The 55,811-nt window shown below is 56.0% G+C and carries 58 protein-coding genes (2 of these 58 only partly in view); 38 read left to right on the forward strand and 20 right to left on the reverse strand.

Translation table 11 applies throughout. The features are described 5' to 3' along the window. Window positions 1–899, reverse strand: partial view of a glycerol-3-phosphate transporter gene (gene glpT / locus OCH02_RS19655; RefSeq protein ID WP_017891280.1) — the 5' portion only. It extends 457 nt beyond the left edge of the window; 899 of the gene's 1,356 nt are visible here — the first part of the coding sequence; its start codon is at window positions 897–899; the stop codon falls past the left edge of the window. 365 nt (window positions 900–1,264) lie between these two features. On the opposite strand from glpT, the gene glpA reads away from it, so the two are divergent. Genes glpA through glpC form a run of 3 tightly spaced genes read left to right on the forward strand, consistent with a single transcriptional unit; the run spans window position 1,265 to window position 5,365 of the window. Further along, window positions 1,265–2,908 carry an anaerobic glycerol-3-phosphate dehydrogenase subunit A gene (glpA, locus tag OCH02_RS19660; RefSeq protein WP_261432620.1) on the forward strand — a complete coding sequence of 548 codons (1,644 nt, stop codon included), beginning with the start codon at window positions 1,265–1,267 and terminating at the stop codon, window positions 2,906–2,908. After that, window positions 2,898–4,169, forward strand: coding sequence for a glycerol-3-phosphate dehydrogenase subunit GlpB (glpB, locus tag OCH02_RS19665; protein WP_261432669.1), 1,272 nt, complete (start codon window positions 2,898–2,900; stop codon window positions 4,167–4,169). Before glpA ends, glpB begins: the two co-directional genes overlap by 11 nt. Continuing rightward, window positions 4,166–5,365, forward strand: coding sequence for an anaerobic glycerol-3-phosphate dehydrogenase subunit GlpC (glpC, locus tag OCH02_RS19670; protein WP_261432621.1), 1,200 nt, complete (start codon window positions 4,166–4,168; stop codon window positions 5,363–5,365). Before glpB ends, glpC begins: the two co-directional genes overlap by 4 nt. A 34-nt stretch (window positions 5,366–5,399) precedes the next feature. On the opposite strand, the gene OCH02_RS19675 is transcribed toward glpC, so the two are convergent. The 3 genes from OCH02_RS19675 to OCH02_RS19685 form a co-directional block, all read right to left on the reverse strand. Continuing rightward, a complete protein-coding gene (locus OCH02_RS19675; RefSeq protein WP_261432622.1) occupies window positions 5,400–5,963 on the reverse strand; it encodes a DcrB family lipoprotein in 564 nt (187 codons plus the stop codon). Between the two features lie 80 nt (window positions 5,964–6,043). Beyond that, window positions 6,044–6,478 carry a GNAT family N-acetyltransferase gene (locus OCH02_RS19680; protein WP_261432670.1) on the reverse strand — a complete coding sequence of 145 codons (435 nt, stop codon included), beginning with the start codon at window positions 6,476–6,478 and terminating at the stop codon, window positions 6,044–6,046. 42 nt (window positions 6,479–6,520) lie between these two features. Continuing rightward, window positions 6,521–7,186 (reverse strand): 7-cyano-7-deazaguanine/7-aminomethyl-7-deazaguanine transporter, encoded by a 666-nt coding sequence (locus tag OCH02_RS19685; RefSeq protein ID WP_261432623.1) that lies wholly within the window; start codon window positions 7,184–7,186, stop codon window positions 6,521–6,523. Window positions 7,187–7,672: 486 nt separating this feature from the next. On the opposite strand from OCH02_RS19685, the gene tusA reads away from it, so the two are divergent. Beyond that, the gene (gene tusA, locus OCH02_RS19690; RefSeq protein ID WP_012004676.1) at window positions 7,673–7,918 is read left to right on the forward strand and encodes a sulfurtransferase TusA; all 246 of its coding nucleotides are present in this window, start codon (window positions 7,673–7,675) and stop codon (window positions 7,916–7,918) included. Between the two features lie 65 nt (window positions 7,919–7,983). On the opposite strand, the gene OCH02_RS19695 is transcribed toward tusA, so the two are convergent. Beyond that, a complete protein-coding gene (locus tag OCH02_RS19695; RefSeq protein ID WP_261432624.1) occupies window positions 7,984–10,299 on the reverse strand; it encodes a zinc/cadmium/mercury/lead-transporting ATPase in 2,316 nt (771 codons plus the stop codon). Window positions 10,300–10,379: 80 nt separating this feature from the next. Between OCH02_RS19695 and OCH02_RS19700 the strand changes: the two genes are divergently transcribed. From OCH02_RS19700 to OCH02_RS19710, 3 genes are all read left to right on the forward strand, one after another. Beyond that, the gene (locus OCH02_RS19700; RefSeq protein WP_261432625.1) at window positions 10,380–10,688 is read left to right on the forward strand and encodes a hypothetical protein; all 309 of its coding nucleotides are present in this window, start codon (window positions 10,380–10,382) and stop codon (window positions 10,686–10,688) included. Between the two features lie 225 nt (window positions 10,689–10,913). Further along, on the forward strand, window positions 10,914–12,377 hold the full coding sequence (locus OCH02_RS19705; protein ID WP_261432626.1) for a serralysin family metalloprotease: 1,464 nt from the start codon (window positions 10,914–10,916) through the stop codon (window positions 12,375–12,377). A 52-nt stretch (window positions 12,378–12,429) separates the two neighbouring features. Continuing rightward, window positions 12,430–12,807 (forward strand): AprI/Inh family metalloprotease inhibitor, encoded by a 378-nt coding sequence (locus OCH02_RS19710; RefSeq protein ID WP_315899232.1) that lies wholly within the window; start codon window positions 12,430–12,432, stop codon window positions 12,805–12,807. Between the two features lie 37 nt (window positions 12,808–12,844). Here the strand turns inward: OCH02_RS19710 and OCH02_RS19715 are convergent, their stop codons facing one another. Next, on the reverse strand, window positions 12,845–13,471 hold the full coding sequence (locus OCH02_RS19715; RefSeq protein WP_261152884.1) for a lysoplasmalogenase: 627 nt from the start codon (window positions 13,469–13,471) through the stop codon (window positions 12,845–12,847). Between the two features lie 160 nt (window positions 13,472–13,631). Here OCH02_RS19715 and OCH02_RS19720 point away from each other — a divergent pair, with 160 nt between their 5' ends. Next, a complete protein-coding gene (locus tag OCH02_RS19720) occupies window positions 13,632–13,988 on the forward strand; it encodes a DUF2500 domain-containing protein (RefSeq protein WP_261432628.1) in 357 nt (118 codons plus the stop codon). Between the two features lie 27 nt (window positions 13,989–14,015). Here the strand turns inward: OCH02_RS19720 and OCH02_RS19725 are convergent, their stop codons facing one another. Together OCH02_RS19725 and rsmD are read right to left on the reverse strand one after the other, a co-directional pair. Next, a complete protein-coding gene (locus OCH02_RS19725; RefSeq protein WP_153858742.1) occupies window positions 14,016–14,288 on the reverse strand; it encodes a DUF1145 family protein in 273 nt (90 codons plus the stop codon). Continuing rightward, window positions 14,278–14,898: a 16S rRNA (guanine(966)-N(2))-methyltransferase gene (gene rsmD, locus OCH02_RS19730; protein ID WP_261409615.1), complete on the reverse strand. Its 621-nt coding sequence runs from the start codon at window positions 14,896–14,898 to the stop codon at window positions 14,278–14,280. Before rsmD ends, OCH02_RS19725 begins: the two co-directional genes overlap by 11 nt. A 223-nt stretch (window positions 14,899–15,121) precedes the next feature. On the opposite strand from rsmD, the gene ftsY reads away from it, so the two are divergent. From ftsY to rpoH, 4 genes are all read left to right on the forward strand, one after another. After that, window positions 15,122–16,771, forward strand: a complete 1,650-nt coding sequence (gene ftsY / locus OCH02_RS19735; protein ID WP_261432629.1) for a signal recognition particle-docking protein FtsY — start codon at window positions 15,122–15,124, stop codon at window positions 16,769–16,771. A 5-nt stretch (window positions 16,772–16,776) separates the two neighbouring features. Then, a complete protein-coding gene (gene ftsE / locus OCH02_RS19740; protein ID WP_012004692.1) occupies window positions 16,777–17,448 on the forward strand; it encodes a cell division ATP-binding protein FtsE in 672 nt (223 codons plus the stop codon). After that, the gene (ftsX, locus tag OCH02_RS19745; protein ID WP_261432630.1) at window positions 17,438–18,391 is read left to right on the forward strand and encodes a permease-like cell division protein FtsX; all 954 of its coding nucleotides are present in this window, start codon (window positions 17,438–17,440) and stop codon (window positions 18,389–18,391) included. Before ftsE ends, ftsX begins: the two co-directional genes overlap by 11 nt. Window positions 18,392–18,707: 316 nt before the next feature. Further along, window positions 18,708–19,565 (forward strand): RNA polymerase sigma factor RpoH, encoded by an 858-nt coding sequence (gene rpoH, locus OCH02_RS19750; protein ID WP_012004694.1) that lies wholly within the window; start codon window positions 18,708–18,710, stop codon window positions 19,563–19,565. 59 nt (window positions 19,566–19,624) lie between these two features. On the opposite strand, the gene OCH02_RS19755 is transcribed toward rpoH, so the two are convergent. The 3 genes from OCH02_RS19755 to panM are packed head-to-tail and all read right to left on the reverse strand — an operon-like array spanning window position 19,625 to window position 23,275. Further along, complete coding sequence (locus tag OCH02_RS19755; RefSeq protein ID WP_261432631.1) at window positions 19,625–21,682, reverse strand: hypothetical protein; 2,058 nt, start codon at window positions 21,680–21,682, stop codon at window positions 19,625–19,627. Continuing rightward, window positions 21,669–22,886, reverse strand: coding sequence for a DUF3142 domain-containing protein (locus OCH02_RS19760; protein ID WP_261432632.1), 1,218 nt, complete (start codon window positions 22,884–22,886; stop codon window positions 21,669–21,671). Before OCH02_RS19760 ends, OCH02_RS19755 begins: the two co-directional genes overlap by 14 nt. Continuing rightward, complete coding sequence (gene panM, locus OCH02_RS19765) at window positions 22,883–23,275, reverse strand: aspartate 1-decarboxylase autocleavage activator PanM (protein WP_261432633.1); 393 nt, start codon at window positions 23,273–23,275, stop codon at window positions 22,883–22,885. Before panM ends, OCH02_RS19760 begins: the two co-directional genes overlap by 4 nt. Window positions 23,276–23,681: 406 nt before the next feature. Between panM and OCH02_RS19770 the strand changes: the two genes are divergently transcribed. From OCH02_RS19770 to ugpQ, 11 genes are all read left to right on the forward strand, one after another. Then, the gene (locus tag OCH02_RS19770) at window positions 23,682–24,797 is read left to right on the forward strand and encodes a branched-chain amino acid ABC transporter substrate-binding protein (protein WP_261093052.1); all 1,116 of its coding nucleotides are present in this window, start codon (window positions 23,682–23,684) and stop codon (window positions 24,795–24,797) included. A gap of 241 nt (window positions 24,798–25,038) precedes the next feature. Further along, window positions 25,039–25,965, forward strand: a complete 927-nt coding sequence (gene livH, locus OCH02_RS19775; RefSeq protein ID WP_261093053.1) for a high-affinity branched-chain amino acid ABC transporter permease LivH — start codon at window positions 25,039–25,041, stop codon at window positions 25,963–25,965. Further along, window positions 25,962–27,245: a high-affinity branched-chain amino acid ABC transporter permease LivM gene (locus tag OCH02_RS19780; protein ID WP_261422581.1), complete on the forward strand. Its 1,284-nt coding sequence runs from the start codon at window positions 25,962–25,964 to the stop codon at window positions 27,243–27,245. Before livH ends, OCH02_RS19780 begins: the two co-directional genes overlap by 4 nt. After that, window positions 27,242–28,012 carry a high-affinity branched-chain amino acid ABC transporter ATP-binding protein LivG gene (gene livG, locus OCH02_RS19785; protein ID WP_261432634.1) on the forward strand — a complete coding sequence of 257 codons (771 nt, stop codon included), beginning with the start codon at window positions 27,242–27,244 and terminating at the stop codon, window positions 28,010–28,012. The genes OCH02_RS19780 and livG overlap by 4 nt, the downstream gene beginning before the upstream one ends. Then, window positions 28,012–28,713, forward strand: a complete 702-nt coding sequence (gene livF, locus OCH02_RS19790; protein WP_012004702.1) for a high-affinity branched-chain amino acid ABC transporter ATP-binding protein LivF — start codon at window positions 28,012–28,014, stop codon at window positions 28,711–28,713. The genes livG and livF overlap by 1 nt, the downstream gene beginning before the upstream one ends. Before the next feature lie 198 nt (window positions 28,714–28,911). After that, the gene (locus OCH02_RS19795; protein ID WP_261432635.1) at window positions 28,912–30,099 is read left to right on the forward strand and encodes a PLP-dependent aminotransferase family protein; all 1,188 of its coding nucleotides are present in this window, start codon (window positions 28,912–28,914) and stop codon (window positions 30,097–30,099) included. A 315-nt stretch (window positions 30,100–30,414) separates the two neighbouring features. Then, window positions 30,415–31,734 carry a sn-glycerol-3-phosphate ABC transporter substrate-binding protein UgpB gene (ugpB, locus tag OCH02_RS19800; protein ID WP_153858750.1) on the forward strand — a complete coding sequence of 440 codons (1,320 nt, stop codon included), beginning with the start codon at window positions 30,415–30,417 and terminating at the stop codon, window positions 31,732–31,734. 114 nt (window positions 31,735–31,848) lie between these two features. Further along, the gene (gene ugpA / locus OCH02_RS19805; protein ID WP_261432636.1) at window positions 31,849–32,736 is read left to right on the forward strand and encodes a sn-glycerol-3-phosphate ABC transporter permease UgpA; all 888 of its coding nucleotides are present in this window, start codon (window positions 31,849–31,851) and stop codon (window positions 32,734–32,736) included. Next, window positions 32,733–33,578, forward strand: coding sequence for a sn-glycerol-3-phosphate ABC transporter permease UgpE (gene ugpE, locus OCH02_RS19810; RefSeq protein ID WP_261432637.1), 846 nt, complete (start codon window positions 32,733–32,735; stop codon window positions 33,576–33,578). Before ugpA ends, ugpE begins: the two co-directional genes overlap by 4 nt. A gap of 16 nt (window positions 33,579–33,594) precedes the next feature. Beyond that, window positions 33,595–34,668: a sn-glycerol-3-phosphate import ATP-binding protein UgpC gene (locus OCH02_RS19815; RefSeq protein WP_261432638.1), complete on the forward strand. Its 1,074-nt coding sequence runs from the start codon at window positions 33,595–33,597 to the stop codon at window positions 34,666–34,668. Further along, window positions 34,668–35,414, forward strand: a complete 747-nt coding sequence (gene ugpQ / locus OCH02_RS19820) for a glycerophosphodiester phosphodiesterase (protein ID WP_017891305.1) — start codon at window positions 34,668–34,670, stop codon at window positions 35,412–35,414. The genes OCH02_RS19815 and ugpQ overlap by 1 nt, the downstream gene beginning before the upstream one ends. On the opposite strand, the gene OCH02_RS19825 is transcribed toward ugpQ, so the two are convergent. The 6 genes from OCH02_RS19825 to OCH02_RS19850 form a co-directional block, all read right to left on the reverse strand. Then, window positions 35,411–35,740: a hypothetical protein gene (locus OCH02_RS19825; protein ID WP_261432639.1), complete on the reverse strand. Its 330-nt coding sequence runs from the start codon at window positions 35,738–35,740 to the stop codon at window positions 35,411–35,413. The two genes, ugpQ and OCH02_RS19825, sit on opposite strands and share 4 nt — an antisense overlap. 96 nt (window positions 35,741–35,836) lie before the next feature. Continuing rightward, on the reverse strand, window positions 35,837–36,313 hold the full coding sequence (locus OCH02_RS19830; protein ID WP_261432640.1) for a DUF943 family protein: 477 nt from the start codon (window positions 36,311–36,313) through the stop codon (window positions 35,837–35,839). A gap of 70 nt (window positions 36,314–36,383) precedes the next feature. Beyond that, window positions 36,384–36,848, reverse strand: coding sequence for a DUF943 family protein (locus OCH02_RS19835; protein ID WP_261432641.1), 465 nt, complete (start codon window positions 36,846–36,848; stop codon window positions 36,384–36,386). Beyond that, window positions 36,845–37,078: a DUF3289 family protein gene (locus OCH02_RS19840; protein ID WP_261432643.1), complete on the reverse strand. Its 234-nt coding sequence runs from the start codon at window positions 37,076–37,078 to the stop codon at window positions 36,845–36,847. The genes OCH02_RS19835 and OCH02_RS19840 overlap by 4 nt, the downstream gene beginning before the upstream one ends. A 162-nt stretch (window positions 37,079–37,240) precedes the next feature. Further along, complete coding sequence (locus OCH02_RS19845; protein WP_261432645.1) at window positions 37,241–37,705, reverse strand: DUF943 family protein; 465 nt, start codon at window positions 37,703–37,705, stop codon at window positions 37,241–37,243. After that, window positions 37,689–37,841 (reverse strand): DUF3289 family protein, encoded by a 153-nt coding sequence (locus tag OCH02_RS19850; protein ID WP_261432647.1) that lies wholly within the window; start codon window positions 37,839–37,841, stop codon window positions 37,689–37,691. Before OCH02_RS19850 ends, OCH02_RS19845 begins: the two co-directional genes overlap by 17 nt. 312 nt (window positions 37,842–38,153) lie before the next feature. Here OCH02_RS19850 and OCH02_RS19855 point away from each other — a divergent pair, with 312 nt between their 5' ends. After that, window positions 38,154–39,017, forward strand: coding sequence for a carboxylate/amino acid/amine transporter (locus tag OCH02_RS19855; protein WP_153858753.1), 864 nt, complete (start codon window positions 38,154–38,156; stop codon window positions 39,015–39,017). Between the two features lie 33 nt (window positions 39,018–39,050). Here OCH02_RS19855 and metR read toward each other — a convergent pair whose 3' ends face one another. Then, the gene (metR, locus tag OCH02_RS19860; RefSeq protein ID WP_261432648.1) at window positions 39,051–40,001 is read right to left on the reverse strand and encodes an HTH-type transcriptional regulator MetR; all 951 of its coding nucleotides are present in this window, start codon (window positions 39,999–40,001) and stop codon (window positions 39,051–39,053) included. Between the two features lie 105 nt (window positions 40,002–40,106). Between metR and metE the strand changes: the two genes are divergently transcribed. After that, window positions 40,107–42,383 carry a 5-methyltetrahydropteroyltriglutamate--homocysteine S-methyltransferase gene (gene metE, locus OCH02_RS19865; RefSeq protein ID WP_261432649.1) on the forward strand — a complete coding sequence of 759 codons (2,277 nt, stop codon included), beginning with the start codon at window positions 40,107–40,109 and terminating at the stop codon, window positions 42,381–42,383. A gap of 105 nt (window positions 42,384–42,488) precedes the next feature. Here metE and OCH02_RS19870 read toward each other — a convergent pair whose 3' ends face one another. After that, complete coding sequence (locus OCH02_RS19870) at window positions 42,489–43,325, reverse strand: dienelactone hydrolase family protein (protein ID WP_261432650.1); 837 nt, start codon at window positions 43,323–43,325, stop codon at window positions 42,489–42,491. Between the two features lie 506 nt (window positions 43,326–43,831). Here OCH02_RS19870 and udp point away from each other — a divergent pair. The 12 genes from udp (at window position 43,832) to hemB (ending at window position 54,482) form a co-directional block, all read left to right on the forward strand. Beyond that, the gene (gene udp, locus OCH02_RS19875; RefSeq protein WP_153858756.1) at window positions 43,832–44,593 is read left to right on the forward strand and encodes a uridine phosphorylase; all 762 of its coding nucleotides are present in this window, start codon (window positions 43,832–43,834) and stop codon (window positions 44,591–44,593) included. A gap of 170 nt (window positions 44,594–44,763) precedes the next feature. After that, window positions 44,764–45,546, forward strand: coding sequence for a tyrosine-protein phosphatase (locus OCH02_RS19880; protein WP_261432651.1), 783 nt, complete (start codon window positions 44,764–44,766; stop codon window positions 45,544–45,546). Between the two features lie 87 nt (window positions 45,547–45,633). Beyond that, entirely contained in the window at window positions 45,634–46,164 is a 531-nt protein-coding gene (locus tag OCH02_RS19885; protein ID WP_012004716.1) for a DedA family protein, read from the forward strand. Window positions 46,165–46,304: 140 nt separating this feature from the next. Then, window positions 46,305–47,852: a DNA recombination protein RmuC gene (gene rmuC, locus OCH02_RS19890; protein ID WP_261432652.1), complete on the forward strand. Its 1,548-nt coding sequence runs from the start codon at window positions 46,305–46,307 to the stop codon at window positions 47,850–47,852. Window positions 47,853–47,931: 79 nt separating this feature from the next. Continuing rightward, window positions 47,932–48,687: a bifunctional demethylmenaquinone methyltransferase/2-methoxy-6-polyprenyl-1,4-benzoquinol methylase UbiE gene (gene ubiE, locus OCH02_RS19895; protein WP_012004718.1), complete on the forward strand. Its 756-nt coding sequence runs from the start codon at window positions 47,932–47,934 to the stop codon at window positions 48,685–48,687. A gap of 13 nt (window positions 48,688–48,700) precedes the next feature. Then, complete coding sequence (locus tag OCH02_RS19900; protein ID WP_261432653.1) at window positions 48,701–49,309, forward strand: SCP2 domain-containing protein; 609 nt, start codon at window positions 48,701–48,703, stop codon at window positions 49,307–49,309. Then, window positions 49,306–50,937: a ubiquinone biosynthesis regulatory protein kinase UbiB gene (gene ubiB, locus OCH02_RS19905; protein WP_261432655.1), complete on the forward strand. Its 1,632-nt coding sequence runs from the start codon at window positions 49,306–49,308 to the stop codon at window positions 50,935–50,937. Before OCH02_RS19900 ends, ubiB begins: the two co-directional genes overlap by 4 nt. Window positions 50,938–51,017: 80 nt before the next feature. Then, a complete protein-coding gene (gene tatA / locus OCH02_RS19910; protein WP_085116539.1) occupies window positions 51,018–51,281 on the forward strand; it encodes a Sec-independent protein translocase subunit TatA in 264 nt (87 codons plus the stop codon). 3 nt (window positions 51,282–51,284) lie between these two features. Continuing rightward, on the forward strand, window positions 51,285–51,836 hold the full coding sequence (gene tatB, locus OCH02_RS19915; RefSeq protein ID WP_261432656.1) for a Sec-independent protein translocase protein TatB: 552 nt from the start codon (window positions 51,285–51,287) through the stop codon (window positions 51,834–51,836). A 3-nt stretch (window positions 51,837–51,839) separates the two neighbouring features. Beyond that, window positions 51,840–52,610, forward strand: a complete 771-nt coding sequence (gene tatC / locus OCH02_RS19920; RefSeq protein ID WP_261432657.1) for a Sec-independent protein translocase subunit TatC — start codon at window positions 51,840–51,842, stop codon at window positions 52,608–52,610. Between the two features lie 52 nt (window positions 52,611–52,662). Then, the gene (gene tatD, locus OCH02_RS19925; protein WP_261432658.1) at window positions 52,663–53,445 is read left to right on the forward strand and encodes a 3'-5' ssDNA/RNA exonuclease TatD; all 783 of its coding nucleotides are present in this window, start codon (window positions 52,663–52,665) and stop codon (window positions 53,443–53,445) included. Window positions 53,446–53,459: 14 nt separating this feature from the next. Next, window positions 53,460–54,482, forward strand: coding sequence for a porphobilinogen synthase (gene hemB, locus OCH02_RS19930; protein WP_261432659.1), 1,023 nt, complete (start codon window positions 53,460–53,462; stop codon window positions 54,480–54,482). A gap of 45 nt (window positions 54,483–54,527) precedes the next feature. Here the strand turns inward: hemB and rfaH are convergent, their stop codons facing one another. After that, complete coding sequence (gene rfaH, locus OCH02_RS19935) at window positions 54,528–55,016, reverse strand: transcription/translation regulatory transformer protein RfaH (RefSeq protein ID WP_012004725.1); 489 nt, start codon at window positions 55,014–55,016, stop codon at window positions 54,528–54,530. Between the two features lie 244 nt (window positions 55,017–55,260). On the opposite strand from rfaH, the gene pepE reads away from it, so the two are divergent. Next, a protein-coding gene (pepE, locus tag OCH02_RS19940) for a dipeptidase PepE (RefSeq protein WP_261432661.1) crosses the window boundary here: on the forward strand, window positions 55,261–55,811 show its 5' portion. The gene runs 175 nt beyond the window's last position; 551 of the gene's 726 nt are visible here — the first part of the coding sequence; its start codon is at window positions 55,261–55,263; the stop codon falls past the right edge of the window.

Raw genomic sequence — 55,811 nt, forward strand, 5'->3', positions numbered from 1 at the left:
TATTCGTACAGGAAGTAGGCCCAGGAAGATTTATCCAGCGTGAAGTGCTTCACTTCTTTCAGGTAGGTCGGTGACCAGTCCAGGATGCCGTAACGCAGCAGGTAAACGAACACGTTGGCCACGGCGATGTACCACAGCAATTTGTTCGGCAGGATGTACTGCATGAAGATTTGCTTGGCGGTCAGTTCTTCTTCTGCTTTCTCGCTGTAGTCGTCCGGATAATCGTTTTTGTATTCTTCGATCGGCGGCAGGCCGCAGGATTGCGGGGTGTCACGCATCAGGGCGAAGGCGATCAGGGCCACCAGGATGGCACCGAAGGCCGGCATATACAGCGCTGCATGCCAGTCGTTGAACCAGGCCATGCCCAGCAGGAACAGCAGTGGCGGCAGACCGCCACCCACGTTATGGGCACAGTTCCAGACCGAAACGATGCTGCCGCGCTCTTTCTGCGACCACCAGTGCACCATGGTACGGCCACATGGCGGCCAGCCCATCCCCTGGAACCAACCGCACAGGAACAGCAGCACGAACATGACCGCGATGCTCGAAGTCGCCCATGGCACGAAGCCCATGAACAGCATTACCGCGGCAGCCAGGATCAGGCCGGCGGGCAGGAACACGCGGGGGTTGGAGCGGTCAGAAACCGACCCCATGATGAATTTGGAAAAACCGTAGGCGATGGAAATACCGGACAGCGCGAAACCGAGGTCACCGCGGCTGAAGCCCTGGTCGATCAGGTAAGGCATGGCCAGGGTGAAGTTCTTGCGCACCAGGTAGTAGGCGGCATAACCGAAGAAAATCCCCATAAAAATTTGCCAGCGCAATTTACGGTACAGCGGGTCGACTTTGTCGACCGGCACACGGGAAATGTGTGCTGCCGGCTTAAAAATACTCAACATGAGCGCCTCCGATGGCTTTATCTAGTTATCACATCAATATGACCTTTTACGTTCATTTGATGATTGAGCGGATATCGAATGTGGTGTTTTTTTGTTCCATAACGAGCGTCATCCTAGTCAAATCAGCCTGGCGTCGCTGTGATGAATGGCGCAATTGTTACACTTTTATGAAACACCGGCGGATTTTGAGCGATTCGTTAACGTTATGAAATAGAAAAACGCCTAAAAATCGTGATTATGATCACATTCATGGTTTTTTGTGGACATTTGGTTTTCGTTTTAAGTTCGTTATTGTTCCTTATCAAACAAAGCCCCCAATAACTGTGGCTCAATAGGCTAATAATCACGGATCCTGAGAGAGCCTCATGAGCAGCCATTCATCGGATAACGAAACGGATGTGATCATTATTGGCGGCGGTGCGACCGGTGCGGGCATTGCTCGTGACTGCGCGCGCCGTGGCCTGCGTTGCATACTGCTGGAGCGTCACGATATTGCCACCGGTGCCACTGGCCGTAACCACGGCCTGCTGCACAGTGGAGCACGCTATGCGGTGACCGACGGCGAGTCGGCGCGTGAATGCATAGAAGAAAACCACATCCTCAAGCGTATTGCGCACCACTGCATCGAGCGTACCGATGGGCTGTTTATTACGCTGCCGCAGGATTCACTGGCCTATCAACAACAGTTTATTGCCTCCTGCCACAGCGCCGGTATCAACGCCGAAGCGATTGACCCACAGCTGGCGCTGCGTCTGGAGCCGGCGGCCAATCCGGCGCTGATCGGCGCGGTTCGCGTGCCGGACGGCACTGTCGATCCTTTCCGTCTGACCGCCGCCAATATGCTCGATGCCCGGGAGCACGGTGCGCAGATCCTCACCTATCATCAGGTGGTCGGTTTACTTCGTGCTGGCGATCGCGTAACCGGAGTGCGCGTTTTCGACCATCAATCTGCGCAGCGCTACGATATTCATGCCGAAGTGGTCGTCAATGCCGCCGGCATCTGGGGCCAGCAGATTGCGGAATATGCCGATCTGCGCATTCGCATGTTCCCGGCCAAGGGCGCGCTGCTGATCCTCGGCCACCGCATCAACAACATGGTGATCAACCGCTGCCGCAAACCGGCGGATGCCGACATTTTGGTGCCGGGCGACACCATCTCGGTGATTGGCACCACCTCCACCCATATTGACTATGACCAGATCGACAACATGCTGGTGACGCCGCAGGAGGTGGACATTCTGATCCGCGAGGGGGCGCTGTTGGCACCGGAGCTGGCGCAGACGCGTATTCTGCGCGCCTATGCCGGTGTGCGCCCACTGGTAGCCAGTGACGACGACCCCAGCGGCCGCAACGTCAGCCGCGGTATCGTGCTGCTCGATCATGCCAGCCGCGACGGCCTGGAAGGCTTTATCACCATTACCGGCGGCAAGTTGATGACCTACCGGCTGATGGCGCAGTGGGCGACCGATAAAGTGTGTGAAAAACTCCGGTTGGACAGCCCTTGTACCACCGCGCAGGAAGCCTTGCCCGGCTCACGGCAGTCGGCGGAAGAAACGGTGCGCAGCGTGGTTTCTCTGCCCGCCAGCATTCGCGGCTCGGCGGTTTATCGCCACGGCGACAGGGCCAGTCAGGTACCGGCCGGCGATCGGCTGGATAACAGTCTGGTGTGCGAATGCGAAGCGGTAACCGCCGGAGAGGTGCGTTATGCGGTGAACTCCCTCACCGTCAATAACCTGGTCGATTTGCGCCGCCGTACCCGCGTTGGTATGGGTACCTGTCAGGGGGAACTCTGCGCCTGCCGTGCCGCCGGTCTGTTGACGCGGTTTAACGTCACTAGCCCGCAGCAGTCTATCGATCAGCTATCGCATTTCCTTAACGAGCGTTGGAAAGGGGTGAGACCGATCGCCTGGGGCGATGCGTTACGTGAAAGTGAGTTTACCAGCTGGGTTTATCAGGGATTGTGCGGGCTTGATGCCCGAGGGGAACAGGGGGCCGATGATGCGATTTGACGTAGTGGTGATTGGCGGTGGCCTGGCAGGCATGAGCTGCGCCATTCGACTGGCGGAACAGGGCAAGCGTTGTGCCGTGGTCAGTTCTGGCCAAAGCGCACTCTATTTTTCATCCGGATCGCTTGATCTGCTGGCGCAGTTGCCCGATGGCACCCGGGTGGAATCACCGTTGATGGCGCTACCGGCTCTTGCGCTGCAGGCGCCACGGCATCCTTATTCGCTGATGGGCGCTGAACGGGTAGCCGCACTGTCGGATGACGCGGCCCAGCTACTGCAACGCTGTGGTTTGAGCCTGCAGGGCAGCAGTACACGTAATCATTTGCGGGTGACTCCGTTGGGTACGCGCCGGGCCACCTGGCTTAGCCCTCAGGCTATTCCGGTCACGCCGTTGGACGGCGAGTTGCCGTGGAAAAATATTGCAGTGATCGGCATTGAAGGATTTTTGGATTTTCAGCCACAGCTGGCCGCCAGTTCCCTGGTACAGGCGCTGGGCATCAAGGCTGAAGTCGCTTATATGCACTTGCCGGCGCTGGATCGGCTGCGTAACAACCCCAGTGAGTTCCGGGCGGTGAATATCGCCAGAGTGCTGGATCTGCCGGAAAACCTGGCGCCGATGGCGGAAGAAATGCGCCGGTTGGCCGGTGATGCGGAGGCGATTTTCCTGCCTGCCTGTCTGGGGCTGGAAGATGATACCTCACTGGCCGCATTGCAGGCGGCGGTGGGTAAACCGATTCTGCTGTTACCGACGTTGCCGCCTTCGGTACTGGGTATGCGCCTGCATCAGGCGCTGCGTTCGCGTCTGCAGCAACTGGGCGGCGTTTTTATGCCGGGTGACAGCGTACTGCGGGCAGATATCGAAGCCGGGCGGGTCACTGGCCTTTATACCCGCAACCATACCGATATTCCGTTGCTGGCGCAGCAGGTGGTGCTGGCCAGCGGCAGCTTCTTCAGCAACGGGCTGGTGGCGGACTTCGACGGAATACGTGAACCGGTGTTTGGGCTGGATGTCGACAGCCGCGCAGATCGCGCAGACTGGAGCTGCCGCAATCTGTTTGCTCCACAGCCCTATTTGCAATTTGGCGTACGTACCGATAACCGGCTGCGTGCCTTAAGGCAGGGGGAGCCATTGAGCAACCTGTATGCCATCGGCGCAGTGACCGGTGGCTATGATCCCCTGCAGCAGGGCTGCGGTGCGGGTGTTTCGCTGATCGGGGCGCTGTACGTCGCGCAACAGATTGCGGCACAGGAGGAGCGTCCATGAGCCTGCACAAAGATAATAGCTTTGAAAACTGCATCAAATGCACCGTCTGCACCACCTATTGTCCGGTGGCCAAGGTGAATCCGCTCTATCCGGGGCCAAAACAGGCGGGGCCGGACGGCGAGCGCCTGCGACTGAAGGATCCTGCGCTGTATGATGAGGCGCTGAAGTATTGCACCAACTGCAAACGCTGTGAGGTGGCCTGCCCGTCCGACGTCAAAATCGGCGACATCATTCAGCGTGCCCGTGCCGACTTTGCCCAGAGCAAGCCCACGCTGCGTGACGCTATCCTCAGCCATACCGATATCATGGGCTCGCTGTCGACGCCGTTTGCGCCGATTGTTAATGCCGCTACCGGGCTGAGACCGGTACGCGCTTTACTGGATAAAGCGCTCAAAATTGATCATCGTCGCGAGCTGCCAAAATATTCGTTTGGCACCTTCCGCCGCTGGTATCGCCAACAAGCGCAGGCTCAACGGCGTTACACCGAGCAGGTGGCGTTCTTCCATGGTTGCTTCGTCAATTACAACCATCCGCAGTTGGGGAAGGATCTGATCAAGGTCTTTAATGCGATGGATATCGGCGTGCAGTTGCTCAAGCGGGAGAAATGCTGCGGCGTACCGCTGATCGCCAACGGCTTTATCGCCCAGGCCAGAAAACAGGCCCAAGTTAACGCCGAATCGCTGCATGAGGCGGTGTTGGAGCGGGGTATCCCCGTCGTGGCGACTTCATCGAGCTGTACTTTTACCCTGCGGGATGAATACCCGCACCTGCTGGACGTAGACACCTCGGCGGTACGTGAACGGGTGGAGTTGGCGACGCGCTATCTGTATCGCCTGATCAATCAAGGGCGCCAGTTACCGCTGAAGCACACGCCGCTGCGGGTGGCCTATCATACGCCATGCCATATGGAAAAAATGGGCTGGACCGCCTATACGCTGGAGCTGTTGCGGCAGATACCGGGGCTGGAACTGGTGGTGCTGGATTCGCAGTGCTGCGGTATTGCCGGCACCTATGGTTTTAAATCGGAGAACTATGAAACTTCGCAGGGCATTGGGGCGTCGCTGTTCCGCCAGATAGAGCAGAGCGGGGTCGATTTGGTGGTGACCGACTGCGAAACCTGCAAATGGCAAATCGAAATGTCGACCAGCAAGCGCTGTGAACATCCGATCACCCTGCTGGCGCAGGCATTGGCTTAAGGGCGCAGCAGTTGTGAACTGCGCCCGGAAAAGTTTATTGCTTCAGTTTCAGCGTGTTGATGATGCCTTCGGCCTCGCTCTGCGCCTGCTGCTGGTTATCCGCCGGCAGCGTCACCTGAATGGTCAGCATGTTGTTGTCCAGCGTGCCGATCAGAATAGAGGAGTAGGCTTTCTCGCCGCCGCTGGTGATGATGCTGTCCAACTGACGCAGCGGAACACCGTTAACGTCGATGGCTTTGTTGGTGATCACCTGCAGGTTGGCGTCGCGCGAGCGCTGGGTATCTTCCAGACGCTTGCTCAGGGTTTCCAGGCTGTCGGCAGTTTTGTCGCCGAGGATCACGATCAGCGCGCGCTGGCCGGTACTGTCGGCGTAAACATGCATGTTGTTCGCCTGATTACCCAGCTTGCCGCTTTGGTCCGCCATGCCCGCCGGCAGGGTGAACGCCAGCTTGCCATCCAGCAGGCTTACCTGTTGCCCGGCTGGGGCGCTGGCTGCTGCATCGCCTGCCGATGCCTTGGTGTCTTTGGTGTCGCCGTCACAGGCCGCGAGGCCAAGCACTAACAGGCTGATACCCATCAATTTTGCTACTTTACGCATTGGGCTTCCTTTTTCCTTTCAGGTAGGGTTTCACTGCCTTATCGCACCCTATTCAAAGGTGAAATGCAAGGCAGATGTTGTCACAAGGTTTTCTCAAGTAATAGCCGATAATCAGCCACTTCGCCTTTCTTTTCCAGCTGAACAATCTGATAGTGATGACTGACGAGCATCATCAGCATTGCACGGAAATGATTGCGCGTTTTTACCGCCAACAATCGATAACCCTGAGTCCGCGCCCAATGCTCTTGCTCAACGAGTAAAGCCTGTGCGACGCCATAGCGGCGAAACGCCGGCAATACACCGCCCAGCCAACTGTAGAACACCTTTTCTTGTTGTTGATAACCGAGTTTGAAACCAGCGGGCTGACCGTCGACCTCGGCGATCAGTGCGTTAGCTGGGGCGGATCCAATACGTTGTTGTAAATCAGCCAGACTGTGCAAGTTACCGAACTCAGGGATTTGTTGGTACAGACGATGAATTTCTTCGAGGGTGGCGTGGCGGATGGTGACGGTCATGGCGGCCTCAGGGTGGGTGCAGGCCGCCAATAATAGCACGGGTCAGCTCGCTTGCAGGCTGCCGTCGTTCTGCCGAGCAGAGATACGCTTAAGCAGCATGTTCAGCAGTACACCGTACATTGGAAGGAAGAACAACATGCAGATCAGCACTTTGAAGCTGTAATCCACCAGCGCGATTTCAACCCAGTTGTTAGCCATAAAGGCGTCGCTGCTCTTGTAGAACGCAATAAAGAAGAACGACAGGGTATCGCTGATGTTACCGAGGAACATGGCTGCTGCGGGGGCGACCCACCAGGCGCTGCGCTGACGCAGGCGATTGAATACGTGGACATCAAGGATCTGACCCAGCACATAAGCCATAAAGCTGGCGACGGCGATACGCGCGACAAACAGATTAAAGCTGCCCAGTGCGGCAAAGCCCTGCCACTCGCCCTGATAGGTCACGGTGGAGATCACGTACGAGATGAACAACGCCGGCACCATCACCGAAAGAATGATGCGTCGCGCCAGCGGAGCGCCGAAAATACGCACCGTCAGATCGGTCGCCAGGAAGATAAACGGAAAGGTAAAAGCGCCCCAGGTGGTATGAAAGCCGAAAATGGACATCGGCAACTGCACCAGGTAGTTACTGGAGGTAATGATGACAATATGGAACAGCGATAGCCAGACCAACGCGGTAAGGCGCTGCCGAGCAGTAAACGAATACATGTTGTAGCCTTTTTAATAGTGGGGTGAGGGAACCCAGAATGTCTTGTCTGCGCCGAGAAATAAGCGTCGCGGCCGCATGATACGCGTTTGCGCAACCAATGCAATGGTTAGGCTGTGCCTCCCTATGAAACGTGAGGGCCGCTGGAGGTCAAATCACAGTGCAGCAAGGCGTGAGTCGTGAGGTTTGGTGGGCCAAATAAGCGGCGAATAACGCAGCTGCACTGTGATTTGGCCCCAGCCTGAAAGGTCACGCACCCAACGACCGTTCTCTGTGTTGTCAGGTTTGCCCATAGGCCCACTATGGGCTGCACCCTCCGCCGTGATAACGGCAGTTGTGGTCAGTGACGGCACCACATTTCATAGGGAGACGCAGCCTCTTTTAACGCAAACGTTAACGCATCTTGCACAGAAAAACTACCGGCGTAAACTATGCGCTAATGAGATGTGGCGAGCGTTCGCCGATCGTTTTCGACCGAGAAAAATTGCATGACTGACTTATTTGCCCAGGCCGACCAGACGCTTGATGCGCTGGGGCTGCGTTGTCCGGAACCGGTAATGATGGTGCGCAAAACCGTGCGGCATATGGATAACGGTGAAACGCTGCTGATTATCGCTGACGATCCGGCTACCACCCGCGACATTCCCGGTTTCTGCCGTTTTATGGAACACACGCTGGTGGCGCAGGAAACCGACACCGCGCCTTACCGCTATTTGTTGCGTAAGGGCGTCTAAGTACCGTAGCCATATTATGACACCCCAGAGGCAAGTCATTCGGTGCCTCTGGGGTGTGTTATGACTTAGTCGCGCTTCTTCAGCAGTCGCAGGGCATTGGCGGTGACCAGCGCGGTGGCGCCGGAGTCTGCCAGCACCGCCAGCCACAGTCCGGTCAGCCCCAGCAGGGTGGTGATCAGGAATACCCCTTTCAGCCCCAATGCAATGGTGATGTTCTGCCGGATATTGGCGTGTGTCGCGCGCGATATGCGGATCATTTCCGCCACGCCCACCAGCCGATTATGGGTCAGCGCCGCGTCGGCGGTTTCCAGCGCCACGTCGGTGCCGCTGCCCATCGCGATACCGATACTGGAGGCCTTCATCGCCGGTGCATCATTGATGCCGTCGCCGATCATCGCCGTTGGGCGCAGTTCACTCAGTTCGGTTACCGCCTTCACTTTGTCCTCCGGTAACAGCCCGGCACGGTAATCCAGACCCAGCTCAGAGGCGATCGCTGCCGCCGCGCGTGGGTTGTCACCGGTTAGCATGACCCCGTTGATCCCCAATGCATGAAGTTCGGCAATCGCCTGTTTGGCGTCGCTGCGCAATGTGTCGCGCAATGCCAGCAGGCCGATAGGGGCACCGTCTTCCAGGACTACCACCGCTGTCTTACCGGCATCTTCCAGCCGTTCCACTTGCTGGGCGGCCTGTTGTTTCAGTAAACCTGCAGTCAGCTTGGCTGGCGCGCTGATCAGCACGGTTTTACCGTCGACAATACCTTCCACTCCTACGCCAGCTAACGCACGACGGCCCTGTGCCAATGGCAGAGGCACGCCATACTGTTCGGCGCGGTTGATAATCGCTTGCGCCAGCGGATGATGGGAACCGGCCTCTACGGCGGCGGCCAGGGTCAGCAGTTGCTGTTCGCTGATGCCGTTGAGTGGCAGGACATCAGTTACCGTTGGTTTGCCTTCCGTCAGCGTACCGGTTTTGTCAAAGGCGATGGTTTGCACCTGGCCCAACTGCTCCAGCGCGGCACCGCCTTTAATCAGCGCACCGCGGCGGGTGGCTGCTGCCAGCCCGGAGGTGATCGCCGCCGGGGTGGAGATCACCAGCGCACAGGGACAACCGATCAGCAGCAGGGTCAGACCGCGATAAATCCAGGTGTCCCAGGGTTGTGAATACAGTAATGGCGGTACCAGAATCACCGCGATGGCCAGCAACATGATGGCCGGGGTGTAGTAGCGGCTGAAACGGTCGAGGAAGCGCTCAATTGGCGCACGACGCTCTTCGGCTTCTTCAATCAATTGCAGAATGCGGTCGATAGCATTTTTACCTGGCTCAGAAACCACTTTCATCTGGGCGGCCTGATCGACTGACAAACTGCCCGCCGCGACTTTCTGGCCTTGCTGACGTTCGACCGGCACCGATTCGCCGGTCAGGGCACTTTCGTCGAAGCTGGCGAACGCATTGATCAGCTCGGCATCTGCTGGCAGGCGACCACCGGGGGCAATTTCAATCACATCGCCGGGACGTAGGCTGGAGACCGGTACACGCTTGCGCTGCGTGCCTTGAAGCAGCAAGGCATCTTCCGGCACCAATTCCATCAGTGCTTTTACGCCGCGGCGCGCGCGGTTAGCGGCATAGGATTCCAGCATTTCGCCGACCATAAACAGCAGCAGCACCATCGCCGCTTCGGCAGTTGCACCGATAAACAGTGCGCCGATGGCAGCCACACTCATCAGCGTTTCAATGGCAAACGGTGTACCAGAGCGGATCAGTCGAACCGCTTTGGTCGCGACGGGTGCCAGACCTACCAATGTGGTGGCGATAAAGGCAATGCGGCTGAGCTCAGGGTTGACCATGCTGAGCGCCCAGCTGACGATCATCAGCGTGGTGAGCAGCAGCAGTGGGCCGTACTCCCCGAGGCGTGACGGTTTTGGCTGTTCAGCTTTGGTTGTTTGGGTACCGAGCAGGGTAAAACCGGCTTGTTTCACCGCGTCCTGAATACGCAGGCTGATATCGGATTGAGCATCGACCACCAGTTTTTCGGTGGCGAACAGCACGCGAGCGTTGTCGACACCCGGGAGCGCCGTCACCGCATTTTCAATTTTCTTGGCGCAGCTTGGGCAGTCCATGCCGGTGACTTTCCAGCTGTAGCGTTGGCTACCGGAGAGAGGGGCGGCAGCTAATCTGTCGCTTTCCTCATCCGGATCCTCATGATCGTCAGTGCTGCACCCGCCGGCACCGTGATCGTGCGTATGGGCATGTCCGCCATGGCTGGCGTCACTTTGCTTTTCACTGCTGCAACCGTGCTGGGTTTTGCTGTGGCTGTGGTTGCAACCGCAGCCGCCTTCCGCATGGTGATGTTCCTGATGATTATGCTTTTCATGGTGAGTCATAGCGTCCCCCTCCGGGCCGTTAATGAAGTTCATTGGGCAGACTCTACACCCTGGAGTCAACTCCAGAGTCAAGTGGCGGGATGAGAATTATTGCTAACTGTGAGGCGGGCGTTATCGTGGGTGACGTAAGGCCGTTAGACGAAAAAAGAAAAGGATATTCCCTTAGAAACTTAAAAGTCCCGGCGGCTAATAATAAAGAGTTATTAATCTATAACTCTTTAGCTAAATTTAACTTTTCGTCACTTAAAAGCCAGCACGATCCGCTTGTTCCTGCAGGCCGCATTTTTGTTGAAGTTTGTTGCCAACTTGTGACCGTAAGGTTTCATTTAGATTCTAAGTATCGCCAAAAACCAGCACAACTCTCCTTCGTTATGAAAATATATAGCTGATTATTTTATGTTCAGTTTTGCACGCCTGCCTATAATTGGAATCGATTACCATTTATGGCGGTAATCTTATTTGCTGATATATATGCATTAATTCTATCTAACACACTGCCGGTCACGGCGCATAAGTCCCTTCCGGTTAATCGGCGGATCCTTCCCGCGGCTGACCGGCAGGTTATGTCTATCTGTCTGATTGATAACGATCAGCTAATGAGTGGAATCGAACCAATGCAATCTACTAAAAAGGCAATTGAAGTTACTGAATCCAGCCTCGCAGCTACGGGCTCCGGCTACAATGCTGTAGACGATCTGTTGCATTACCACGAGCGTGGCAACGGGATTCAGGTTAATGGCAAGGACTCATTTTCTAACGAACAAGCTGGGCTGTTTATTACCCGTGAGAACCAAACCTGGAACGGTTATAAAGTTTTTGGCCAGCCGGCTAAATTAACGTTCTCATTCCCGGATTATAAATTTTCCTCCACCAACGTCGCCGGCGACACCGGGCTGAGCAAGTTCAGCGCAGAACAGCAGCAGCAGGCCAAGCTGTCGCTGCAATCCTGGTCTGACGTGGCCAATCTCACCTTCACCGAAGTTGCCGCCGGCCAAAAGGCCAATATCACTTTCGGCAACTACAGCCAGGACCGTCCCGGTCATTATGACTACGACACCCAGGCCTACGCTTTCCTGCCGAACACCATCTATCAGGGCCAGAATCTGGGCGGCCAGACCTGGTACAACGTCAACCAATCCAACGTCAAACATCCGGCCAGCGAAGACTATGGCCGTCAGACGTTTACCCACGAGATTGGCCATGCGCTGGGCCTGAGCCACCCTGGTGAATACAACGCCGGGGAAGGCAACCCAACCTACAATGATGTGACCTATGCCGAGGACACCCGCGAGTTCAGCCTGATGAGCTACTGGAGTGAAACCAACACCGGCGGTGACAACGGTGGGCACTACGCGGCAGCACCGTTGCTGGATGACATTGCCGCCATCCAGCATCTGTATGGCGCCAACCTGTCCACCCGCACCGGTGACACCGTGTATGGCTTCAATTCCAATACTGGTCGCGATTTCCTCAGCACCACCAGCAACTCGCAAAAAGTGATCTTTGCTGCCTGGGATGCGGGCGGTAACGACACCTTCGATTTCTCCGGGTACACAGCCAACCAGCGCATCAACCTGAACGAGAAGTCCTTCTCCGATGTGGGCGGGTTGAGGGGCAACGTGTCTATCGCGGCAGGGGTGACCATTGAGAACGCCATCGGGGGTTCGGGCAATGACGTGCTTGTTGGCAACGCAGCCAACAACGTGCTGAAGGGCGGGGCAGGCAACGACGTGCTGTTCGGCGGCGGCGGGGCGGATGAGCTGTGGGGCGGTGCAGGCAAGGATATCTTTGTCTTCTCTGCGGTCAGCGATTCCGCGCCGGGCGCTTTCGATGTGATCAAGGATTTCCAGAAAGGCACCGATAAAATCGATCTGTCGTTCTTTAATCAGGGCAAACAGAGCGGTGACCAAATCCACTTCGTCGATCATTTCAGCGGCTCTGTGGGCGAAGCGTTACTGACTTATGACGCTTCGAATAATGTCAGCGATTTGGCGCTGAATATCGGTGGTCATCAGGCTCCGGACTTCCTGGTGAAGATCGTGGGTCAGGTAGACGTTACCACTGATTTTATCGTGTAACAGTGAAGATAACGCCCGGCGCAATTTGGTCGGGCGTTATGCGGGAGCCAATATGAAAGGCAGCTTGGCGTGTGCCGCCGTAATGGCGGGAAATATGATGGTAACGGGGGCAGCTATGGCCAGCAGTTTGGTTCTTCCTTCCGCGCAGTCTCTGGCGGGGCAATGGCAAATCGCCGATGCGCAGCAGCAATGCCAGATTGAATTTTTGGCCAACGAACAGAGTGCAACCAACGGCTATCAATTGGTTGATCGGCAAAATTGCCTGAAAAAAGTTTTAACGGCTGAGGTGGTCGGCTGGCGCCCGGCACCGGATGGCATTGCTTTATTGCGGGCGGACGGCAGCACGCTGGCGTTCTTTTCGCGGGATGGGGAGGTTTACCGTAACCCACTCGGCGCGGATGACGGGCTGACGCTCAAGGCACTGGCTTAGCAGCAGCGGGTTCGGCAGCCGAACCCGCCCTGAGTCACTACAGGTACAGCGAACGCACAATCAGGAAATGGCCGGAGAAATAGCAGAAGGCCACCAGCGCATCGGCCGCGCGGAAGCTAAAGCGATAGCGATTAAGCAGCCAAATGACATTGGCCAGCAACAGCAGCGAGGTTCCCGCCAGCAGTGAGAAACCGAAATCGGTGCTGCGCATGAAGTACTGTTCCCCCGCCAGCCACACCATCAGCAGCGTCATCGCGACCAGAGTGGCAATCGGCCAGCGCATTTCTTCCAGCCGGGTCCAGATGGTCGCCAGCAACAGCACGCCAATTACCAGCAGCGCCAACGGCAGCGGCCAAAACAGGCTGAAGGTCATCTGGCTGGCAAAGCTCAGGGTATACAGCAGGCTCGACAGGAAAAATGCGCCGATGGCGTACAGTACGCGTTCACGTGGCAGCAGCAACAGAGCATCGCCGATCAGCGTTGCCAACAGGCCGAGAACGATCAGATAGCCTGCCGCACCCAATACCGGCGCTTGCCAGGCCAGCAATAACAGCAGCAGCAGAGTAACAGGTTTAAATACCCAACGTTGCCAGCGTGGCCCACGGTAGGAGGCGTCGACGAACAGCCAACCGGAAAAGAATACGGCAAGGAACGGCCAACTCATATGTCTTCCTTATTCATTATGGGAGCCACAGCCTCCGGCTCCAAATTGTCACCAGTGTCACTTCCTGCTTGCAGTGTAGGCAGCAGGCCTGTAATCGACAATGCTTTCTTGAGAATGCTATGTTTACGCCGATTTAGCCACTAAGGGAATGGGAATAGAGATGAGCAAACCGCCGCTGTTTTTTATCGCCGTAATAGCACTGATCGCCGTACTGGCCACGCAGCGCTATTTCAACCAGCGCCGATCTGAGGCGGAAAACGACCGCGCACCGGTACGCAGCCTGCAGGTTACGGTGAGCGAGAAGCGTGAATTCCCTGCCTCAAATAGCCGTTCACGCCAGCGTGAGCACATCGTCAATGAAGCAATGCGGTATGAAGTGGTATTCCACCCGCAGCGTGGGGGAGAGGATATCACCCTGCGGCTGAAACAGCAGCAGTACAACCCTATAGAGAAAGGTGCGCAGGGTATGTTGCTCGTGCAGGGCACGCGCTTTGTATCTTTTACCGCTCAGCCATAGCACACGCGATCCCGCGCCCGTGCGGCATTATTTTCTTTTGATTGGCGGCTGCTTTTTCTGCCAGGCCAGCAGTTCGAAGACGCCAAAGATGAAGATCTTGGCTTCCTGCCAGTAGCTTATCGGCTGATCTTTCGGTTGCGTGGATTTCAACAGCACCAGTTGTAACCCGTGCATCACCACCATAAAGAACAGCGCCACGTCGATGAAATACTTCAGCGGCTTGGGAAAAGGGTGAAACAGATTGGAGAGCAGAAAGGCCCATACGCACAGCATCAGCAGGCGACCCAGATTAATCAGCATTGTCGGTTTTCTCTTGAGAGCGAATATAAAGACGGTAGGCCACCTGACCGGCGACTTTTTCACGGTGTAGCTGCCAGTTGGCCGGGACGTCGGTGGCGGCGCTTTCGGCTTCGGCCTCTATGTAGATCCAGGCCTCATCGGCCAGCCAGCCCTGTTGTTCCAGCAGCGTGACGGTTTCCGCCAACAGTCCTTTGCGAAAAGGCGGGTCGAGGAATACCACGTCAAACGGTTGGGCATTATTCGCCAGCCAGCTCAGCGCGTTGGTGTTGACCACATGGCCTTTGCCTTGCAGCAGCGCCAGGTTCTTTTCCAACTGCTGCGCCACCGGGCGTTCGAACTCCAACAGCGTAACGCTACCGGCATAGCGGGACAGCGCTTCCAGACCGAGTGCGCCGCTACCGGCGAAACAGTCCAGGCAACGTGCGCCCTGGATCACCGGCGCCAGCCAGTTGAAGAGGGTTTCACGGACGCGGTCGGTAGTTGGACGTAGCCCAGGGCTATTTGGCACCGGCAGTTTCCGTCCGCGCCATTGACCGCCGATAATACGGATCTGCCCGGCCGCAGCCTGAGGCGGTTTTTTTGCCGACGCCCGTGGCGATATTCTTGTCATAGGATTGGTTTATTTCTGTTTGGGGCGGTGAAGGCCGCACAAGTTAACGAAAAGTTGCCTCTATTCTACCGGTGAGACGCGCCGGGGGAAACGGTAAAACTTTGTTGCCTGATTTCACAGTGGAAAGCATACCGGATGCGTGTTGCTGGGCGAGGGAAAGTGATAGACTCGGCGGAATAATTGTCAGCATAAGCAAGCCTTCGGTACGGAGTAGAGTCATAACATGGCAAAAGATAAGAAACGCGGGTTTTTCTCCTGGCTGGGCTTCGGCCAGAAGGAAGAAGAGCAACAGCAACCTGAGACGGCGGTAGAACCGGCGGAAAATCAGGCCGTGGAGACCCCGGCTGAACCGGTTGCTCCCAAGCTGGATGACCAACTCCCCGCCCAGGAATCTGAACCTGCCGCCTCCGTAGAAACCCCAGGAGAATGGGACGGCAGCCTGACCGGCGAGCATATTGCAGAAAGCGTGCCGGTGGTTGCCGAGCACCCAGCAGCGGCTGAAGCGCTGGCGGAAGAGATTGTTACCATCACCGAACAGGTGGCGGCAGAGCAGCAGCCGGTGACAGAGGAAGAGAGTGCCGAGCCGGTTGTCGTTAGTGAACCTGAAACGGTGACCCTGATTGAGCCGGAAGTGGTTGTCGTAGCCGAACCGGAAGTGCTTGAGCCAGCTGCGGTTATCGAACCGGAACCGCAAGTGGTTGCGCCGGTGCCCGTCATCGAGCCTGCGCCAGAACCGGTTACTGTGCCTGAAGCAGAAACGATCGAGCCTGAACCTGAGGTCATCGCACCAGAGCCAGAGCCAGAGCCAGAACCAGAACCAGAACCAGAGCCTCTGCCGGCCAGCGTGGCGCTGGAGCCGATTATCGTCGCCCCGGCCATTATTGAAGAGATTGAAGAACAACAACCTGAGCTGCCGGCCCCTGCGGTGACTCAGGAGCAGGAACGCCCGACCAAAGAAGGTTTCTTCGCCCGCCTGAAACGCAGCCTGGTGAAAACCAAACAGAATCTGGGTTCCGGTTTTATCGGCCTGTTCCGCGGCAAGAAAATCGACGACGATCTGTTTGAAGAGCTGGAAGAACAGCTGCTGATTGCCGATGTCGGCGTGGAAACCACGCGTAAAATCATTACCTCCCTGACCCAGCACGCCAGCCGCAAGCAGTTGAAAGACGCCGAGGCGCTGTACGGCAAGCTGAAGGAGGAAATGTCCGAAATTCTGGCTAAAGTTGATCAGCCGCTGGATGTTGGCGGTAAAAACCCGTATGTCATTCTGATGGTTGGCGTGAACGGCGTGGGTAAAACCACCACCATCGGCAAGCTGGCCCGCCAATTCCAGGCGGAAGGCAAGTCGGTGATGCTGGCGGCGGGGGATACCTTCCGTGCCGCCGCGGTGGAACAACTGCAGGTATGGGGCGAACGTAACCGGATCCCGGTGATCGCGCAGCATACCGGTGCAGACTCCGCCTCGGTGATTTTTGACGCGGTACAGGCCGCCAAGGCTCGTGGCATCGACGTACTGCTGGCCGATACCGCGGGGCGTCTGCAGAATAAAGCGCACCTGATGGAAGAGCTGAAGAAAATCGTCCGCGTCATGAAAAAACTGGACGACCAGGCCCCCCATGAGGTTATGCTGATCCTTGATGCCAGCACCGGACAGAATGCTGTCAGCCAGGCGAAATTATTTAATGAAGCCGTAGGCTTAACCGGTATCACACTGACTAAACTGGACGGTACCGCCAAGGGCGGGGTGATCTTCGCCATTGCCGACCAGTTCGCTATCCCGATTCGCTATATCGGCGTTGGGGAAGGCATCGAAGATTTGCGGCCGTTTAAGGCCGACGATTTTATTGAGGCACTTTTTGCCCGAGAGGATTAATACGGATGATTCGCTTTGAACAGGTCAGTAAAGCTTATCTGGGCGGACGGCAGGCACTGCAGGGGGTAGATTTTCATCTGCGCCCGGCAGAGATGGCGTTTCTGACCGGCCATTCCGGCGCGGGTAAAAGTACCCTGCTGAAACTGATTTGTGGCATCGAACGGCCGAGCGCCGGCCATATCTGGTTTGGTGGTCACGACATCAGTCGCCTGAGAAACAGTGAGGTGCCGTTCCTGCGTCGTCAGATCGGCATGATTTTCCAGGATCACCACCTGCTGCTGGATCGTACGGTGTATGACAACGTGGCGATGCCGCTGATTATCGCCGGTGCCAGTACCGAGGACATCCGCCGCCGCGTTTCCGCCGCGCTGGACAAGGTCGGGCTGCTGGATAAGGCCAAAAACTTCCCAATCCAGCTTTCCGGTGGTGAGCAGCAGCGCGTGGGTATTGCCCGTGCGGTGGTGAACAAACCGGCGGTGCTGCTGGCGGATGAGCCAACCGGTAACCTGGATGATGCGCTGTCGGAAGGCATTCTGCGTCTGTTTGAAGAATTTAACCGTGTTGGCGTGACCGTGCTGATGGCCACCCATGACACCGGGCTGATTGCCCGTCGTAATTACCGCACTCTGCGCCTGAGCCAGGGTCGTATGGCTGGAGGAGCGCATCATGGCGAATAACGCAAAAACCGCCAAGAGCAAAGCGCTGCGCGGTGGCTGGCGTGAACAATGGCGTTATGCCTGGATGAATGCCATCAAGGATATGCTGCGCCAGCCGTTGGCAACGCTGCTGACGGTAATGGTGATCGCCATTTCTCTGACGCTGCCGAGCGTGTGTTACATCGTCTGGAAAAACGTCAGTACCGCCGCGACCCAATGGTACCCAACGCCACAGTTGACGGTGTATCTGGATAAATCGCTCGATGACGACGCGGCGGTGAAAGTGCTAGACGCCATCAAGGCGGAAGCCGGCGTTGAGAAAGTGAATTACCTGTCGCGAGAAGAGGCCCGGGGCGAATTCCGCAACTGGTCCGGCTTTGGCGGCGCACTGGATATGCTGGAAGAAAACCCGTTGCCGGCGGTAGCTATCATCACGCCGAAAATGAGCTTCCAAAGTTCCGATACCCTCAATACCCTGCGCGATCGCGTAGCCGCGGTACAGGGTGTGGATGAGGTAAGAATGGACGACAGCTGGTTTGCCCGCCTGGCGGCGCTGACCGGGCTGGTGGGCCAGGTGGCTGTGATGATCGGCGTGTTGATGATTGTGGCGGTCTTCCTGGTGATCGGCAACAGCGTGCGGCTGAGCATCTTCAGCCGCCGTGATACCATCAACGTGATGAAGCTGATCGGTGCGACCGACGGTTTTATTCTGCGACCTTTCCTGAATGGCGGGGCAATGCTGGGCTTCTTTGGCGCATTGCTGTCGTTGCTGTTATCCGGCGGGATGGTGTGGCGTCTGGAGTCGGTGGTCACCGGCGTGGCCAAGGTGTTTGGCACCACCTTTACCCTGCACGGCCTGGGTTGGGATGAGGCTCTGCTGCTGCTGATTGTCTCCGCGATGATCGGCTGGATCGCCGCCTGGCTGGCGACGGTGCAACATTTACGTCGATTTACACCACAATAAAGTTTTTTTGGTATACTCTTCTCCTGCTGCTCCGAGCGTGTTGCGGGAGAAGAGTTACCGGCACCAACCCAAGCCTCAATCAGTCTCTTCTTTGCGCACAAATTCCCTATCGGCCCAAGTCTTCGTCACGTATTGTCATGCACAATGTGATCGAAAAACTGTGAACCAATAGGGCGGAACACGGTCAAAATCTGCAGCAAAATGTTATGGTGCCCGGCGTGTGGACCGCTTTTGCAATAGCAACTGCCGTAGAATCAATTATTTCCCCGCCGTGATAAATCACCTGCATGACCTGTTTTTTCAAGAGAGGGTTTGAATGACCAAAGAAATGCAAACTTTAGCTTTAGTGCCCCAGGGCAGTTTGGAAGCCTATATCCGGGCCGCCAACACCTATCCGATGCTGACGGCAGAGGAAGAGCGGGAGCTGGCTGAACGGCTGCATTATCAGGGCGATCTGGAAGCCGCTAAGCAGCTGATCCTGTCTCACCTGCGCTTTGTCGCTCATATTGCCCGGAATTACTCTGGTTACGGCCTGCCGCAGGCGGATCTGATCCAGGAAGGTAATATCGGCTTGATGAAAGCTGTTCGCCGCTTCAACCCAGAGGTTGGGGTGCGCCTGGTTTCCTTTGCGGTGCACTGGATCAAGGCAGAAATTCACGAGTACGTACTGCGCAACTGGCGTATTGTCAAAGTTGCTACCACCAAGGCACAGCGCAAGCTGTTCTTTAACCTGCGTAAAACCAAGCAGCGTCTGGGCTGGTTCAATCAGGACGAGGTGGAGTTGGTGGCCCGAGAACTGGGCGTGACCAGCAAGGACGTACGCGAGATGGAATCCCGCATGGCGGCACAGGATATGACTTTCGATCCAACGCCGGACGACGACGCTCGTGAAGGCCAGTCGATGGCGCCGGTGCTGTACCTGCAGGATAAAAGTTCTGACTTTGCCGAAGGTATCGAAGAAGATAACTGGGAAAGCAACGCTGCAGACAAACTGGCCTACGCGATGGAAGGCCTGGACGAGCGTAGCCAGCATATTATTCGTGCCCGTTGGCTGGACGACGATAACAAGTCCACGCTGCAAGAGCTGGCCGATCAGTATGGCGTTTCCGCTGAGCGTGTCCGCCAGTTGGAAAAGAATGCCATGAAGAAACTGAAAATGGCGATCGAAGCCTAATCCCGCGTAAGCGTTAAAAAGCCCGGCTAGCCGGGCTTTTTTGTGCCTGAAATTCGGCGCTATGGCGTAACGGCAGCGAAGTCTGGCGCCGGGCAGCTATAGCCAAACTTGGTGGCCCAGGGATAACGAGACCCGGTGTTGATATAGCGCTGATACAGTGCCTGACCGGTTTTTGCATCACGTTTTATCACCCAACCGGCGGCATTGCACAGCACGGCGGCATAGGCCTGGCTTTTTGGTGGCAGCAAATCGGCAGCCTGCTGGGCCAGGGTGACGGCCTGCCAACGATAGTGCAGGAAGCGATTGTCCTGTGGCGGTAGCGCTGCTTTGGCCCGTGCCGCTTCCGCATTGCTGATCCAACTCTTATGTTTAAGTTCGCGGGTATCGAACGCATCTCCCAGAGAGGAATAACCTGCGTCATAAATCGCGTAATCCGGCGTCATCTCGTAACCGGTGAAGGTTAGCCCCTGTGTGCGTAGCAGCATGGCCGCCTGATAATAGGCTTTGGCGCGCGCCAGTTTGTCGGCGGTTTTGTCCTGCGCCGTTTTCAGCGTATCGGCGTACTGCTGCGCCACCTGACGATAGTTAGGGATGTCGAAATAGCCCATGGCCTCTTGAGGACGTCCGGCGCGCATCAGTCGCCGCGCCAGCAGCTCGCGCAGCTGTACCTCTGGCGTCAGTGGCTGGCCGCTGTACTCGTCCGGATTGACCGGTTTTAGCGGCGTAGTGGGCGCTGGCGCATGCTCATCGACAAAGCCTTTCAGCTCGTCGACGGTCAGCACCCGTTCGGCCACGTCGGCGACGTCAGCCCAATAAATCTCTTTACCGCGATACAGGAAATCCATCGCCTGTAGATAATCACCGCGATCCAGCGCCAGGATCGCCTGCTCACCTGCCACCCGACACTCGGGCACAATGGTTTCTTGCACAAAGTCGGCATTGCGCTGCTCGCCCCAGCTTTCACTGGATGGGAAAGCGGCCGCCGCTTTGGCGTAGTTTGCGGTAGCGGCTTTAACATCACCGTCACGCAGCGCCATCTTGGCGCGTAGCCACCAGGCCAGGCCACTGTCACCGGCGTGTTTCAGCAGGCTGGCCGCCATCGGATATTGCCCGGTGCGGTAGGCCAATGCTGCCAACCGGTCGCTGTCGCTGAAGCCGTTTTTCACCGAAGCATCCAACAGCGTCAGAATTTGGCTGACGATCTGCGTTGAGCGGTTGCTGGTGCCGTCGGTGTCGGCCATTTGCAGATTACTGCTGCGGGCGAACAGTTCGATGGTCACCAACTGTTGGATCAGCGGATCGGTAATCGCCTGTTTTAGCGTATCAAAGTGGTCAGGATTGACCAGGTAACTGGAAACGTACTGCAGCGACAGCCCGCCGTCTTGATCGCCCTGCGCCGCCTGTTGGGCGTACAGCCGCGCCGCTTGGGTCACGTCATTGAGCCACAGGTGGATACGTGCCTGCTGGCCGAGACTGCTCAGCGCCAGTTGATCCGGATCGGCCGTACCGCTTTTCACTCGCTCAATCACCTGCTGGAAAGCCGCCAGCGCTTGCTCCAGCTGTGGTTTTGCCGGGTGTTTGACCGTCGCAGCCGGTTCGCCACTTTCGTTCTCTGGCGTACCGCGATCGCCCATCAGCAATCGGCCGAGTGAGTATTGCGCTCGTAGCCCCCAATCGCCCTGTTCTGCAGCGGGTAGCGCCAATACCTGCTGGAAGTATTCGCCGGCCCGCGGATCCTGGCCGGCAAAGGCCACTGCGCCCAGTTGGTACAGGCGAGCGGCATCAGACAACCCCTGAGTATTGACCGCATCGGCCTCTTCAACGGTTTTTGCCGCGCGCATTTTGCCGATGATGATGGTTTCTGGCGACAGGGGCATCGGTTTCGGCGGCATGGGCGGCGGTGGCGCTTTCCATTGCGGTAGTTGCTTATCTATCGCGACCAGGCGGCCGGCTTCAAAGGCAAAATTGCCTTCCGGCATATACAGCAGCGTGCCGTTACGATCGACCAGCAACCGGTTAGGGAAATCCGGTCCGCAGGCGTAGCCGTTAATCGGCAGCGCCAACGCTGAGCCGATCAGGGCTGCCAGTGGAAGAGTGTGGGCATTAAGGTGTAACAAGGGTGCCTCCTGGCGTCAGTTGTTGGCAGCGCAGCCAGCCCAGTGGCCGGGATTGCCCGGCGCGCAGTTGGTCGCCGCTAATCAGGACAAAGCGTTGCCGTTGAGGCTCACTTTCCAGCCGGTAGTTGCCCGCGGCATCTGCCGCCAGACAGTCGCTGGCGGTGATGACAATTTCATGGGGCAGCGGGGCATCAATTGGCCCATTATTGTGAAGTATCAGATCATTGAGCCCATTTTGCTGTGGTTGAGGGCTAATTTTTACCAGCCAGTTGACGCTGAGCGGTTGGTTTTCAATCACTGCCCGCAGCGTTGTCAGCGACCAGGCGCGACGATCGTCCGCCAGCGGCAGCCGGAACCAGATAATGCCACGCAGGTGCGGCGTGGTTTGTGCGTTCAATTGATGTAGAAAATCAGCTATCTGCTGCGGCGCGACCGTCAGCTCGCGCGCGGTCCCGGCTACGCGCAGCGAGGCTTCGCTTTCAACCTGCGCGCCCTGTGCATCAAACCCCACCAACCCCATGCCGTAGGCGGGCAGGGCCACCCGGAAAGGCTTCTGCGTCATTTTCGCGTACTGCTTTACCCAGCGCAGTGCCAGCGGGCCGGAAAATAACCCTTGCTGTGGAGACAGCACCGCATGTACCTGCAGTACTGAACTGTCCACCTGTTGCAATATGTCGGGCAGTGTCGCTGAGCCGATCCAGGTTGGTAAGGCGGTGATGCCCAGTTGCAATGAGCGCGGCAGCTGCTGACGCAGTTGCTGAAGGAATTGCTGATAGTCGGGCAGGCGAGCGGTAGCGGCGTCATGGTCTATTTCAACGCCGATGACCTGCAACCCGGCGGCCTGCCACTGTTGCACCTGTTTTAGCAGGCGCTGGCGAATGGCGAATTCGTCCAACTGCGCCAACTGCCCGTCCAGACGCACGACTAACCACAGCGGGCGGCCATCTTGTTTCAATAATGGGAGATTAACCGGGATTTCACGCCAGCCTTCGCGCGGATGTACCTGCAAACCCAGCACCCGCAACGCGGAGAACAGATCGCGGCTTTGTGCCAATGCCACAGCATGTTGCGGCGTCCAGACCCGTTGCCAAACGTAGGCCTGGTTATCCCAGGCTTGCTGCAGTTGCAGTGCCTGCTGGCGTCCGCCAAACCAGGCGATGAATGCAACTACCAGCAGCAATAGCGCCACTAAGTTGCGCTTCATTGCTGCCAGATTTCGCCTTGCTGAATAAAACCGCAGGCGCGCATAAAGTTATCCACTTCACCGCGTTCGCGCGGTGTCAGACCGGCGGTTGAAAGCTGCCAGTGCGTTATCTGCGGCAATTGGCGCTGGGCGTCCTGTACCAGATACAGACCAACACCGCGACGGCGTGTCACCTCACGCACCAGTAAATCTTGCAGTTGGGCATGCTTACCGTCCAGCTCGATTTTCACCGCACCGAGCAGCCGTTCGTTGAAGCGGGCGGCGAACAGGGCCTTATTGCCGCCCAGCCAGCTTTCCCACTGCTCCGGCTGCTGATGCGGCCAGATCTTGCCAAGGTCGATAAGGTCTTGCGGGGACAGCGTGGTCAATCGCTCAATAGTCAGTTTCATGCAGGATTTCCGAACGGCTAATCGATGCCGACAGTGTAATAGATCTTGCACAGAGCGTTGTGTAAGTTTTTCTGTACGATTACTGCGCGAAATGTTTTTTGCAAGACGCATTTTCCGAGTAAATATGTAGTAAAGCGATCGGTAACCAGCATAACGCGCTGTGCCTGACGCTAAATGGCGCAGATTTAATCCGGATTTTATGCTGTTTACACCGCTTGTTCCTGATTGTGCAAGTTGATTTGCAGCAGAAAATTCCTGTTTAATGGCATGAAAAATAAAGTCTTATTAGAAAATATTGCCATGAAAACACCTAAATCATTATTACTTATGAATAAAAGCAGTAAATAAGGGTCAGGTGCAGGCAAACACAACAGGTACGTTCACAACGACAGATGGGGATTTGCGGATGAAATTAACAAAAGGTAAGGCATTGTTGGCTGGCTGTATCGCGATGGCTATCGGGCATGCGGCAATGGCAAAAGACATTAAGGTTGCGATCGTCGGGGCGATGTCCGGCCCGGTCGCCCAGTATGGCGATATGGAGTTTACCGGTGCCCGACAGGCGATTGCCGATATCAATGCCAAGGGTGGCATCAAGGGCGATAAGTTGGTTGGTGTGGAATACGACGATGCCTGCGACCCGAAACAGGCGGTAGCGGTGGCCAACAAGGTGATCAACGACGGTATCCGCTATGTGATCGGCCACCTGTGTTCCTCCTCGACGCAGCCGGCTTCCGATATTTATGAAGATGAAGGCGTGATCATGATTACCCCGGCGGCCACCAACGCCGATCTGACCACCCGTGGTTACAAGATGATCATGCGTACCACCGGTCTGGACTCCGATCAGGGCCCGACCGCGGCCAAGTACATCCTCAGTGAAATCAAACCCAAGCGTATTGCCGTGATCCACGACAAGCAGCAGTATGGCGAAGGCCTGGCACGCTCGGTACGCGACAGTCTGAAAAAACAGGGTACCGACGTGGTGATGTTTGAAGGTATCACCGCCGGCGATAAAGATTTCTCCACCCTGGTGGCGCGCCTGAAGAAAGAGAACGTCGATTTTGTTTATTTCGGCGGCTACTACCCGGAAATGGGCCAGATCCTGCGCCAGGCCAAACAGGCCGGCCTGACCACCCGCTTTATGGGGCCAGAGGGCGTGGGCAACTCCTCACTGTCCAACATCGCCGGTGCCGCTTCCGAAGGCATGCTGGTGACCTTGCCGAAACGCTACGATCAGGTTCCTGCCAACAAACCGATTGTGGATGCGCTGAAAGCCAAGAAACTGGATCCGACCGGGCCGTTTGTCTGGACCACCTACGCGGCACTGCAATCTCTGACCACCGGGATGGAGCGCAGCGGCAGCCAGGAGCCGGCCGACATCGTCAAGGATTTGAAAACCGGCAAGCCGGTGGACACCGTGATGGGGCCACTGAGCTGGGATGACAAGGGCGATCTTAAAGGCTTCGAGTTCGGCGTATTCGAATGGCATGCCGACGGCACATCAACACCGATTAAATAATATACCCGTCATACTTGAAGCTGCCTCTGTGTTGGCTGCGCCCGCGCACCCCAGTCACTTAGTTTACTAAGCTCCTGGGGATTTACGGCCTTGCCGCCTTGATGCAACTCCAATTATTTAGGGTATACCCTTGTCTTTCACGTTGTCTCGTTGTTGGTTGCAGCGTGAAATTCATTGGGTATAAGCATCTTTAATGGTTTTCATTCCAGGTTGCGATAAACATGCAGCCAAGGGTTAGAGTATGTCAGAGCAGGTTCTCTATTTTCTGCAGCAGATGTTCAACGGCGTCACGTTGGGCAGCACCTATGCATTGATCGCCATCGGTTACACCATGGTCTACGGCATCATCGGCATGATCAACTTCGCCCACGGCGAGGTGTATATGATCGGCAGCTATGTCTCCTTTATTGTTATCGCCGCCCTGATGATGGTGGGCATCGACGTTAGCTGGTTGCTGATTGGTGCCGGGTTCCTGGTGTCGATCGTCATTGCCAGCGCCTACGGCTGGAGCATTGAGCGGGTGGCCTACAAGCCGGTGCGCAACTCCAAGCGTCTGATCGCGCTGATCTCCGCCATCGGGATGTCGATATTCCTGCAAAACTACGTCAGCCTGACGCAGGGCTCGCGCGATTTGGCGCTGCCTAGCCTGGTCACCGGCCAATGGGTGCTGGGTGAAAGTAACGGTTTTGCCGCCACCATCACGACCATGCAGGTGATTATCTGGGTCGTCACCTTCCTGGCGATGTTGGCGTTGACGATATTTATTCGTTATTCACGCATGGGCCGCGCCTGCCGTGCCTGCGCGGAAGATTTGAAAATGGCCAGCCTGCTGGGCATCAATACCGACCGGGTTATCTCGCTGACCTTCGTGATTGGCGCGGTGATGGCGGCAGTGGCCGGCGTGCTGCTGGGCCAGTTCTACGGGGTGATTAACCCCTACATCGGCTTTATGGCCGGTATGAAAGCCTTTACCGCGGCGGTGCTGGGCGGCATCGGCAGCATTCCCGGCGCAATGATTGGTGGCTTGGTACTGGGCGTGGCGGAAGCGCTGACTTCAGCCTACCTGAGCACCGAATATAAAGACGTGGTGTCGTTCGCGCTGTTGATCGTGGTGTTGTTGATCATGCCAACCGGCATCCTTGGGCGTCCGGAGGTTGAGAAGGTATGAAACTCAATCTGCTCAATGCGTTGATCGCCACGCTGGTGCTGTTTGTAATGGCTTCGTTCCTGATGGGGATGCAACTGAGTCTCGATGGCACCAAACTGGTGGTGCATGGCGCGGCGGAAGTGCGCTGGATGTGGATCGGCATTGGCTGCGTCATCGTATTTTTCTTCCAGTTGCTGCGCCCGCTGATGCAGCAAGGGCTGAAAAAAATCTCCGGCCCGTCATTCGTCTTGCCGAGCTTTGATGGCACCACCGCACGCCAGAAACTGCTGGCCGCGGCGATCATTATTGCCGCCGTCGCCTGGCCGTTCCTGGTATCGCGCGGCACGGTGGATATCGCCACCCTGACGTTGATCTACGTGATGCTGGGTCTGGGCCTGAACGTGGTCGTGGGGCTGTCCGGGCTGCTGGTGCTGGGTTACGGCGGCTTTTACGCCATCGGCGCTTACACCTATGCGCTGCTGAACCACTACTATGGCCTGGGTTTTTGGGAAAGCCTGCCGCTGGCGGGTATCGTCACCGCCATCTTCGGTTTCCTGCTCGGTTTCCCGGTGCTGCGCCTGCGCGGCGATTACCTGGCGATTGTGACGTTGGGCTTCGGTGAGATCGTGCGCATCCTGCTGCTGAACAATACCGAGATCACCGGCGGGCCGAACGGCATCAGCCAGATCCCGAAACCGACCTTCTTTGGGCTGGAGTTCAACCGCAGCCTGCGCGACGGCGGTTGGGACACCTTCCATAACTTCTTTGGCCTGAAATACGATCCGAGCGATCGCATCGTGTTTCTGTATTTGGTGGCACTGCTGCTGGTGGTACTGACGCTGTTTGTGATCAATCGCCTGCTGCGCATGCCGCTGGGCCGTGCCTGGGAAGCGCTGCGCGAAGATGAAATCGCCTGTCGTTCACTGGGCCTTAACCCGACCAAAATCAAGCTGACCGCCTTCACCATCAGCGCCGCCTTCGCCGGGTTTGCCGGTACGCTGTTTGCCGCGCGTCAGGGCTTTGTCAGCCCGGAATCCTTTACCTTCGTCGAGTCGGCCTTCGTGTTGGCGATTGTGGTATTGGGTGGCATGGGGTCGCAGTTTGCGGTGATCCTGGCGGCGATTCTGCTGGTGGTGTCGCGTGAAATGATGCGCGATCTGAACGAATACAGCATGTTGCTGCTGGGTGCCCTGATGGTCTTGATGATGATTTGGCGACCACAGGGATTGCTGCCGATGAAGCGGCCACAGCTCAAACTGAAAGCGGCGGATATCCACGCGGGCAAGGGGGAACAGGCATGAGTATGCAACCTTTGCTGAAGGTCGAAGGGCTGTCGATGCGTTTCGGCGGCCTGCTGGCGGTCAATAACGTGGCGCTGGAACTTAATGAAGGCGAAATCGTTTCGCTGATCGGCCCGAACGGTGCCGGAAAAACCACGGTATTTAACTGCCTGACCGGTTTCTACCGCCCAACCGGCGGCACCATTAAACTGCGCGAACGTCATTTGGAAGGGTTATCCGGCCAAAACATCGCTCGCATGGGCGTAGTGCGGACTTTCCAGCATGTGCGGCTGTTCCGTGAAATGACGGTGATCGAAAACCTGCTGGTCGCGCAGCACCAGCATCTGAAAAGCGGCGTCTTCGCCGGGCTGTTGAAAACGCCGGCCTTCCGCCGCGCCGAAGCTGACGCGCTGGAACGTGCTGCGGTGTGGCTGCAGCGGGTTGGCCTGCTGGAGATGGCTAACCGCTCGGCGGGCAACCTGGCTTACGGCCAGCAGCGGCGGCTGGAGATTGCGCGTTGCATGGTTACCCGGCCGGAGCTGCTGATGCTCGACGAGCCGGCGGCGGGTTTGAACCCGAAGGAAACCGACGAGCTGGATCACCTGATTGTCGAACTGCGTAATCAGCATAAAGTGTCGGTGCTGTTGATCGAACACGACATGAAGCTGGTGATGGGCATTTCCGACCGTATCTACGTGGTGAACCAGGGCACGCCGCTGGCGCAGGGCACCCCGGCAGAAATCCGCAACAACCCGGACGTGATCCGGGCGTATTTGGGGGAAGCTTAATGTTGTCATTTAATCAGGTATCCGCCCATTACGGCAAAATTCAGGCGCTGCATCAGGTCAGCCTGAACATTAAACAGGGTGAGATAGTCACGCTGATCGGTGCTAACGGCGCCGGTAAAACTACGCTGCTCGGCACGCTGTGCGGTGAACCCCGTGCCAGCGAGGGCAGCATCACTTTCCTCGATCAGGATATTACCCAGTGGCAGACCTCGCGCATCATGCGTGAGGCGGTGGCGATTGTGCCGGAAGGGCGTAGGGTATTCTCGCGCATGACGGTGGAAGAGAATCTGGCGATGGGCGGTTTCTTTGCCGACCGCCAGCAGTATCAGCAGCGTATCGAACGGGTTTTCGGCCTGTTCCCGCGCCTGCTGGAGCGCCGTGCCCAACGTTCCGGCACCATGTCCGGCGGTGAGCAACAGATGTTGGCGATCGGCCGTGCGCTGATGAGCCAGCCAAAGTTGCTGTTGCTCGACGAACCTTCGCTGGGGCTGGCGCCGATCATTATCCAGCAGATTTTTGACATCATTGAGCAACTGCGCGAAGAGGGAATGACCATCTTCCTGGTGGAGCAAAACGCCAATCAGGCGCTGAAACTGGCCGATCGTGGTTATGTACTGGAAAACGGCCGCGTGGTGTTGGAAGATACGGGAGCCGCATTGTTAGCAAACGAAGCAGTTAGGTCGGCATATCTGGGCGGCTGAAATACCCGTCGTCTTTCAAGCTACAGCGTTGTTAACTGCACTCGCTTACCCCAGTCACTTACTAAAGTAAGCTCCTGGAGGATAAGCGAGCTGGTCGCCTGGCTGTAACTGGAAATCCATAGGGTATTAGAGGGAATTTACCGATAAAGGTAACTCAGGCTGCACCTGCATTTTTAACGATTACGAGAAGAAGAAGAAATGAACACAGAAGGGTTACTCGCGCAGCGCATCGTAAAAGTAAAAAGCTCGGCAATTCGTGAATTGCTCAAGCACAGTAAGATGGAAAACGTCATTTCGCTGGCGGGCGGCATCCCCTCTGATGCCCTGTTTGATTTCGAGGGCCTGAGCATCGCCACTCATCAGGCGATCACCGAGCAGCCGAAAAGCGCTTTCCAGTATGGTTTGACCGAAGGCAGCCCGGTGCTGCGTGAACGCATCTGCGAGCTGTGTGCCGAGCGTGGCGTCACCGCCACCGCCGAAGAAGTGATGGTCACGGCCGGTTCCCAGCAAGCGCTGGATCTGGTGATGCGCGCCATCGTCAACCCGGGCGATGTGTTTGTGGTGGAGCGTCCGACCTATCTGGCGGCATTACAGACGCTGGAACTGGCGGAAGCCAACATCATGTCGGTGTCGTCCGACAGCGATGGCATGGTGGTCGAAGAGCTGGCCGAGTTGCTGAAAACCCAGCGCATCAAGGGTGTGTATGTGGTGCCGAACTTTGGCAACCCAAGCGGTATCACCCTGAGTGCGGCGCGCCGCGAACTGTTGGTAAAATTGGCGGCCGAGCACAATTTCCTGATCATCGAGGATGACCCGTACGGCGAACTGCGTTTTACCGAAGAGCGCAACGCCACGCTGCACCAGATTTCGCAGCAGGTACTGGGTCATACCGATAACATTATCTATACCTCGACCTTCTCCAAGATCCTGGCACCGGGCCTGCGTCTGGGCTGGGCAATTTTGCCGCCGTTCTTGCTGCATAAAGTGGCGATCATCAAGCAGGCGGCGGATCTGCACGCCAGCGCGCTGTCGCAAAGCATCGTCGAATGCTACCTGGGGCTGGATCGTCTGCCGGCGCAGATCGAAAAGATCCGCGCGGCCTACAAGCAAAAGGGCGAGATCCTGGCCGGACTGGTGGAACAAGAGCTGGGCGATCACATCAGCTTTGATATGCCGAAGGGCGGTATGTTTCTGTGGGCACGCTTCCGTCAGCCGTTTAACGCGACCGAATGGCTGAAAACCACCCTGCAGCAGGGCGTGGTGTTTGTGCCGGGAGAGTACTTCTTCTCAGACAACCCGGATCGTTCGACCTTCCGCCTGTCGTTCGCCACCGCGACCGAACAGCAAATGCAGGAAGCGGTCGCTCGACTGCGTCGTTCGCTGTAATCCCTGCGGCGGCGGGGCAGTTTTCCCTGCCGCCGACATCAAACCGCAATCTGCACTTCACTCTCCCGTCATATGGCTGTCATCTAACGTTTATGTTTCTGTCATCCGAGCATGGCATGTTATCCCCGTCATCTTTCAGGCCGCTGCGTTGTTGCCTGCCCTGATGTTTCCCTGTCACTTAGTTAACTAAGCTCCGAGGGATCCATCAGGTTGCCGCCTGGCCGCGACTTGAAAGCTATAGGGGAACACTTCCGAACAAGAATTGATTCTTTTCGCTCACGCGCTTATTACACCAGCTTTTTTCAGGAGTTAGGCATGCTCACCTACGCTATTCGCAAAACTACGCTGTGCGTCGCATTGACCCTGGCGGTCAGCACTCAGGCACTGGCGGCCACCGAGATCCCGTTCTGGCATTCAATGGAAGGTGAATTGGGTAAAGAGGTCGATTCCCTGGCGGATCGCTTTAACCAGTCGCACACCGACGTCAAAATTGTCCCGGTTTATAAAGGTAACTACGAACAGAGCCTGGCGGCGGGCATTGCGGCCTATCGCTCAGGCAAAGCGCCGGCAATTTTGCAGGTGTACGAGGTGGGCACGGCAACCATGATGGCCAGTAAGGCGATCAAGCCGGTGTATGAAGTGTTTAAAGATGCCGGTATCAACTTTGACGAGTCGGTGTTCGTGCCGACGGTATCCGGCTACTACACCGATAACAAGAGCGGGCACCTGCTGTCTCAGCCGTTCAACAGCTCCACGCCGGTGTTGTATTACAACAAGGACGCCTTCAAAAAAGCGGGCCTGAACCCGGATCAGCCACCAAAAACCTGGCAGGAACTGGCGGCGGATACCGCCAAGCTGCGTGCAGCCGGTATGAAGTGTGGCTACGCCAGCGGCTGGCAGGGCTGGATCCAGCTCGAGAACTTCAGCGCCTGGCATGGGGTGCCATTCGCCACAGAGAACAACGGTTTCGGCGGTACCAGCGCCAAGCTGGAATTCAACAAGCCGCTGCAGGTCAAGCACATCCAACTGCTGGAAGAGATGAACAAAAAGGGTGATTTCACCTATTTCGGCCGTAAAGACGAATCTACCGAGAAGTTCTACAGCGGTGACTGCGCCATTACTACTGCGTCATCCGGCTCTCTGGCGGATATCAAGCATTACGCCAAGTTCAACTACGGCGTGGGCATGATGCCTTACGATGCCGATGCCAAAAATGCACCGCAGAACGCCATCATTGGCGGTGCCAGCCTGTGGGTGATGAACGGCAAAGATGCTGCCACGTACAAAGGGGTCGCTGAGTTCCTGCAGTATCTGGCCCAGCCGGAAATCGCTGCCGAATGGCACCAGAAGACCGGTTATCTGCCGATCACCACCGCTGCCTACGATCTGACCAAGCAACAGGGCTTCTATGACAAGAACCCGGGTGCCGATGTGGCGACGCGTCAGATGCTGAACAAGCCACCGTTGCCGTTCACCAAGGGCCTGCGTCTGGGCAACATGCCGCAGATCCGTACCGTAGTGGATGAAGAATTGGAAGGCGTGTGGACCGGCAAGAAAACGCCACAGCAGGCGCTGGATGCCGCCGTGCAGCGTGGTGACGTACTGCTGCGCCGCTTCGAGTCCCAGACCAAGTAACGTCAACCGGAATTCCCTTCCGGTGAACGACACCGATTTCACCCCCTCTCCCCAGGGAGAGGGCCGGGGTGAGGGGCTCAGTTGGCCCTTCACTCACATTAACGGTTAACCCCTATGTCATCTTCCCGTCCCGGTTTCGGCTGTAGCTGGCTGCCCTATGCACTGGTGCTGCCGCAACTGTTGATCACCGCAATCTTCTTCCTGTGGCCCGCCGGCGAAGCGCTGTGGTATTCGGTGCAAAGCCTCGATCCATTCGGCCTGTCCAGCCAGTTTGTCGGCTTGGATAACTTTACTCAACTGTTCCAGGATCCTTACTATCTCGATTCGTTTTACACCACGTTGATTTTCAGCTTCCTGGTGGCGGGTATCGGGCTGGTAGTGTCGCTGTTCTTCGCTGCGCTGGTGGATTACGTGCTGCGCGGCAGCCGGATTTACCAGACGCTGATGATCTTGCCTTATGCGGTAGCTCCGGCAGTGGCGGCGGTGCTGTGGATCTTCCTGTTCAACCCCGGCCTGGGGCTGATTACTCATTTTCTTAACGGATTGGGCTACAACTGGAACCACGCGCAGAACAGTGGGCAAGCGATGTTCCTGGTGGTGCTGGCTTCGGTCTGGCAGCAAATCAGCTACAACTTCCTGTTTTTCCTGGCGGCGCTACAGTCCATTCCCCGCTCGCTGGTGGAAGCGGCAGCCATCGACGGTGCCGGTCCGGTGCGGCGTTTCTTCAATCTGGTGCTGCCATTGATCACGCCGGTGAGCTTCTTTCTGCTGGTGGTGAATCTGGTGTACGCCTTCTTCGACACCTTCCCGGTGATCGATGCCGCGACCGGCGGTGGGCCGGTGCAGTCCACGACTACGCTGATCTACAAGATCTATCGCGAAGGCTTTGCCGGTCTGGACTTGTCCAGCTCTGCGGCGCAGTCGGTGATCCTGATGCTGCTGGTAATTGGCCTGACGGTGATCCAGTTCCGTTTTGTCGAACGTAAGGTGCGTTACCAATGATTGAGAACCGACGCGGGCTGGATATCTTCAGCCACGTAATGCTGATTATCGGCGTGCTGGTGGTGCTGTTCCCGCTGTATGTGGCCTTTGTTGCCGCCACGCTGGACGACAAACAGGTATTCCAGGTGCCGATGACCCTGGTCCCGGGCGGCCACCTGTGGGAAAACATCAGCAATATCTGGCAGGGCGGAGTGGGCAACCTTAAGGTGCCGTTTTCGCTGCTGCTGCTCAACAGCGTGATCATGGCGCTGGCCATTACCTTCGGCAAAATCGTGGTATCGGTGCTGTCGGCCTATGCCATCGTTTATTTTCGTTTTCCGCTGCGCAGCCTGTTTTTCTGGCTGATTTTCATGACGCTGATGTTGCCGGTGGAAGTGCGTATTTTCCCTACGGTAGAGGTGATCTCCAACCTCAACCTGCTGGACAGCTACACCGGCCTGACGCTGCCGCTGATGGCCTCGGCAACCGCGACCTTCCTGCTGCGCCAGTTCTTTATGACCTTGCCGGACGAACTGCTGGAAGCCGCGCGTATTGATGGTGCCGGCCCGATGCGCTTCTTCTGGGACATCGTGTTGCCGCTGTCGAAGACCAACCTGGCGGCGCTGTTTGTCATCACCTTTATCTACGGCTGGAACCAGTACCTGTGGCCGATCCTGATTACCAGCGACGCCTCAATGGGTACCGCGGTGGCGGGCATCAAAAGCATGATCTCCACCTCCGGCGCGCCGACCCAGTGGAATCAGGTGATGGCGGCGATGATTCTGACTTTAATCCCGCCGCTGGCGGTGGTTCTTCTGATGCAGCGCTGGTTTGTACGCGGCCTGGTTGATAGCGAAAAGTAACGAGAGAAATTTTCACATGGCAGGTTTAAAACTACAGGCAGTCACCAAATCCTACGACGGTAAAACGCCGGTGATTAAGCAGATCGATCTCGACGTGGCGGACGGTGAGTTTATCGTGATGGTCGGCCCGTCCGGCTGCGGTAAATCAACGCTGCTGCGCATGGTCGCCGGGCTGGAACGTACCACCAGCGGCGATATTTATATCGACAGCCAGCGTGTGACCGATATGGAGCCGAAAGATCGCGGCATTGCGATGGTGTTCCAGAACTACGCGTTGTACCCGCACATGAGCGTGTATGACAACATGGCCTATGGCTTGAAAATTCGCGGCTTTGGCAAACAGCATATCCAGCAGCGGGTAGAAGAAGCGGCGCGCATTTTAGAACTGGAGCCACTGTTGCAGCGCAAGCCGCGTGAGCTTTCCGGCGGCCAGCGTCAGCGGGTGGCAATGGGGCGAGCTATCGTGCGTGAACCGGCGGTATTCCTGTTTGATGAACCGCTGTCCAACCTGGATGCCAAGCTGCGCGTGCAGATGCGACTGGAATTACAACAACTGCATCGCCGGCTGAAAACCACCAGCCTGTACGTCACGCACGACCAGGTAGAGGCGATGACGCTGGCGCAGCGGGTGATCGTGATGAACAAGGGCGTGGCGGAGCAGATTGGCACCCCGAGTGAGGTCTATCAGCGCCCGGCGTCGCTGTTTGTCGCCAGCTTTATTGGCTCACCGGCGATGAACCTGTTGCCGGGCACCCTGAGCGCCGACGGCAGCCAACTGCAGCTGGCGGACGGTATGACCTTGAGTTTACCGCAGGCGAAGGCGCACTGGGGCGGACGCCGGTTGACGCTGGGTATTCGTCCCGAGCATATTCAACTGCTCCCCGATGAGCAGGGGGGCGTGCCGCTGGTGCTGCAAACGCTGGAGCTGCTGGGCGCGGATAATCTGGCGCACGGGCAGTGGGGCGGCCACGGGGTCATTGCACGGCTTTCGCATGAAGCTATGCCGACGCCAGGCAGCACGCTATATTTACAACTGCCTGCACAGGCGCTGCACTTTTTTGATACCGATAGCGGATTACGGATGGAATGATGACCACAGCCTGGCCTTACCCTCATATTGTTGCCCACCGCGGCGGCGGCTCTCTGGCACCGGAAAACACCCTGGCGGCGATCGACGTTGGCGCCCGTCACGGCCACAAAATGATTGAGTTCGACGCCAAGCTGGCGCAGGACGGGCAGATTTTTCTGCTGCATGACGATACTCTGGATCGCACCAGCAACGGCTGGGGCGTGGCGGGCGAATTGCCGTGGGACAAGCTGGTGCAACTGGATGCCGGCAACTGGTATAACTCCGCCTACAAAGGCGAACGCTTACCCTTGCTGGCGGAGGTCGCGGAACGCTGCCTGCAGCACGGCATGATGGCGAACATTGAAATCAAGCCCACCACCGGCAGCGATGATGAAACCGGCCGGGTCGTGGCGCTGGCGGCGCGCCTGCTGTGGCAGGGGCAGACCGATCCGCTGCTGTCTTCGTTCTCGGTTGAAGCGCTCGCAGCGGCACAGCGCACCGTGCCTGAATTACCGCGCGGCCTGTTGCTGGATCAGTGGGATGACAACTGGCCGGCGCTGACCGAACGCCTGGGTTGCGTGTCTTTGCACATCAACCATAAAGAACTGACCGCCGAACGGGTGGCAGCGCTGAAAGCGGCGGGATTGCGCATTCTGGTTTATACCGTCAACCAGCCGGCGCGGGCGCGCTTGTTGTTGAACTGGGGCGTTGACTGCATTTGCACCGACCGAATAGATTTGATTGGCCCCGATTTCCCCAATGGCTAACCTCGGTTGACCGGCGTCGGCAGCGGCGCCTGAGGTACCGCAGGCGTGGTGCGATCGAACGGATTGCGCGGTTGATTGCCATTTGGCAGCAGTTGCCCGCCGTTCGGAGCAGTTCGCTGCAGTTGCTGCTGGTTGTTGTCGAACAGCCGCTGTTGCTGCAGGCGGCGCTGATCCAACTGTTGGTTATTCAGCATGCGCTGCTGTTGCGCTTGCTGATTGCGTTGGTTGAGAAACTGCTGTTGCGAGCTGAGTTCGGTAACCCCATTGGCTGCACTGGCCAATCCGGACAGCAGCAACAGGCCGTAGAGCAGGTGATAAGTCTTCATGATGTTTACCTCGCTTTTTTGCAAACGGTATCTACCATAAAGAATAGACTCTTGTCTCGAGTAGTTGTAGCAAGCTCTGAGGGAAATAAGTGTAAATTACTTATCCTCGAATTTACTTTCGTATTCAACTACTTCACCATTTTTTTGTAGTAGGTATGTACCATTATATACTGTGAGATATACCCTGTTCTCACTGTCATTATTAACAGAAAAAACAGCATCTTTTTCGATACAATTTATCTTTGTTTTCATATCGTCAAAGCAAAGTCTGTCATGCTTATCTTCTGCTTTATACCCATCACCGAATAACCAGAACGTAATGTTAAAATTACCATAGGATGCTGGTTTTGGAATGCCATATTTTTTCTTTAACATATCTTTATTTTTCAGCCACCAAGCTATTTTTCCTTTGTCAGTAATAGGGAAGTTTTTCACTAAAACAGCACTGAAATTCCCATCATCATGAATGGCAACGATTTCCACTGGACGCAACGACAACCAGAAGAAATAAATAAGCAGAACACAGCCAGCTAATGATAGTGCACGAAGCGTTTTCTTGTTTTTTGTTTTCACTAGAACCTTCGGTAATCTTTACTGTGATTTCTGTATTGCTCTCGCAGGATTAACCACTGGGAAAACTATTTTAGTTATATTTGTTTTTCACTATCTTACCGTTTTCCTGTAGTCGATATATCCCGCTATCCAGGCGGAAAGACAATTCCGTGTTTTTACTGTATCTCACCATAATAAGAGCGTTTTTATCAATGCAATTAATTTCTGTTTTCATATCATAAAAACAGAGCCTGTCATGTTTTCCCTCTTGTTTGTATCCATCGCCAAAATCCCAAAATATTACAGAAAAAAAACCATCTTTTGCAGGTTTAGGAATATTGTATTTGTCTTTTAACAGGGATTTGTTTTCCATCCACCAGTTTATTCTCTCTTTCTCAGTAAAAGGGAAGTTTTTTACCAGTACATCACTGTAATTATTTCTCTGATGAACAGCGATAATTTCCACTGGACGAAGCGACAACCAGAGGATGTAGCAGAGAGCAACACAAACCACCAGTGTTAGTATGCAGAAAGGTTTCTTAATTTTTTCTTTCATTTTTTATTATTGATATTATTAGCATGGTCGTAGCTATAAGCCATAGGCTTGCTGGGCTGAGCGATTTTCGTTAGTGAATAAGGATAAACCTGGGTTGATACATCGGTCAGATGAAAATGCGTTTTTAACTGTGTTTCGGATAAATCACCAAAGCGCATATCGCTTGCGCCACAATCATCCATTTGCCTTTGGGTTTTGAATATCGTACAGGGGAACTCTAGTGCTGACATAGTGATACATTCCTTGTGTCGCCATCCATGTTGTTCTTTGCAGGGGATGCTATGGTATAACGGACAGTATTGCACAGCGCTCCTCCATAATTCCCGCCTTGGCTTCCATGCTAATCATGTTAAGTAATTATTCCTGGAGCTAGCAGCATGCGATTAGCGATCTTACCAATCCTCAATTTTAACTACCTCTCCATCTTTTTTTAACATGTATCGTCCGTTATCCACTGTGAAGAATGCATTTTTATCTCGGTCGTTACTGACAATAAGGATCGCATCCTTTTCAATACAGTTAACTTTAGTTTTCATACTGTCAAAGCATAGCCTGTCGTACTTGTCTTTTTCTTTATAACCATCGCCAAAATTCCAAAACGTTATGGAAAAATGACCCGATGATGAGGGTTTAGGTATGAAATAATGGTCTTTTAAAAAATCCCTGTTTTCCACCCACCAACTTATTTTACCTTTATCCGTAAAAGGAAAGTTTTTTACCAAAACATCACTAAAATTTTTGTCATCATAAACAGCAATAATCTCTACCGGACGAAGAGCCAGCCAGAGAGGAGAACTCAATGATACGCCCACCGCCAGTAACAGCGCCCCGAGGATCCTTTTATTTTTTGCTTGCACTGTGTCCCCCGGTGATCTCTACTGTGGCTTCCATATCGGTCATAAAGGGCTTAAAACCAAACTGATCGCTTGCGCCACAATCATCCATTTGCCTTTGGGTTTTGAATATCGTGCAGGGGAACTCTAGTGCTGACATAGTGATACATTCCTTGTGTCGCTATCCATGTTGCTCTTTGCAGGGAATGCTATGGCATTACGGGGAGTGTTGCATAGCGCTCTTGCCTAAATTCGGATTTTTGGCCATTTAGGGGTTATCAGCCCATTGGTTTTTCCGTCTTATATCCCTATCCACATTCACTGGGTCAAGGTTTGTGGCAGATTTGTTATCCCACCGACAGAAAGTTTGCCGACAGTTTGTATTTTGCGCAGATGTAAACCGCCTTTTCGTCACCCCTTCTCCCACCTTCCGTTACAATCGCCCTTTCTGACTTGTTAGGGTGAACCCATCGTGCTGCTTCTGGTGATTACTACCATTTTGTGGGCGTTCTCTTTTAGCCTGATTGGCGAATATCTGGCGGGCCAGGTCGACAGCTGGTTCTCGGTGCTGATGCGCATTGGCCTGGCGGCATTGGTGTTCCTGCCTTTTCTGCGCTGGCGCAATATCAGACTGAAAGTGATCCTGATGTACATGTTGGTGGGGGCGTGCCAGCTCGGCATCATGTACCTGTTCAGCTTCCGTGCTTACATGTACCTGACGGTGCCGGAATTCCTGCTGTTTACCGTGCTGACGCCGCTGTACGTCACGCTGATTTATGACCTGATCAGCGGGCAGCGCTTGCGCTGGAGCTACGTATTCAGTGCTTTGCTGGCCGTTTTGGGGGCAGCGATCATCCGTTACCACCAGCTTAGCGAGCATTTCTGGTTGGGGCTGCTGCTGGTGCAGGCGGCGAATATCAGCTTCGCGATTGGCATGGTCGGTTACAAGCGTTTGATGGAAGTGCATCCGTTGCCACAGCACACCGCGTTTTCCTGGTTCTATCTGGGCGCGTTGGTGGTGGCGGTGGTGGCCTGGTGCCTGTGGGGCAACCCGCAACAGTTGCCGACCACCAATCTGCAATGGGGCATTCTGGTGTGGTTGGGCGTGGTAGCTTCCGGACTGGGATATTTCATGTGGAACTACGGTGCCACGCAGGTGGACGCCGGTACGCTGGGCATCATGAATAACATGCATGTGCCTGCCGGGCTGCTGGTGAATCTGGCTATCTGGCAGCAACAGCCGCACTGGCCAAGTTTTATTATTGGTGGGGCGGTGATTGTTGCTTCGCTGTGGGTGCATCGCCGCTGGGTGGCACCCAAAATAATCAGTAAATAAACCGGGCTGCCCAAGCGCAGGCAGCCCTGGTCGTCAGGGTTGTGAGGCCAGCGGTTTGACGCCGGCAACGACGGCGCTTGGGCGGGCGGCGTCACGGACGAACGGCAGATGATTGCAGGCGTGCTGGCGTGCCGAACGGATAAAGGCTTCGGTTACCGCTTGGCGCTGCTCACCATCGCGAACTGCGGCATAAAGACGGCTCCACAGGCCATCGCCCAGGGTTTTGGTCACCACCAACCCCTGGCGCTCAAAACTCTCCACCACCCAATGCGGTAACGCCGCAATCCCCATCCGCGCCGACACCATCTGGATCAGCAGCAGGGTGTTATCGACGTTTTTCAGCGCCGGGCTGATGCCCGCCGGCTGCAGGAAATGACGCCAGATATCCAGCCGTTGACGCTGTACCGGATAAATCATCAGGGTTTCATCGATCAAATCTTCAGGTTCAATGTGCAGCTTGTTGGCCAACGGGTGATCCGGCGCCAACACCAGCCGCACTTCAAAATCAAACATCGGTGAATAATGCAGACCGCTGCGCGGCAGAATATCGGACGTCAGCACCAGATCCAGCTCGCCTTGCTGTAAGGCCGGTTGCGGATCAAAGGTGACGCCGGACTTAAAGTCCATCACCACCTGTGGCCAACTCTGTCGGAAGTTATCCAGCGCCGGTGTCAGCCACTGAATACAGCTGTGACACTCAATGGCGATACGTAGCGTGGCCTGATGCGGTTCGTGGCACGTCTGCAATGCCTGCTGAATTTGTGGTAGAACCTGCTCTGCCAGCTGTAACAGGATCTCTCCCTGCGCGGTAAAGCGCAGCGGTTGGCTTTTACGAACGAACAGCTTGAAGCCCAGGCGTTGCTCCAGATCGCTGAACTGATGCGAAAGAGCAGACTGCGTCTGATGGAGTTGGGCAGCCGCGGCCGCCAGCGAACCGGTATTGCGCAGAGCCTGCAGCGTCCGTAAGTGTTTCAGTTCGATCATGAGAGTCCTTCACAGTGACAGTGAATAAATTGCGCTTGTGGTTAATACAGTACCTGCGGATTATGGATGTGTAAACATCTGGACGGCTAAATGGGGAATATGACGATGGCAATTCTAAATCACACACTGGGTTTTCCTCGCGTTGGGCTACGACGTGAACTGAAAAAAGCTCAGGAAAGCTACTGGGCAGGTGACTCGACGCAGGAAGAACTGTTGGCCGTTGGCCGCGAGCTGCGCGCTCGCCATTGGCAACAGCAACAACAGGCCGGGGTGGATTTGGTGCCGGTCGGCGATTTCGCCTGGTACGATCATGTCTTGACCACCAGTCTGCTGCTCGGCAACGTGCCGGCGCGTCATCAAAATGCGGACGGCACAATCGATCTCGATACGTTGTTCCGTCTGGGCCGTGGCCGCGCGCCGACCGGTGAACCGGCGGCAGCGGCGGAAATGACCAAATGGTTTAACACCAACTATCACTACATGGTGCCCGAATTCCATAAGGGCCAGCAGTTCAAACTGGGCTGGACCCAATTGCTGGACGAAGTTGACGAAGCGCTGGCGCTGGGCCACAAAATCAAGCCTGTGCTGCTGGGGCCGGTCACATACCTGTGGCTGGGTAAAGTGAAGGGTGAGCCGTTTGACCGCCTGTCGCTGCTCAACGATATCCTGCCGGTTTATCAGCAGGTGCTGGCCGAGCTGGCGAAACGCGGCGTTGAATGGGTGCAGATCGACGAGCCTGCGCTGGTGCTGGAATTGCCGCAGGCGTGGCTGAACGCCTTTAAACCGGCTTATGACGCACTGCAGGGCCAGGTAAAACTGCTGCTGACCACCTATTTTGACAGCGTTGGCCACAACCTTGACACCCTCCGTGAGTTGCCGGTGCAGGGGCTGCACGTTGACCTGGTTGGCGGTCACGACGATATCCCGGTATTGAATAAGGCGCTGCCGAAAGAGTGGCTGCTGTCACTGGGGGTAATCAACGGTCGCAACGTCTGGCGCGCCGATCTGAGCAGCTGGTTTGAGCGTTTGCAGCCATTGGTGGGCAGCCGCCCGCTGTGGATCGGGACTTCCTGTTCCCTGCTGCACAGCCCGATCGATCTGAGCGTGGAAACCCGCCTGGACGAAGAAGTGAAGAGTTGGTTCGCCTTCGCCCAGCAAAAATGTGGCGAACTGGCGTTGCTGAGCGCGGCGTTGAACGCACCGGGCGCAGCAAAACAGGCTGAACTGGACGCTTACAGCGCGCCCATCCGTGCCCGTCGTCAGTCCAGCCGTGTGCATAATGCCCAGGTCGGCCAACGCCTGGCGGCTATTACCGCGCAGGACAGCGAACGTCAGCGCCCTTACGCCGAGCGTGCTCAGGCACAGCGTGAACGCTTTAACCTGCCGGCCTGGCCGACCACTACCATCGGTTCATTCCCGCAAACCACCGAAATTCGCGGCCTGCGTCTGGATTTCAAACAGGGGCGTTTGGACGGCAACAACTACCGCACCAGCATTAGCGAGCACATCAAACAGGCGATCGTTGAGCAAGAACGCCTGGGCCTGGACGTATTGGTTCACGGCGAAGCCGAGCGTAACGACATGGTCGAATACTTTGGTGAGAACCTCGACGGCTTCGTCTTTACCCAAAACGGCTGGGTACAGAGCTACGGTTCCCGCTGCGTAAAACCACCGGTGATCATTGGTGATATCAGCCGACCGGAAGCCATCACCGTAGAGTGGGCGAAGTATGCTCAGTCGCTGACCGACAAGCCGGTGAAGGGCATGTTGACCGGTCCGGTGACCATTCTTTGCTGGTCATTCCCGCGTGAAGATGTGACTCGTGAAGTGATTGCCAAGCAGATTGCCCTGGCGCTGCGTGACGAAGTGGAAGATCTGGAAAAAGCCGGCATTGGCATCATCCAGATTGACGAACCGGCACTGCGTGAAGGTCTGCCGCTGCGTCAATCCGACTGGGCTGCCTACCTGAATTGGGCGGTGGACGCGTTCAAATTGAATGCCGCCGTGGCGCAGGATGATACTCAGATCCACACCCACATGTGTTACTGCGAGTTCAACGACATCATGGATTCGATAGCCGCGCTGGATGCTGACGTGATCACCATCGAAACCTCGCGTTCCGATATGGATTTGCTGGAAGCCTTTAAAGAGTTTGAATACCCGAACGAAATCGGTCCGGGCGTGTATGACATTCACTCGCCAAACGTGCCAAGCGTGGAATGGATCGAAGCGCTGTTGCGTAAAGCCGCGCAGAACATTCCGGCAGAACGCCTGTGGGTTAATCCGGATTGCGGCCTGAAAACCCGCGGCTGGCCGGAAACCCGCCAGTCGCTGGCCAACATGGTGCTGGCGGCACAGCGCCTGCGCGAGCAGCAGGCCTGATTGCCACCCTTGGGCAATGATACTTTGATGTGATTATTCTGGGCGCTTCGGCGCCCTTTTTTATGCCGCAAGCGGCTGCCTGGTCAGGCAGCCGTGAGGTGAGGCTTATTTCACGCCCGGTACGCCATGTTGGGCGAACCATGCCAGCATACGTTGCCAACCGTCGGCGGCCGCTTCAGCATCATAGCTTGGCCGGTAGTCGGCATTGAAGGCATGGCCGGCGTCGGGATAGACCACGATCTCGGCATCGGCGTTGGCTGCCCGCAGTGCCTGACGCATGCTTTCCACCGTCTCCTGCGGGATGCTGGTGTCCTGCCCGCCATATAATCCCAGCACCGGCGCAGAGAGTTGGGTCGCGACATCGATCGGATGTTTTGGCGAGTTCAGCGTTTTTTCGCCCACCAGTTTACCGTACCAGGCGACGGCCGCTTTCAACTGCGGATTATGTGCCGCATACAGCCAGCTAATACGCCCGCCCCAGCAGAAACCGGTAATCGCCAGCTTGCCGGCATCACCGCCGTGGCGTGTGGCCCAATGGGCGGCATGATCCAGATCCGCTAGCACCTGACGATCCGGCACCTTGAGCACCAGCTTTTGGAACAGCTCGCCGATGTCGGTGTAATCCCGGGCATCTCCCTGGCGGAAATACAGCTCCGGTGCTATCGCCAGATAGCCCTGTTTGGCCAGGCGACGGCACACATCCTGAATGTGCTCGTGTACGCCAAAAATCTCTTGTACCACCAGCACCACCGGGAAGGGGCCGCTGCTATCGGCAGGTTTGGCGATATAGGCCGGCAGATTGTCACCCTGCGAGGGAATGGTGGTTTCCCCGGCATGAATGCCTTGTTCGTCGGTGAGAATGGTTGAAGCAGCCAAGGGTGTAACGGCCGGGGTGAATCCCCCCTGGGCCTGTTTTAATGTCATCACTTGATCGGTTTTCATTGCGGTCTCCGTGCAATCGAGAAAAGCGCTGAGATTAACTATAGGAAAGATTACCCGTTATTGGCACCGGGTGGGGCATTTTCGGCCAAGTCTGTAAAAAACGAATAATTATCTGGCCTTAGCGCATTTTTGTTGCCTTTTTATCATGCTATTACGCATGTTGACCTGCATTAATACCATAAGGTGCGTTAGCTCCCTTTATTGTGGCTAAGTCACCGATAAAATAAGGTTATTTTCTGTGGGGGTGTCAATAATTTCATCAGGAAATCAGCTCTGCGCTCAGGAGACAGGGTGAAAAACGGCGGTGCATTTTGTCGACTAGACTTGGGGCATTTGAGACGACCATTCCGGCTTCTGGTTTGTTTTTGTGACTTTAATCACAAAAGTTATGTAGATTGCATTCTGTTTCTTTATTCAAAGTGATGGTTGTCACGAAATTGAATGGCAATTTTCAGTAGAGTACTTTTTTGTTCCTCCCAATAAACATGATCCATGAGGAGTCTCGCATGTCCCAATCTGACGTTTTTCATCTCGGCCTCACTAAAAACGATTTACAAGGGGCCCAGCTTGCCATCGTTCCTGGCGATCCACAGCGCGTAGAGAAAATTGCCAAGCTGATGGAAAATCCGGTGCATCTGGCTTCCCATCGTGAATTTACCTCCTGGCGCGCAGAGCTGGACGGCAAGGCGGTGATCGTCTGCTCTACCGGCATTGGTGGCCCGTCTACCTCTATCGCCGTTGAAGAACTGGCGCAATTGGGGATCCGTACCTTCCTGCGTATCGGCACCACCGGTGCGATCCAGTCGAACATCAATGTCGGCGATGTCCTGGTCACCACCGCGGCGGTTCGCCTTGATGGCGCCAGCCTGCATTTCGCTCCAATGGAATTCCCGGCCGTGGCCGACTTTGCTTGTACCACGGCACTGGTCGAAGCCGCCAAGGCTGCCGGCGCCACCACGCACATTGGCGTGACCGCCTCTTCCGATACCTTCTACCCTGGCCAGGAACGTTACGATACCTTCTCCGGCCGCGTCGTCAGCCGCTTTAAAGGCTCGATGGAAGAATGGCAGTCGATGGGCGTGATGAACTATGAAATGGAATCCGCTACCTTGCTGACCATGTGTGCCAGCCAGGGCCTGCGTGCCGGTATGGTTGCCGGTGTGATTGTTAACCGTACCCAGCAGGAAATCCCGAACGCAGAAACCATGAAAAACACCGAAAGCAAAGCGGTGCAGATCGTGGTTGATGCGGCGCGCCGCCTGCTGTAATCATCTCGCAGTTCGACGGGTCGCCGACGCGGCCCGTTTCTCCATTCAGCCGTAATCTGTTACGGTTAACCTCATCAGTGCCATCTTTCTGGCCGCCTCTTTACCCGTTGAGTCCGGTTTTTCCGCTGCTCTCAGGTTGCGTTTTTCAGACAATAACCACGAGGACGTCTATGACCGCCCAGATCTTGCTTCATCCTTCATTGGCGCCGCTTGATGGCGGCATTAACTTTCGCGATCTTGGCGGCAACAGCGTCGCCGACGGCCGCCGTATCAAGCGTGGATTGTTGTTCCGCTCAGGTTCACTGGAGCGTCTGACCGAGGACGACTGCACCTTCCTGGCCGGTGTGCCGGTGCGTTCGGTGCTGGATTACCGGGATGCCGATGAAGTGCAGGCCAAGCCAGACATCCTGTGGCGCGGTGCCGATTACCATCATTTCCCGGCCAACCCGTTGAGCAATGAAGTGAATGCCAATCTGGAAAAGTTGACCAGCGATACATTGGCCGGTTTCGACGCGCAGGCCTTTATGCTGGAACTGTACCGTCGGTTGCCTTTCGGTAATGCGGCGTATAACCAGTTGGCCCAATTGCTGAGCAATGTCGGGAACGGGGCTATCGTTCAGCACTGCGCGGTAGGTAAAGACCGCACCGGGATAGGATCGGCGCTGGTGCTGTTTGCTTTGGGAGCGGATGAGGCGACGGTAGTGGAAGATTACCTGCTGACCGAAACCACACTGGCGACCTTCCGCGAGCAAATGCTGGATCAATTGTCGATTCGCCTGAGTGCTTCGGCGCTGGCGCAATTTGCCTACGTGCTCAGCGCCCGTGAAGAATTCCTGATGACCGCCCTGAGCTGCATCCGTGACCAATATGGTTCAACCGATCGCTGGCTGGAGGCCGAGTACGGCCTGGGACAAAATCAGCGTGAAGCGCTGCAGGCGTTCTACCTCGAGTAAACTGCACGGGTGTTTAGCCGGGGTTTAATCGGCTCCGGCCGGCATTGCGTATTCTTGGGGCCATAAATCCCGCATCAGGAGCCCATATTGAGCCTCAATGACATTATCCACTGGGTCAGCGACACCGTGCGGCAGCATGAAGCCTGGGCCATCCCGATTATTTTCTTCCTGGCGTTCGGTGAATCGCTGGCATTTCTGTCGCTGCTGTTGCCGGCCACGGTGATTCTGCTGGCGCTGGGAGCCTTGATAGGCGAAAGCGGCATTGCATTCTGGCCTATCTGGGCCGCCGCCGCCGCCGGGGCCTTTTTCGGCGACTGGCTCTCTTACTGGATTGGCTATCACTATCAAGACCGGGTGGCGCATATGTGGCCCCTTTCTCGCAATCCACAGTTACTCACGCGTGGCCATGCGTTTTTTGAACGCTGGGGCGTACTGGGCATTTTCATCGGTCGTTTCTTCGGCCCGTTGCGTGCCGTCGTGCCGTTGGTCGGTGGCATTTGCGGCATGCCCCAGCGTTATTTCCAGGTGGCGAATATCACTTCGGCGATGATCTGGGCGTTCGGCATTCTCGCGCCGGGGGCGTTTGGCATCAAGTGGTTAAGCCAGTGGTTTGGCTAGTTTTGGTCTGACTTGCGTAGCGTTTCGCAATTTTGCGCCGTTGGGGCAAAAACAGACTGGACATCCATACAGCATCCCCTTAACGTGACGGGCAACAGGCGCATAAAACGCCGGAACGGTCAGGTGTAACAGGAGGCAGGGTGGATACCAGTTTGGTTTACGGTATGGGCGGGGTGGCAATTGGCCTGCTGTTGGGGTGGCTGATTGCCAGTTTGCGTGTGCAGCAGACGCAGGCACAGCATGAAACCGAGCTACGGCTGCTGGAGCAATCGCTGCAACAGGCGCAGCAGGAAACCACAGCCCGGCAAGAAACGCTGCAGCGTAATGAACAACAAATGCGGCAGACCGACCTGGAGCTGCGCAATTTGCACAGCCAACTGGCCGCCGGGCACGAAAAACTTCAACAGCTCAATCACTGGCGCAGCGAATGCGAGTTGCTGAATCAGGAACTGCGTGCCCAGCGTGAGGTTAACAGCGCTCAGGAGGCCGAGCTGCGTGAGGTGACTATCCGCCTGGAAGAAACCCGTATGGCGGCAGAAGAGAAACAGCGTCTGCTGATCAACAGCGAACAGCGTCTCACCACCCAATTTGAAAATTTGGCCAATCGCATTTTTGAACACAGCGGGCGCAAGGTTGACGAGCAGAATAAGCAAAGCCTGGACCGCCTGTTGCTGCCGCTGCGTGAACAACTCGATGGTTTCCGCCGCCAGGTGCAGGACAGTTTTGGCCAGGAAGCGCGTGAACGTCATACGCTGACCCACGAAATACGTAACCTGCAGCAGCTCAACGCACAAATGGCACGCGAGGCGATTAACCTCACCAAGGCCCTGAAGGGAGATAATAAAACTCAGGGTAACTGGGGTGAGGTGGTGTTAAGTCGGGTACTGGAAGCCTCCGGCCTGCGTGAAGGACACGAATACGAAACCCAGGTGAATGTGCGGCTGGATCATCAGAGCCGTATGCAGCCCGACGTCATCGTTCGTTTACCGCAGGGTAAGGACGTGGTCATCGACGCGAAAATGTCGCTGGTGGCCTACGAACGTTACTTCAACAGTGAAGATGACGTGGAGCGCGAGGCGGCGCTGAGTGAGCATATCGGCTCGCTGCGTGGCCATATCCGCCTGTTGGGACGTAAGGATTACCAGCAGTTGCCCGGCCTGCGTTCGCTGGACTACGTACTGATGTTTATCCCGGTCGAGCCGGCTTTCCTGCTGGCCATCGACCGTGAGCCGGAGCTTATCAGCGAAGCGCTCAAACACAACATCATGCTGGTCAGTCCGACCACCTTGCTGGTGGCGTTGCGCACCATTACCAACCTTTGGCGCTATGAGCATCAGAGCCAGAATGCCCAACGCATTGCCGACAGAGCGGCGCGGTTGTATGACAAAATGCGGCTGTTTGTTGACGATATGTCGGCGCTGGGGCAGAGCCTGGACAAGGCCCAGGGGAGTTATCGCCAGGCGATGAATAAACTGAGCGAAGGCCGTGGTAATCTTATCGGCCAGACCGAGGGGTTCCGCGCGTTGGGGGTTGAGGTGAAAAGACCGATTAACCCACTGCTGGCTCAGCAGGCCAGCGCGCAGCATGATGAAGAATTCGAGACGGCAGGGGACGATGGAGTTGACGCGTTGCCCGGGGCGGAAGACGACGACTCCGCAGAGGAACCCCGCTCCGCATCGCAGGCATGACAGCCGCTGCGAGGTGGGGTATTGCACAGGGTTCTGGTACACTCATCCACACTAAATTGACTGAATAGCAGGCAGGACAATGGCAGATCAACCGCAGGAAACTACCGACTTCGGTTTTCGCACCGTAGCTAGAGACGAGAAGCAGGCCATGGTGGCAGACGTTTTTCATTCGGTAGCTGCAAAGTATGACGTGATGAACGACCTGATGTCGTTTGGTATCCACCGTATCTGGAAGCGTTTTACCATTGACTGCAGCGGCGTTCGCCGTGGGCAGCGGGTGTTGGATCTGGCCGGTGGTACCGGTGACCTGGCCGCCAAGTTCTCCCGCATGGTCGGTGAGCAGGGGCAGGTGGTACTGGCGGACATTAACGATTCCATGCTGAAGATGGGGCGCGAGAAGCTGCGTGACCGCGGCATTATCGGCAACGTCAACTATGTGCAGGCCAATGCCGAAGCGCTGCCGTTCCCGGATAACTATTTTGACTGCATTACCATTTCATTTGGCCTGCGCAACGTGACCGACAAAGACAAAGCGCTGCGTTCCATGTTCCGCGTGCTTAAGCCGGGCGGCCGTTTGCTGGTGCTGGAGTTCTCCAAACCGCTGCTGGCACCGTTAAGTAAAGCCTATGACGCCTACTCGTTCCACGTGCTGCCGAAAATCGGCGAGCTGGTGGTGAAGGATCCGGAAAGTTACCGCTATTTGGCCGAGTCGATCCGCATGCATCCCGATCAAGAAACCCTGAAAGGTATGATGGGAGCTGCCGGCTTTGACAACGTGACCTATTTTAACCTGACCGGCGGCATTGTGGCCCTGCATCGCGGCTTCAAGTTCTGATATGGACATGCCGATGCTGTTAACCCCGTTGTTGACCGGCGTGCTGGAAACATCGCTCAATAGCCTGCTGTTCCGCGATCGCAGTATGAAAGCCGCCCGTCTGCGCCTGGCAGGTAAGGTCTTGCGTATTGAATTGCAGGAGCTTGCCTCACCGCTGGTACTGATCTTCAGTGAGCAACGTGTCGATGTGCTTGGCCAGTCTGAAGATACCGCCGACTGCACGGTGCGCAGCCGCATCTCGGTGTTGCTGAAGCTGCGGGATCGCCAGCAACTTTCGCCATTGATGCGCAGTGGTGAACTGATAGTCGAAGGTGATATTCAGGTGGTTCAACAACTGGTTGGGCTGCTCGATCTGGCAGAGTGGGATCCGGCTGAATGGTTGGCCCCCTACATCGGCGATATTGCCGCGCAGGGTATTACGCAGGCGCTCGGTAAGGGCGCGAACCTGTTGAAGACAGGCTTCCAGCGCCAACAACATTATGTAGCGGAAACGCTGACGGAAGAGTGGCGCATGGCGCCAGGTCCACTGGAAGTTGTGTGGTTCAACGAGGAAGTTGATGCCACCGTTCGCAACCTCGAAGCGCTGATTGCTCGCATGGACAAGTTGGAGGGTAAACGATGACCCCTGGCGAACTACGCCGCCTGTATTTGATCGTCCGCGTTTTTCTCAGCTATGGCCTGGATGAACTGATCCCCCAGATGCGCTTGACGTTGCCGCTGCGTGTGGGGCGCCGTCTGCTGTTCTGGATGCCAAACCGCCATGCAGATAAACCTCTGGGTGAACGTCTGCGTTTGGCCTTGCAGGAACTGGGGCCGGTATGGATTAAGTTTGGCCAGATGATGTCCACTCGCCGCGACCTGTTCCCACCGCAGATCGCCGATCAACTGACTCTGTTGCAGGACCGGGTTGCCCCCTTCGATGGTGCTCTGGCGCGCAAGCATATTGAGTTGGCGATGGGCGGCCCGCTGGAAACCTGGTTTGATGATTTTGACCAGCAGGCGCTGGCTTCGGCATCGATAGCTCAGGTGCATACCGCACGGCTAAAGACGACCGGGCAGGAAGTGGTTCTGAAGGTGATTCGGCCCGATATCCGGCCGATCATCAAGGCTGACGTCCGCCTGATGTATCGTTTGGCGGCCTGGGTGCCAAAGCTGATGCCGGATGGTCGCCGTCTGCGTCCGCGTGAAGTGGTACGCGAATATGAAAAGACCTTGCTGGACGAGTTGAATCTGCTGCGTGAAGCGGCCAACGCCATCCAGCTGCGCCGCAATTTCGACGGTAGCCCGATGCTGTATGTGCCGGAGGTTTATTCCGATTACTGCCGCGAAAGCGTGTTGGTCATGGAGCGCATCTACGGAATTCCGGTTTCGGATATTCCAACGCTGGAAAAGCAGGGCACCAACATGAAACTGTTGGCCGAACGCGGGGTTCAGGTGTTCTTTACCCAGGTCTTCCGCGACAGTTTCTTCCATGCGGACATGCATCCCGGTAATATTTTTGTCAGCTATGAGCATCCTGAAGATCCCTGCTATATCGGCATTGACTGCGGTATTGTCGGCTCGTTGAACAAAGACGATAAACGCTATCTGGCGGAAAACTTTATTGCCTTCTTCAATCGTGACTATCGCAAGGTCGCAGAGCTGCATGTTGATTCTGGCTGGGTACCGCGCGACACCAACGTGGAGGATTTCGAGTTCGCTATTCGCACGGTGTGTGAGCCCATCTTCGAAAAACCACTGTCGGAAATTTCGTTCGGCAACGTGCTGTTGAACCTGTTCAATACCGCACGCCGTTTCAATATGGAAGTGCAGCCCCAACTGGTGTTATTGCAGAAGACCTTGCTGTATGTTGAAGGTCTGGGCCGGCAGCTCTATCCACAGCTGGATTTGTGGACCACTGCGAAGCCGTTCCTGGAAAGTTGGATGCGCGATCAGGTCGGTATACCGGCAGTGATCCGCGCACTGAAAGAAAAAGCGCCGTTTTGGGCCGAGAAACTGCCCGAACTGCCTGAATTATTTTACGATAGCCTGCAGCAGCATAAACTGTTGCAACAAAGCGTTGATAAGCTGACGCATCAGATGCAGGCCCAGCGTGTTCGCCAGGGGCAATCGCGTTATTTGTTCGGCGTTGGCGCTACACTGTTAGTAAGCGGTACGATTTTGCTATTGGGGGATGTTGAAGTGTTCCCTGCGTGGCTGATAGCGGCCGGTATCGTATCCTGGGTGATTGGCTGGAAGCGAACCACCTGAATTGATTCGAAACTCTGGTAAAATCTGCCGTATAATGCGACGGATTTTGAAAAAACCCTGTAAAAATAGAGGTAATTGCAATGGGCGGTATTAGTATTACGCAATTGTTGATCATCGCAGTGATCGTGGTGCTGCTGTTCGGTACCAAAAAGCTCCGTACGCTGGGCTCTGATCTCGGTGCATCAATTAAAGGTTTCAAAAAGGCGATCGGCGATGAAAATACGCCGCCGACCAACACGGCTGAGAAAAGCAGCCTGGATGACGCTGACTTCACGGCCAAGCCTATTACCGATAAGCAGCCGGAAGTGAAAACGGAAGAGTCGAAGAACAAAGAGCAGGTATAAACCGTGTTTGACATTGGGTTTAGTGAACTGTTGCTGGTTCTGGTTATCGGCCTGGTGGTACTCGGGCCGGAACGGTTGCCGGTTGCGGTAAGAACAGTTTCGGGCTGGATCCGCGCGCTGCGATCGCTTGCGGCTTCGGTGCAGAACGAACTTTCTCAGGAACTGAAGCTGCAGGAACTGCAGGACAGCCTGAAAAAGGTAGAGAAGGCGGGCATGCAGAATTTGTCGCCGGAGCTGAAGGCGTCAATGGATGAGCTGAAAGACGCAGCGGAATCGCTGAAACGTTCTTATCAGGGCGGCAATGACAATAAAACCGAACCTGCGCACACCATCCATAACCCTCTGGTCACCGATCCTGAAGCCATTCATGACGGCGTGACGCCGGCAGAGGCTGCTGCCGTGGCATCGTCCCCGGCTGCCGTGCCGGTAACGCCGCCGGTTGCACAACCCGTGGTCGAGCCGGTGAAACAACCGGTCGCGTCGGCCGTTCAGGCAACCCCAGAACCTGTTGTGGATAAAACCCCAGCGTCTCACCAACCTAGTGGCGATCGTTAAAACATGGCTGTTGAAGATACCCAACCCCTTATCAGTCATCTGATAGAACTGCGTAAGCGGTTGTTAAACTCGATTATCAGCATACTGGGAGTCTTCCTGGTGCTGGTTTTTTTCGCCAATGACATTTATCAACTGGTGTCTGCGCCGCTGATCAAGCAGTTGCCCGCCGGGGCCAGCATGATCGCCACCGACGTGGCTTCACCGTTCTTTACCCCGATCAAGCTGACCATGATCGTCTCGGTGTTTGTGTCTGCACCGGTGATCCTGTATCAGGTGTGGTCCTTTATCGCACCGGCGTTATACAAGCATGAACGCCGCCTGATGATGCCTTTGCTGGTTTCCAGCAGCCTGCTGTTTTATCTCGGCATGGCGTTTGCCTACTTTATCGTGTTCCCGCTGGCGTTCGGCTTTTTTGCCAAGACCGCGCCGGTCGGAGTGATGATTGCGACCGACATCAATAACTACCTCGATTTCGTCATGGCGCTGTTTATGGCGTTCGGCGTGGCGTTTGAGGTACCGGTTGCCATTATTCTGCTGTGCTGGAGTGGCGTCACTTCACCGGAAGACCTGAAAAAGAAGCGGCCTTACGTTCTGGTCGGCGCTTTCGTGGTCGGCATGCTGTTGACCCCGCCGGATGTGTTCTCTCAGACGCTGTTAGCGATCCCGATGTACCTGTTGTTTGAAGTGGGCGTGTTCTTTGCCCGTTTCTACACGGGTAAGCGTCGTGCACAACCTGAAGAAGAAGACGAGGGTGATGAACCCCCGGCACCTTAAAAATTAGTTAGTCTCAAGCCGCCCGATGGGCGGCTTTTACTTTGGAAACATCATGTTTGATATCGGCGTCAATCTCACCAGCTCACAGTTTGCCAAAGACCGTCCGGCGGTGGTGGAACGCGCCCGCACTGCAGGGGTTACAGGGCTGCTGATTACCGGTACCGATCTGCAGGAAAGCCTGGCTGCCAGTGAACTGGCGCAACAGCATGCTGGTTTTTGTTGGTCCACTGTCGGCGTACATCCGCACCATGCCAGCAGTTGGGACCATCGGGCCGCCGACCAAATCCGCGAGTTAGCCTCTTTGCCGCAGGTCGCGGCTATTGGCGAATGCGGGCTGGATTTTAACCGTAACTTTTCTGCACCAGAGCAGCAGGAGGCGGCATTCAGCGCGCAGTTGGCGTTGGCAGCAGAACTGGCGATGCCGGTTTTTCTACATTGCCGTGATGCACACGCACGATTTGTCGCGCTGTTGACACCCTGGTTGGATAAACTGCCCGCGGCTGTGGTGCACTGTTTTACCGGCACCGCCGAAGAATTGGAAAGCTGTCTGTCGTTAGGCCTGTCGGTGGGTATTACCGGTTGGGTCTGCGATGAGCGGCGTGGCCTGGAATTGCGTGCGTTGCTGCCGCAGATCCCGGCGGACCGTCTGTTGCTTGAAACCGACGCCCCCTATCTGTTGCCCCGGGATTTACATCCGAAACCTGCATCTCGCCGCAACGAACCCTGTTTTTTGCCTCATATCGTCCGGCAGGTGGCCGCCTGGCGGCAAGAAGATCCCGAATGGCTGGGACAAAAAATCGATGAGAACGCCCGCCGGCTATTCCGGCTGGAATGAGTTAGGAGAAAACTATGAGCTATGCATTTCCGGGCACCTTCCCAGGTCGCCGTATGCGCCGTGTGCGCCGTCATGATTTCAGTCGTCGCCTGGTGGCGGAGAATCAACTGACGGTTAACGACCTGATCTACCCGGTATTTGTCATGGAAGGCAGTAACCGCCAGGAAGCCGTGGCATCCATGCCTGGCGTATCGCGTATGAGCATTGACCTGCTGATTAAAGAAGCGGAAGCCATTGCCAAGCTGGGCGTGCCGGTGATCTCCCTGTTCCCGGTCATTGAGCCGGGCCTCAAGTCACTGCACGCAGAAGAGGCTTATAACCCGGACGGCCTGGTGCAACGTACGGTGCGTGCGTTGAAAGACGCGGTGCCAGAGCTGGGTATTTTGACTGATGTGGCGCTCGATCCTTACACCACCCATGGTCAGGACGGCATCATTGACGAGCAAGGTTATGTTATTAACGACATCACCAAAGAGATTTTGGTGCGTCAGGCTCTGTCACATGCTGAAGCCGGTGCGGAAATCGTGGCGCCAAGCGACATGATGGATGGCCGTATCGGTGCGATCCGCGATCAACTGGAACATCAGGGCCTGATTAACACTCAGATCATGGCTTACTCTGCCAAATATGCGTCTTGCTACTATGGTCCATTCCGTGATGCGCTCGGTTCCAGCGGCAATCTGAAAGGCGGCAACAAGAAAACCTACCAGATGGACCCTGCCAACAGCGACGAAGCACTGCAGGAAATTGCACAAGATCTGCAGGAAGGCGCAGATATGGTAATGGTGAAGCCGGGCATGCCGTATCTGGACGTGGTTCGCCGGGTGAAAGACACCTTCGGTGTGCCGACCTTTGCCTATCAGGTGTCTGGTGAATATGCGATGCACATGGCGGCAATTCAAAACGGTTGGTTGCAGGAACAACCGGCGGTGATGGAGTCGTTGATGTGCTTCAAGCGAGCCGGTGCCGATGGCGTGCTGACCTATTTTGCCAAGCGGGTAGCTCAGTGGATGCATGACGACGCGATGCAGCGCTAAGGCGCGAATATCCAATAAAAAAGGCGCCTTGGGCGCCTTTTTACATTACAGCTTTTGGAACTGTCGGTTGTCCACGCTTTGGCTGACCTGTTTGTTGATCAGGTTGAGCAACAGCATTGAGCGCGCTTCGCCGTCCGGCTCGGTGTAAATCGCCTGCAGCCCTTCGAATACCCCATCGACGATCAACACGCTATCGCCGGGTTGCGGCGTTTCCGGGTCGACGTAGGTTTCGCAGGTGTGAGTCTGCAACTCTTCGATTACCTTCTGCGGGATCGTGGTCGGCGTCGAACCAAAGCGCACGAAGTGGCTGACACCACGCGTTGCACTGATGGTGGTGGTATGGATCCGCTCCGGATCGAATTCCACAAACAGATAGTTGGGGAACAGGGGTTCGCTGACCGCGATGCGTTTGCCGCGTACGATCTTTTCCAGCGTAATGATCGGGCTCAGGCAATTCACTTCCTGCCGTTCCAGATGTTCCTGCGCCCGTAAGAGCTGGCCGCGTTTGCAATACAATAGATACCAGGATTCCATAATTTCACATGCCTTTCTGTCAGCCGGTAAGCATATCAAAAGCCAATACGGATACATAGTGATGCAAGTTTCAGCATGTAACAGACGCTATCTACATGAATCGTTAGCAATTAGCGAGGGGTCACACACTTATCCGCACGGCTTGGGTATAACAGAGGGCTAAGAATTTGCTACCGTCGCAGTATGCCTTGGGGCGCTGTCGTCTGATGTGACGGTATTCATCGTTTTTGATTGAGGGGGAGAAATGGAGTTATTTCTGTTGAGCAACGGCAAGCTGTCCGGTGAAAGTGAACTGCTGGGGTATGCCAAGAGCCATCTGTTGGCGATGATCGCGCGCCGCAGCATTACGTCCGCCGTCTTTATCCCATATGCCATGATCCGCAGTGATTACGATCAGCGCGCGCAGGAGCTGGCGCAAACTCTGGGCATCAAAGTCACCAGCATTCACCATGCCGAGTCCCCAGCTGCGGCGATTGAACAGGCGGAATGTATCCTGGTCAGCGGTGGCAATACCTGGATGCTGAACCAAATGCTGCATGAGAAGGGCCTGATTGTCCCGATCCAGCGGGCTGTTCGTGAACGTAACGTCCCCTATGTTGGCTGGAGTGCCGGTTGTAACGTGGCTACGCCAAGTATACGTACCACCAATGACATGCCGGTACGCAATAGCGTAGTGTTGCCGGCGTTGAGCCTGTTCCCGGTGCAGATTAACCCGCATTACATTGACGCCCATATCAGTGGCCACATGGGTGAAACCCGTGATGAGCGCCTGGCGGAGTTCTGTGCGGTTAATCC

This window comes from Serratia quinivorans, assembly GCF_946227985.1.
In the GTDB taxonomy this organism is placed as follows: Bacteria; Pseudomonadota; Gammaproteobacteria; order Enterobacterales; family Enterobacteriaceae; genus Serratia; species Serratia quinivorans_A.

Bases quoted from the DNA above. Each gene is read 5' to 3' on its own strand.
- glpA (WP_261432620.1), top strand. From the start codon at position 1,265: ATGAGCAGCCATTCATCGGATAACGAAACGGATGTGATCATTATTGGC.
- glpB (WP_261432669.1), top strand. From the start codon at position 2,898: ATGCGATTTGACGTAGTGGTGATTGGCGGTGGCCTGGCAGGCATGAGC.
- glpC (WP_261432621.1), top strand. From the start codon at position 4,166: ATGAGCCTGCACAAAGATAATAGCTTTGAAAACTGCATCAAATGCACC.
- OCH02_RS19675 (WP_261432622.1), bottom strand. From the start codon at position 5,963: ATGCGTAAAGTAGCAAAATTGATGGGTATCAGCCTGTTAGTGCTTGGC.
- OCH02_RS19680 (WP_261432670.1), bottom strand. From the start codon at position 6,478: ATGACCGTCACCATCCGCCACGCCACCCTCGAAGAAATTCATCGTCTG.
- OCH02_RS19685 (WP_261432623.1), bottom strand. From the start codon at position 7,186: ATGTATTCGTTTACTGCTCGGCAGCGCCTTACCGCGTTGGTCTGGCTA.
- tusA (WP_012004676.1), top strand. From the start codon at position 7,673: ATGACTGACTTATTTGCCCAGGCCGACCAGACGCTTGATGCGCTGGGG.
- OCH02_RS19695 (WP_261432624.1), bottom strand. From the start codon at position 10,299: ATGACTCACCATGAAAAGCATAATCATCAGGAACATCACCATGCGGAA.
- OCH02_RS19700 (WP_261432625.1), top strand. From the start codon at position 10,380: ATGAGAATTATTGCTAACTGTGAGGCGGGCGTTATCGTGGGTGACGTA.
- OCH02_RS19705 (WP_261432626.1), top strand. From the start codon at position 10,914: ATGCAATCTACTAAAAAGGCAATTGAAGTTACTGAATCCAGCCTCGCA.
- OCH02_RS19710 (WP_315899232.1), top strand. From the start codon at position 12,430: ATGAAAGGCAGCTTGGCGTGTGCCGCCGTAATGGCGGGAAATATGATG.
- OCH02_RS19715 (WP_261152884.1), bottom strand. From the start codon at position 13,471: ATGAGTTGGCCGTTCCTTGCCGTATTCTTTTCCGGTTGGCTGTTCGTC.
- OCH02_RS19720 (WP_261432628.1), top strand. From the start codon at position 13,632: ATGAGCAAACCGCCGCTGTTTTTTATCGCCGTAATAGCACTGATCGCC.
- OCH02_RS19725 (WP_153858742.1), bottom strand. From the start codon at position 14,288: ATGCTGATTAATCTGGGTCGCCTGCTGATGCTGTGCGTATGGGCCTTT.
- rsmD (WP_261409615.1), bottom strand. From the start codon at position 14,898: ATGACAAGAATATCGCCACGGGCGTCGGCAAAAAAACCGCCTCAGGCT.
- ftsY (WP_261432629.1), top strand. From the start codon at position 15,122: ATGGCAAAAGATAAGAAACGCGGGTTTTTCTCCTGGCTGGGCTTCGGC.
- ftsE (WP_012004692.1), top strand. From the start codon at position 16,777: ATGATTCGCTTTGAACAGGTCAGTAAAGCTTATCTGGGCGGACGGCAG.
- ftsX (WP_261432630.1), top strand. From the start codon at position 17,438: ATGGCGAATAACGCAAAAACCGCCAAGAGCAAAGCGCTGCGCGGTGGC.
- rpoH (WP_012004694.1), top strand. From the start codon at position 18,708: ATGACCAAAGAAATGCAAACTTTAGCTTTAGTGCCCCAGGGCAGTTTG.
- OCH02_RS19760 (WP_261432632.1), bottom strand. From the start codon at position 22,886: ATGAAGCGCAACTTAGTGGCGCTATTGCTGCTGGTAGTTGCATTCATC.
- panM (WP_261432633.1), bottom strand. From the start codon at position 23,275: ATGAAACTGACTATTGAGCGATTGACCACGCTGTCCCCGCAAGACCTT.
- OCH02_RS19770 (WP_261093052.1), top strand. From the start codon at position 23,682: ATGAAATTAACAAAAGGTAAGGCATTGTTGGCTGGCTGTATCGCGATG.
- livH (WP_261093053.1), top strand. From the start codon at position 25,039: ATGTCAGAGCAGGTTCTCTATTTTCTGCAGCAGATGTTCAACGGCGTC.
- OCH02_RS19780 (WP_261422581.1), top strand. From the start codon at position 25,962: ATGAAACTCAATCTGCTCAATGCGTTGATCGCCACGCTGGTGCTGTTT.
- livG (WP_261432634.1), top strand. From the start codon at position 27,242: ATGAGTATGCAACCTTTGCTGAAGGTCGAAGGGCTGTCGATGCGTTTC.
- livF (WP_012004702.1), top strand. From the start codon at position 28,012: ATGTTGTCATTTAATCAGGTATCCGCCCATTACGGCAAAATTCAGGCG.
- OCH02_RS19795 (WP_261432635.1), top strand. From the start codon at position 28,912: ATGAACACAGAAGGGTTACTCGCGCAGCGCATCGTAAAAGTAAAAAGC.
- ugpB (WP_153858750.1), top strand. From the start codon at position 30,415: ATGCTCACCTACGCTATTCGCAAAACTACGCTGTGCGTCGCATTGACC.
- ugpA (WP_261432636.1), top strand. From the start codon at position 31,849: ATGTCATCTTCCCGTCCCGGTTTCGGCTGTAGCTGGCTGCCCTATGCA.
- ugpE (WP_261432637.1), top strand. From the start codon at position 32,733: ATGATTGAGAACCGACGCGGGCTGGATATCTTCAGCCACGTAATGCTG.
- OCH02_RS19815 (WP_261432638.1), top strand. From the start codon at position 33,595: ATGGCAGGTTTAAAACTACAGGCAGTCACCAAATCCTACGACGGTAAA.
- ugpQ (WP_017891305.1), top strand. From the start codon at position 34,668: ATGACCACAGCCTGGCCTTACCCTCATATTGTTGCCCACCGCGGCGGC.
- OCH02_RS19825 (WP_261432639.1), bottom strand. From the start codon at position 35,740: ATGAAGACTTATCACCTGCTCTACGGCCTGTTGCTGCTGTCCGGATTG.
- OCH02_RS19835 (WP_261432641.1), bottom strand. From the start codon at position 36,848: ATGAAAGAAAAAATTAAGAAACCTTTCTGCATACTAACACTGGTGGTT.
- OCH02_RS19840 (WP_261432643.1), bottom strand. From the start codon at position 37,078: ATGTCAGCACTAGAGTTCCCCTGTACGATATTCAAAACCCAAAGGCAA.
- OCH02_RS19850 (WP_261432647.1), bottom strand. From the start codon at position 37,841: ATGTCAGCACTAGAGTTCCCCTGCACGATATTCAAAACCCAAAGGCAA.
- metR (WP_261432648.1), bottom strand. From the start codon at position 40,001: ATGATCGAACTGAAACACTTACGGACGCTGCAGGCTCTGCGCAATACC.
- metE (WP_261432649.1), top strand. From the start codon at position 40,107: ATGGCAATTCTAAATCACACACTGGGTTTTCCTCGCGTTGGGCTACGA.
- OCH02_RS19870 (WP_261432650.1), bottom strand. From the start codon at position 43,325: ATGAAAACCGATCAAGTGATGACATTAAAACAGGCCCAGGGGGGATTC.
- udp (WP_153858756.1), top strand. From the start codon at position 43,832: ATGTCCCAATCTGACGTTTTTCATCTCGGCCTCACTAAAAACGATTTA.
- OCH02_RS19880 (WP_261432651.1), top strand. From the start codon at position 44,764: ATGACCGCCCAGATCTTGCTTCATCCTTCATTGGCGCCGCTTGATGGC.
- ubiE (WP_012004718.1), top strand. From the start codon at position 47,932: ATGGCAGATCAACCGCAGGAAACTACCGACTTCGGTTTTCGCACCGTA.
- OCH02_RS19900 (WP_261432653.1), top strand. From the start codon at position 48,701: ATGCTGTTAACCCCGTTGTTGACCGGCGTGCTGGAAACATCGCTCAAT.
- ubiB (WP_261432655.1), top strand. From the start codon at position 49,306: ATGACCCCTGGCGAACTACGCCGCCTGTATTTGATCGTCCGCGTTTTT.
- tatA (WP_085116539.1), top strand. From the start codon at position 51,018: ATGGGCGGTATTAGTATTACGCAATTGTTGATCATCGCAGTGATCGTG.
- tatC (WP_261432657.1), top strand. From the start codon at position 51,840: ATGGCTGTTGAAGATACCCAACCCCTTATCAGTCATCTGATAGAACTG.
- tatD (WP_261432658.1), top strand. From the start codon at position 52,663: ATGTTTGATATCGGCGTCAATCTCACCAGCTCACAGTTTGCCAAAGAC.
- hemB (WP_261432659.1), top strand. From the start codon at position 53,460: ATGAGCTATGCATTTCCGGGCACCTTCCCAGGTCGCCGTATGCGCCGT.
- rfaH (WP_012004725.1), bottom strand. From the start codon at position 55,016: ATGGAATCCTGGTATCTATTGTATTGCAAACGCGGCCAGCTCTTACGG.